This is a genomic window from Paenibacillus cisolokensis (genome assembly GCF_018403665.1).
Lineage (GTDB): Bacteria > Bacillota > Bacilli > Paenibacillales > Paenibacillaceae > Paenibacillus_AH > Paenibacillus_AH cisolokensis.
In genome coordinates this window covers 1-43,595 of record NZ_BOVJ01000088.1, presented here as the reverse complement: position 1 = coordinate 43,595, position 43,595 = coordinate 1, and the positions used below count along the sequence as shown (strand labels likewise).

The window sequence follows — 43,595 nt, the reverse complement described above, 5'->3', positions numbered from 1 at the left end:
ACAATTATACGGACTCAACTCCGTTCGTTAAATTAAAAATAATAACCAAGTACAGTTGAGAGATAGGAGATTATACCTATGAATCTTAACACTTCGAAAACAATATAAACCACTTTCATTCCCATATAGTCAAATTAGGTCTTTTGTTGTAAAATAATGTAGTCTGGAAGTCCTAGCAAATACCTCAGCCGATGGGGAATTAATTCGGAGGAACTGGTATGTGGTACTGGATACTTTGGGCAATTTTAGCAGTCTGGACATTCTTCGACGCAAGGAAACGGAAAAACAATGCGATTGGTTGGACAATAGGCGTTTTTGATCGGTCCGATCGCGTTACCGATTTATTTCGCAAAACGGAATTTAAAAGATAAAGAAATTAGGGAAGGCGGCACCGCCTGGAACGTTCTTAAAAACTTTGCGCTTTTTGGACTTTAACGATGGCCGTCATTATCGTTGCAGGCATGATGAGCGCAGGAGAAGTTATCGATGACGCTACTAATGGCGCGGAGCAAGCCGGAGCGATAATCGGTGCCGGTCTAGGTGTTACCATGTTGATCGTAATTTGGTTTATCATCATGGTTATTGCATTGATACTGGGATTCTTCTTAAAAAAATCAAGCATTGTGGAAAAAGGCCCTACCGGCCAGCTTGCAGCACAACAACCCGTTACGCCATAAATCAATCCCCGCCCGGCCACAATGGCCAAGCGGGGATTCGTTTATACGCACTTGAACTAAACGGTACTCGATTTAGTTCCGTTCAGCCCTTGATACGCCTGAGTCTATCTTATCCGATGCTGCCTTCCATCTCGAACTTGATGAGACGGTTCATCTCGACCGCGTATTCCATCGGCAGTTCCTTCGTAAACGGCTCGATGAAGCCCATGACGATCATCTGGGTCGCTTCCGCTTCCGAAAGGCCGCGGCTCATCAGGTAGAACAGCTGATCCTCGGACACTTTGGACACCGTCGCCTCATGCTCGAGCGTAATGTTGTCGTTCATAATTTCGTTGTACGGGATCGTATCCGATGTCGATTGGTTGTCGAGAATGAGCGTATCGCATTTCACGTTCGCTTTCGATCCTTCGGCGTTCCGCCCGAACGAGGCGAGACCGCGATAGGTCACCTTGCCGCCGTGCTTGCTGATCGACTTGGAGACGATCGTCGATGTCGTATCGGGCGCGAGATGGAGCATTTTCGCCCCCGCGTCCTGGTGCTGGCCTTTGCCGGCAACCGCGATCGACAGCACCATCCCTTTGGCGCCGCGGCCTTTCAACACGACAGCAGGGTATTTCATCGTCAGCTTAGAACCGATATTGCCGTCGACCCATTCCATCGTCGCGTTCTCTTCCGCCACCGCACGTTTCGTAACGAGATTGTAAATGTTCGGCGCCCAGTTCTGAATCGTCGTATAACGGACGCGGGCGTTTTTCTTGGCGATAATTTCAACGACCGCGCTGTGCAGCGAGTTGGTGCTGTATATCGGCGCGGTGCAGCCTTCAACGTAATGCACGAAGCTGTCCTCGTCGGCGATGATCAACGTCCGTTCGAATTGGCCCATGTTTTCCGAATTGATCCGGAAGTAAGCCTGCAGCGGAATTTCGCATTTGACGCCTTTCGGCACATAGATGAAGCTGCCGCCGGACCATACCGCGCTGTTCAGCGCTGCAAACTTGTTGTCGGCAGGCGGTACGACCGTGCCGAAATATTCTTTGAAGATGTCCGGATGCTCCCGCAGCGCCGTGTCCGTATCCATGAAGATGACGCCCTGCTTGGCGAGATCTTCCTGCATGCTGTGATAAACGACTTCGGACTCGTACTGCGCCGAGACGCCGGCGAGAAATTTCTGTTCCGCCTCCGGAATGCCCAGCTTGTCGAACGTTTCCTTAATTTCGGCGGGCACTTCCTCCCACGTTTTGCCTTGCTTTTCCGACGGCTTGACATAATATTGAATATCGTTGAAGTCCAGGTCGTCGAGATTGCCGCCCCAGCGCGGCAGCGGCATTTTATTGAACTGCTCCAGCGATTTCAGCCGGAAATTCAGCATCCACTCGGGTTCGTTCTTCATTTCGGAAATCGTGCGGACAACTTCCGGCGTCAACCCTTTGCCGGTCTGAAAGACCGCTTTATGCTCATCGCGGAAGCCATATTTGTACTCTTCCAATTCGGGCATCTTCTTAGCCATGGTCTAACGCCTCCCTTTCTTCAATTCATGCGTCCTTGCTCAACGCCTTTGCGCAACGCGTTCCAGGCCAGCGTCGCGCATTTGATGCGCGCCGGAAATTTGTTGACTCCGGACAGTGCCTCGATGTCTTCGTATTCCTCGAACTCAACCTCTTCTCCTTTCATCAGGGAAGAGAATCGTTCGGCCAATGCCAGCGCCTCGTCCAACGTTCGTCCTTTGACGGCCTCCGTCATCATCGATGCCGAAGACATGCTGATCGAGCAGCCTTCTCCGGTAAATTTCGCCAGCTTTACCTTCCCGTCCTGCACCTGCAGCTGAAGCGAAATCCGGTCGCCGCAAGTCGGGTTGTTCAGATTGACCGTTACGGCCTCGTCTTCCATTGTACCCCGATTACGCGGGTTTTTATAGTGATCCATAATGACCCGTCGGTACAAATCATCCAATTGCATCGCCGAAGAACTCCTTTGCCCGGAGCAGGCCTTCGGCCAACCGGTCGATATCCCGCTCCGTGTTGTACAAATAAAAACTTGCCCGCGCTGTCGCCGTAACATTCAACCAGCGCATCAGCGGCTGGCAGCAATGATGGCCGGCGCGGATGGCGATGCCCTCGGCATCGAGCACCGTCGCCACATCGTGCGGATGAATGTCGCCGAGGTTGAAGGTGACAAGACCGGTGCGATTGTGCTGCGGACCGTAAATCGTCACGCCTTCGATCGCCGACAGCCGTTCGTACGCATAATGCGCCAGCTTCTCGTTATGAGCGTTAATTTCGTCCAGCCCGATTTGTTCCAGAAAGTCGATAGCCGCCGCCAGTCCGACGGCGCCGGCGATAATCGGAGTGCCGCCCTCGAACCGCGCCGGCACATCTTTCCATGTCGATTCGTACAAATCGACATGATCGATCATCTCGCCGCCGAACTCGATCGGCTCCATCGATTCCAGCAACGCCTTTCTGCCGTATAGCGCGCCGATGCCTGTCGGACCGCACATCTTGTGCCCGGAGAAAGCGAAGAAATCGCAGTCCAGCTCCTGCACGTCGATCCGCCTATGCGGCGTGCTCTGCGCGCCGTCCACGACGAGAACGGCGCCGTTGCGATGGGCGACAGCGGCAATTTCCTTGACCGGATTCACGACGCCCAGCACGTTCGAGACATGGGCCACCGAGACGATCTTCGTCCGCTCCGTAACCGTCGCTTCCACATCCGCAATCGCAATGGTGCCGTCCGGCTGAAGCGGAATATATTTAAGCTTGGCTCCGGCGGCTTTGGCCGCCTGCTGCCAAGGAATGAGATTGCTATGGTGTTCCATCGGCGTAATGACGATCTCGTCGCCTTCCCGAAGAACGGACCGGGCGTAGCTGGCGGCAACGAGGTTCAGCGCGGTCGTCGTGCCGCGGGTGAAAACAATTTCTTCGCTGCTTGCGGCGCCGACGAACCGGGCCGTTTTCTCCCTGGCTCCCTCGTACGCGTCCGTCGCCCGCGCTCCGAGCGTATGAACGCCGCGGTGAACGTTGGCATGATCGTTTTCGTAGTAACGGACGATCGCCTCGATGACGGAACGGGGCTTCTGGGAAGAAGCCGCGCTATCCAGATAGACGAGCGGATGACCGTTGATTTCCTGCTTCAATATCGGGAACTGCGTGCGGATCTCCTCGGCGTTCATACGATCAGCTTCCTTTCAAGCAGCCGCTGCAGCTGGCTCCTTACGGCTTCCATCGGCACTTCGGATACGACCGGCGCCAAAAAGCCGTAATGATAAGACGTTCCGCCTCCTCCTTGGAGATGCCGCGGGACATCATATAATATACCTGATCGGCGTTGACTTGCCCTACGCTTGCCGCATGGCCGGCCTTGACGTCGTCTTCGTCGATCAGCAGAATCGGATTCGCGTCGCCGCGCGCTTTCGGGCTGAGCATGAGCACTTTCTCGGTCTGCTCGCCGTTGGCTTTCGTGGCGCCTTTCTCGATCTTCGTCACGCCGTTGATAATCGCCGTCGCTTCGTCTTTCATGACGGCCCGGGTCACCATGGAGCTTGTCGAGCTGCGGCCGATATGCACCGCGCGGGTGGTGAGGCTCATCCGCTGCTGGCCGAGACCGATGCTGATCACTTTGGCATCCGAGGAAGAGCCCTGTCCTTGCAGCAGCGACTGCGTCTCGGTCAGCGTATTGCCGTCGTGCAGATCGCCGATAATCCATTCGATCCGTCCGTCCTGCTCCACAATCGCGCGGCGATTCGTCATATCGATGCCTTGATCGCTCATATGATGAACGGAAGCGACACGCACGCGCGCGCCCGGTTTGACGAACGCCTCGATAACGGAATGGTGGATGAACGGCGCCGCGCCGCCTTCGCCCGGCGTAATAGCATAGTCGACGTAAGTGACGCTGCTGCCCTTTTCGGCCACGATCACGATATGGGGCGCGAACGACGCTTCCGCGTCGTCACGGAAGTAGATGGCCTGAAGCGGCAATTCGACTTCGACATTTTTCGGTACATAAACGAACGCCCCGCCGTTCCATAGCGCAGCATGGAGCGCGTTCAGCCGGTTTTCAAACGGATCGACCGCCTGAAACAGATACGGCTTCACCAGATCGGCATGCTCCCGGCAAGCCGTTTCCAGGTCGGTGAAAATAACGCCTTTCGACTTCAACTCCTCGGCCTCGCGCACATAAGCCGCTCCCGAGTTGCGTTGCACGAGCAGGGCGCCGCCTTCGGCGGGAACGAGCTCGCGCACCTCAGCGGGCAATTCGCCGAGCCGCGCAATCCGAGACGTCTGCTTGTAAACGCCGAATGCATCCAGATTCCAGCGATCGAGGCGCGTCTTTTCCGGCTTCGGCCACTCCAGTTCCCCTGCCCGTTCTGCGGCCTCGGCGCGAAGCTGCGCGACCCAATCCGGCTCGTTCTTCTCCCGGGACAACGTTTCGGCCAGGCCGCGGTTGATCGGAGTCGTCAATTGAATACTCATCAGGTTCATCGCTCCTTTCGTTACGCTTGGCCTACCGTTTCGTCCACGATGCCGAGCTCTTCCTTAACCCAGTCGTAGCCTTCATCCTCCAGCCGTTGGGCAAGCTCCGGGCCGCCCGACTTGACGATTCTGCCCTGCATCATGACGTGCACGTAATCCGGGGTAATATAATTGAGCAAACGCTGATAGTGCGTAATAATGAGAAAACCGCGGTCTTCCGAGCGCATCGAGTTGACGCCGGCCGCGACGATTTTGAGCGCGTCGATATCGAGACCCGAGTCGATTTCGTCCAGAATGGCGATTTTCGGCTCCAGCATCATCATTTGCAAAATTTCGTTCCGCTTCTTCTCGCCGCCGGAAAATCCTTCATTCAAATAACGATGAGCGAACTCGGTGTTCATTTCCAGTTCCTTCATCTTGCTTTCCATTTGGCGGATAAACTTGATCAGCGAAATTTCGTTTCCTTCTTCGCGGCGCGCATTGATGGCGCTGCGGAGAAAGTCGGAATTCGTAACGCCCGGAATTTCGCTCGGGTACTGCATGGCCAGAAACAGACCGGCACGCGCCCGCTCGTCCACTTCCATCTCCAGCAAATTTTCGCCGTCGAGCAGCGCCGTGCCGGCAGTTACCTCATATTTCGGGTGCCCCATAAGCGCGGAAGCCAGCGTACTTTTGCCGGTACCGTTCGGCCCCATAATGGCGTGAATTTCCCCGCCTTTGATTTCGAGGTCGATGCCTTTCAATATTTCTTTATCTTCGATGGCCGCTCTCAGACCTTCGATTTTGAAATGTGTCGCCATACTCCGAATGCTCCTTCCAAAATTCGATACTTCCAGGCTTCGCGTCGCATGGCGCAAGCGCAAGCCCAAGAGTGATTTTCAGTGATTCTCAATAATTATTTTATTATAATGTTTGTTATAAAGCAATGAGAAAACCATGATCGGGCTTTCCGCGGAGACGATAGCCCGCATCGTATGCGCATTTTGCCAGCCTGAAAATTTATTCCATATTAGGATGCGCCAATTGCAGGTATTCCATGCCGCAATATTATTCTATATACTTAGTAAAGGCTCCATCAAGCCGCAAACATCGCATGAGAGGATGCTGCGACATGACGACCGGTTACGCCGGGCTGCAGTCCGTCATCTGGGCGGACGATAGACTCGATCTGCTCGACCAACGGCTGCTGCCGGAGGAAATTGTTTATTTGCCGCTGACCACCGTCGAGGAAGTGTGGGAAGCGATCCGCCATTTGAAAGTCAGGGGCGCCCCCGCTATCGGAATAACCGCCGCTTACGGCGTCGTGCTGGCAAGCCGGGACGAACGGGGCGGCGTATCCGACTGGCTGGCGCGCGTATTGAAAGCGGCCGAATATTTGGCCACCTCGCGTCCGACGGCGGTCAACCTGTTCTGGGCGCTGGAGCGGATGAGCGCCAAGGCGAAGACATTGGCGGAAAGCGGCCGCGATCTGGAGACGTGCAAGCGCGAGCTGCTCGAAGAAGCCGTCGCCATTCAGCGCGAAGACGAGGAGACTTGCCGGCTGATCGGCGAGCATGCGCTGACGCTCTTGAAAGACGGAATGGGCGTACTGACGCACTGCAACGCCGGCGGACTGGCGACCGCCAAATACGGCACTGCTCTTGCTCCCATCTATCTCGCCAAGGAGCGGGGGATCGATATCCGGGTATTCGCCGACGAAACCCGGCCGGTGCTGCAGGGCGCCCGTTTGACCGCGTTCGAGCTTCAGCAAGCCGGGGTGGACGTCACCCTGATTTGCGACAATATGGCCGGCATGGTCATGTCCAAAGGCTGGGTTGACGCGGTTATCGTCGGGACCGACCGGGTGGCCGCCAACGGCGACGTCGCGAACAAAATCGGCACCTACAGCGTCGCGGTGCTGGCCAAGGCGCACGGCATTCCGTTCTATGTCGCCTGCCCGCTGTCGACCATCGATCTCGGAACGCCGACAGGCGCCGAAATTCCCATTGAGGAGCGCAGCGCCGAGGAAGTGACCGAAGGGTTCGGCAAACGAACGGCACCGCGGGGCGTCAAAGTTTTCAATCCCGCCTTCGACGTCACGCCCGCGGAATATGTAACGGCAATCATTACCGAGAAAGGCATTGTGCGTGCGCCGTTCTCCGAAAACTTGAAAAAGCTGTTCTCCACCTGACGGAAAAACCGTTCAACGCGAACGGAACCTATATTTAGCGGAAAAGGCCGGTTCCCTGCGGGAAGCCGGCCTTTTCCGCCCCCCGGCGGGCGGATCGCCGAACAGGCGAGAGAACGGCTTCGCATTCCGCAAGGACGAAAAACCGCTGTCACGCCATTAAATGCAGCGCTTCGTAACCTTTCATTCCCGGCGCGATGCCCCGCGCTTCCGCCGCAAGCGTCACCGATTCGAGGGGCGCTTCAAACAATTCGTCAAGCGTTTTCACCCCGACCGCTCTCCCCGCCACAATGCCGCGGTCTTTCAGCCGCTCGTTCAACAGCGCCACATCCAGAGCCCCGCACATAATGTATCCGTTTTCTGTCGTCCAGACCAGAAGTGTCGTTTTCGGCAGCTTGACTTCCACTCCCAGCACTGTCCGGCCGTTGTCCAATGCGCGGGGAACCATTCTCATCATAGGCTCCTCCTCCTTGTGCGGCCGCATGCCGAAGCGCCGTATGCGGTATGCGCAGCCGCTTATTCACTATATGCGCTTCGGCATTTTCGGTCAGGTACAAGCGCCCTCGGACGACGATTTCCATCCCTGCAGGCGCGATAGAGACACGTTCGAAAGTCTTAAATTTTATACCCGAAATAGGACTATATGATTAGTTCTTTTGGTGGTATATTAGTATCTGTGAAAAATGCAACGACCGAAAGGAAGTGAACGGCTGCAGGCTCTCCGTTAAGCGCGAAACGCGGCGGGAACCTGAACCATACCGAAATGAAGCGACAACATTCCAAAAACAAAACAGCCTATTTGTTCAATGTCGATATTCTCGTCGAAGGCGAGACGAATGCGGTCGCGCTCGAGAAGCTGCTGAACGTGCTGAACGGGGGAAACTTCCCTGACTACCGAATCGTGTCCGGGCTGGAAATGGGGACTCTCATCGCGAATATGCGCGAGTCGGTAGCGGAATTCCGCCCCATTCCGGTAAAGGCGGCAGCAGGCAATCCCGCGCCGCCGTCCGGCGGGACGCAAGCGGCGAAAACGAAAACGGACGCCGATCAAAGCCGCGACCCGAACGGCGATCCGTCGATCAACGAACGGATTCGCCGCTGCATCGAGGCAAAACGTCTTATACGCTTGAGTGTGAACAAAGGTTACGGCATCCGCCTGAGCATTCCGTGCCGGATTCTAAACTTCGATGAAACCGCCCAGCTTCTGACCGTCTACCATGTCGACGAGAAGCAGGTATACGCGTTCAACCTGTACGAAATCGACGAATTTTCGGAATGAACGACTAGCCGCCGTCACCCGCTTGTATAAGGACCGGATGCCTCTTTCCCGAGCATCTCGGCAATTTTATCGCCAGGTACGGGCGGGCTGCGGAAAAACCCTTGCATTTCGTCGCATCGATGCCTTTTCAAAAAACGGACCTGATCTTCCGTTTCGACGCCTTCGGCGATCACCTGAAGGTTCAGATTGTGGGCCATGGCGATAATCGCCGCGACGATTTCCGCATTTCCGGGATCATGCATAATGTCGCGAACGAACGACCGGTCGATTTTCAGACGATCGATCGGAAATTTCCTCAAATATAGAAAAGAGCTGTAGCCCGTTCCGAAATCGTCGACGCTGATGCCAACCCCAAGTCGGGCCAATTCCGACAAATGGCGCGAAACGTCGGCGGTATCCATGGCAACCGATTCGGTAATTTCCAGATCGAGATAGCGGGCGGGAAGGCCTGTGCCTTTCAGCACCGCCGCCACTTTGCCCGGCAAATTCTGGTGCATGAACTGGCGCAGCGACAAATTGACCGACACCGGAATAGCGGGAAGACCGGAATCCTGCCACGCTTTATTTTGCCGGCATGCTTCCTCCAGCACCCAATCGCCAAGCTGAACGATCATACCGCTGTCTTCGGCAAGCGGTATGAATTCTTTCGGCTGCACGAGGCCCCGCTCCGGGTGCTCCCAGCGAACAAGCGCTTCCACCCCGACCATCCGGCCGCTGTTGATCCGGTACTGCGGCTGATAGTGCAGCACGAACTCCCGGTTCCGAATCGCGCGGAACAGCTCATGCTGCAGCTTGAGACGCTCGCGCGCCGAATTGTCCCATTTGTCGGAGTAGACAAGCCCGCAATTGCGGCCGCTGTCCTTCGCCTTGACGAGCGCCGTCTCCGCTTGCCGGATGATCGCACCCGCATTCTGATTCGAATCGCGGTTCGTCGCAATGCCGATACTGGCGGTTACATGAAGCGGAAACCCCTGCACTTCGAACGGCTCTTCCAGCCGTTTGAGCAGCTCTTTGGCCCGCCGGAGCAATTCTTCTTCCGATCCCGCATCTGTAACGAGCAGCGCGAACTCGTCGCCTTCCATCCGGGCGACCGAATGATGTTCGTGCCGGCCGCACAGCAGACGCTCGGCAATCTGGAGAAGCAGCATATCCCCAACTTCCCGGCCGAACGACGTATTGACCAGCTTGAACCGGTCGATGTTGACATAATAGACGCCGACCAGACCGCCGAACGCGGCCGATTCGTTCATCGCCTCGTCCAATTTGTCCATAAACATTCTGCGGTTAGGCAATCCGGTCATGTCGTCGTAATAAGCCATATAACGGATGCGTTCGATCTGGCGTTTCCGTTCGCTGGCATCCATCCCGACCATGACGGTCCCGATCGTTCGTTCCCCGTCCTGTATCGGAATACATTCGATATCCCATTCGAGCGGGTATCCTTCCCGATGCATCATCCGGATTTGAAAATATTTCACGCCTTCCTCGGCTTTCTCCGTATTGCCGACCTCCTGAACGGTGCAATCAGCAAAATTTTCCAACGGATTGTCGAGCAAATCGTTCTTGCGGTAGCCGAGCAAATGGACGGCTCCCTCGCTGACGTCAATGATTTTGCCTTCGGAATCGAGCAGAATGAAGGGGGTTTTATGGCTGCGTAAAATCGTGCGCATGACATGGTCGGAAAGGGGCGGGAAATCGGAACGCGGATGAAGCGGAACGGAAGCGAACCGGCTACGGCGCAGCATGAGGATGCAAGCGGCAAGCGAAATAGCCGTCACGCTTGAGGAAAGAGCTACGGCGGCTTTGGCCGGCAGCGCGAATGCGGCGGCGCCGACCGAAAGCAACGCCGCCGATGCGGCAAAGGCAAAGGTATCCGGAACGAGACGTTGATGTTTGTCATTTTTCAACCGATCGGGCTGTTTCTTCATCCTCAGTCCTCCCCACTCGCTCTAAAGCCTAAAAGCATATGCGGACAAGTTTCATTATAGAGGAAGAGACCTGATCGGGACAGACATTTTTTAATCGTTACGCGGAGTTCCGCTTCTGCGAACCCCAGGCGGCCGCTGCCGTCAAAGCCCAGGCCGCAATAAAGGCGACGCCGCCAATCGGCGTAATGATGCCCAGTTTGCTGAAGCCGGTCAGCGACAGGACGTAGAGGCTGCCGGAAAACAGAATAATGCCGGCGTGCATCAGGCGGCCGGCGAGCAGCAAACGCCGCGGTTCGTTCAGTTTGCCGGCCAGCAATGACAGCAGAAAAAGCCCGATCGCATGATACATCTGATAGCGCACGCCTGTTTCGAACACGGCCAGATAATCCGCACTCAGCTTGTCTTCCAGACCGTGCGCGGCGAACGCGCCGAGCGCCACCGCAAGCAATGCGTGAATGGCCCCGTATGCCGCATACCGGGGAAACATCATCGTCTTCACATCCTCCTGTACGTTGTAGTCGGTCACATTATAGCACAACGCGGCGGAGGCCCCAATGAACAGACGGTTACAAATTCGTGTACGAGCCGCTTACTTCAGCGCATCGCGCTTGGCGAGCGAGGACGCCGCCTTTAACGCGATCTCGATTTCCCGCTCAACCGCACGGGAAACCGCGTCCGTATGCGGATCGTATTCCGCGGCCAGATCGCTGTCGGCAAATCCGTCAACGGCCAGTATCGCGCCGGCCCGCGCTCCGCGAAGCGAGGAAACGACGTAGAGGGCGGCGATTTCCATTTCCACCGCAAGGATGCCGGCCTGCTTGTACGTTTTATGAGGCAGTTCAAGAACGCCGGTAAAGAAGGCATCGTAGCATACGGTCATCCCTTTGCGCACCGCTCCGTCGCCGGGCACTTCCCGCGCGGCTTCGGCAAGAGCGGCGACCACTTCCGCGTCGGCGACGGCGGGAAAGCCTTGCGGCACCAGCTGCTTCGTCAATCCTTCCTCGCGTGCCGCCGCGGTGCTGATCACGAGGCTGCCCGCCGGCAGATCGGCCTGGTAGGAACCGCATGTTCCGACGCGTATGAGCGTCTTGACGCCGGCCCGGATCAGCTCCTCGAAGCAGACCGCCGCTCCCGGCGAGCCGACGCCGTGGCTGACGACCGCCAGCTGCACGCCGTCGTAAGTGCCGACGAACGTCCGGTATTCCCGGGCGAAGGACAGTTCCCGCACAGGTTCAAGCTTCCTCGCGATCGCCTCGGCCCGCCTGGGATCGCCGCAAACGATCGCATAGGGCGGCATATCTTCGGAATGAATTTGCAATATCGGCAAATACACAACATTCCACTCCTTCAAATGAACGATGAATTTCGATCGCCGCCCGCCGGCGGCCGATTGTCAATCGTACTCTTTCTTCTCCCACTCGTCCTCGGGAATCGGCAGCGCCTCGCCGGAAAACCGCTGTTCGCGGAACGGGTCGGCATAATTGTGGAAGCCGCGGACTTCCCAGTATCCGGGACGGTCCTCCCGCATAAATTCGATGCCGCGCAGCCATTTCGGACTTTTCCAGAAATAGAGATGCGGCACGACAAGGCGAAGCGGCCAGCCATGCTTCGGGGTAAGCGGCTTGCCGTCGTACCGGTAGGCGAGCAGCACGTTGTCCCGCATCAGATCGGCGAGCGGCACGTTCGTCTCATAATCGTAATCCGCGTGCAGCATAACGTAACGCGCTTCCGGCTTCACTTTCAGCGTGGCGACAAAATCGCGAAAACGGATGCCTTCCCATACCGTATCGAGCTTGCTCCAGCGGGTGACGCAATGAATGTCCACGGTCACCTTCGTAGATGGCAGCCGCTCAAGCTCCGCGAAGGAAAACGTGCGCTCCTCCTCGACTTCGCCGAATACGCGCAAATCCCATTCGTCCAGATTGTATTCCGGCACTTCCCCTTCGTGCAAAATCGGGAATTTCTCCGTCACAATTTGCCCCGGGGGGACCCGGTCCGACAATTCAGGCGCGACGGGCCCGACTTTCATATTGCGAATGCGGTCGGCTTTGTTCATCGTGCACTACCTCCTGTCCGTTTCGGTCTGTTAACGCGAGCTTCCGGCTTTGCCGGAGGCTTCCTCGAACGTATTTTTGTCCTTGAAGAAGAAAAGCGCGATAAAGGTGACGACATACGGCACCATCATCGTAAATTGCGTCGGCAGCGAAAAGCCTTGCAGCCGGATGCTGAGCGCATCCATCAGACCGAAGAAGACGCTGGCGGCCATCACCCCGAACGGCGTCGACTGGCCGAGCATCATGGCGACGAGCGCGATAAAGCCCCGCCCGGCCGTCATCCCTTCGGTGAACAGCGTCAGCTGGCCGAGCGACAGCTGCGCGCCGGCAAGACCGCACAGCGCGCCGGAGGCCAGCACGGCGGCATACCGGTAGCGGGCAACGCGCATGCCCATGCTTCTCGCCGCGGCCGGATTTTCCCCGATCGCCAGCAGACGGAATCCCGAAACGGTTTTGTACATGTACCAAAACAGAACCACGACAAGCGCGAAGCTTAAAAAGACGATCGGCGAATGTCCCGACAGGATAGGGCCGACAACCGGAATGTCGCGCAGAAGCGGAATGTCCCATTTCGGAAGCCCGACCATATTTTGTCATAAAAGGTGCCTTTTACGCCGAACAAGGCGCGCAGCAAAAACGTCGTCAATCCCAAAGCCAGCATATTCATCGCGATGCCGACGACAATTTCGTTCGCCTGCAGATGGATGCTCAAATAGCCGAACAGCAGCGAATACAGCATGACGCAGAGGATGGCAAACAACACGGCCAGCAGCACGTTGCCGAACATGTAGTTGCCGGCGACCGCGGAGAAAGCGCCGAGCAGCACGAAACCTTCCAGGCCGACATTGAACAGGCCGACCCTCGCGCACAGCATGCCGCCAAGCGCCGCCAGCAAAATCGGCGCGATCATCCGGATCGTCGAATTCAGCAATGACAGGTCAAACAGCTGCTCCATCGGTCGTCCTCCCCTTTCTGCGGCGCTTCAGCCAGCCGATTCCGAGCTTGGCCGAGACGAACAGCACGACGGTCGCCTGAATGACGCTGGCGACTTCGAGCGGCACCTCGGTATTGCGTTCCAGTCCCATAGCCCCCGTCTGCAGGGCAGCCAGCAAAATTGCCGCAAGCGCCGCGCCGATCGGATGCGATCCGGCGATCAGCGCGGCCATCAGCCCGGACCAGGCATAGCCCGGCGTCGTCAAGGCTCCGTCCAAATAACGGTACTGCATGCCGAGCACCTCCGAAACGCCGGCCAGTCCGGCCAGGCAGCCGCTGATGAACAGGCCGGCCACCAGCATCGGCCCCCGCCGGATGCCGCCGTACGCGGCAAACAGCGGATTGCTGCCGATCATGTTGAATTGGTAGCCGTACACCGTATGTTTCATAATGACATAAACGATAACGGTCGCCGCGACAGCCAGCCAGAAACCCGCGTGCAGGCTCGATCCCGCGAACAGCTTCGGCAGCCAGGCGGACGGATCGATCATCTCCGTTTGCGGCAACGCCGCGGAACCGGTATTGTCTTTGAACGGGACGGTGACGAGATAAGCGGCGAAATACGTCGCGATATAATTCATCAGCAGCGTCGAGATGAGCAGATTGATACGAAAACGCGCGTTCAACCAGCCCGCGAACGCCGCCCACAAACCGCCGGCCGCCATGCCGGCGGCAATCGCCGCGACCAGCCGCACAGGGCCCGGCGCCGGCAAATAGAGCGCCGTAAGCGCGGCGGAGATGCCGCCCAGCACCATCTGTCCTTCCGCGCCGAGGTTGAAGAAGCCGGCGCGGAAGGCGAGCGACAGGCCGACGGCGATCAGCAAAATCGGAATCGCCCGGGTCAGGGTGTTCGTAAAATAGTAGAAATTGCCGAATGCGCCCCGCCACAGCTCGATATAAGCCTCCGCGACCGAACCGCCGACCAGCGCGACGGCAACCGCCAAGGCGGCAAGCCCGATCGCGATCGCCGCAAGCGGCTGAACGAGCGCGGACGCCCGCTGTTTCCACACGTTCATGATGCCCCTCCCCCGGCCATCAGCCGGCCGATCTGTTCTTCCGTCGCCGTAAGTCCGTCCACTTCGCCGACAATGCGTCCTTCGAACATGACGAGAATCCGGTCCGACAGCTTCATAATTTCCGACAGCTCCGAAGAAATGAGCAGAACGGCTCCGCCGCTGTTCCGCTTTTCCAGCAGCTTGTCATGAATAAATTCCATGGCGCCGATATCGACGCCCCGGGTCGGCTCGGCGGCAAGGAGAAACGGCGTCTGCTGCGCCATCTCCCGCGCGACGATCAGCTTCTGCAAATTGCCGCCGGACAGATGCTGCGCTTTCTCCTCCAGCGAAGACGTCTTGACGCCGTACTTCCCGATCCACTCCGCGACAAGCGAAGTGATCGTCCGCTTGCGCAGCCAGCCCGAACGGTGCAGCCGCCGGTGATGGCCCATCATCGCATTTTCGCGCACCGAAGCGTCCTTGGCCGCTCCCCACATATAGCGGTCTTCCGGGATATGGGCGAGCCCGGCATCGCGAACCGTTCCCGGCGGCAGACCGGCGATATCGCGGCCGAGCAGCCGGATTTCGCCTTCGTGAACCGGTCCAAGCCCGCTGATCGCCTGAATCAGCTCGGTCTGGCCGTTGCCCGATACGCCCGCGATGCCGACGATTTCACCCGCTTTCACTTCAAAGCTGACGCCGTCCACAAGCGGCTTGCCGGCGCCCTTTACCGTCAGCCCGCTGACCGTCAGCACCGAATTGCCCGGCCGGGAAGCCGACTTCACCGGATCGGCCAGCTCGCGTCCGACCATCAGCTTGGAGATGCCGGCAATCGTCGCATCCTTCTTCTCCAGCGTGCCGGTCACACGCCCGCCGCGGAGCACCGTAATGCGGTCGGCCACCTCCATCACCTCGTGCAGCTTGTGCGTAATGAGCACAATGCTTTTGCCTTGCGACGCCAACATGCGGATCGCCTGGAGCAGCTCCTTCACTTCGAGCGGCGTCAGCACCGCCGTCGGCTCGTCCAATATAATGATATCCGCTCCCTGATACAGCACCTTCAAAATTTCGATGCGCTGCTGCATGCCGACGGAGTAGGCCGACGCCTTGCGCAGCGGATCGAGCGGCATGCCGTACTTTTTGCCGAGCTCCCGCACCCGTTCGGCCGCAGCCGCGCGGTCGAAGCGGATGCCCTTGGACGGTTCGGAGCCGGCGACAACGTTTTCAGCCACCGTAAAGGACGGGAACAGCATAAAATGCTGGTGCACCATCCCGATCCCATTCGCGATCGCGTCGGACGGATTGGCGAACGACACTTCTTTCCCCCGCAGCTTGATCACGCCCGAGGTCGGCCTCTCCATCCCATACAAAATGCGCATCAGCGTCGTTTTGCCGGCTCCGTTCTCGCCTACGACCGCGTGCACTTCGCCGGCGCGAACGTTCAAGTCGACATCGCGGTTGGCGACCAAATCGCCGTATACTTTCGTAATCCGTTCCATTTGAAGCAACATCACTATGCTTTTTCCCCTTTCAGCGGAGAATGCGCCGACCGACTGCGATGCATCGCAGCCGGTCGGCGCTGTCCATTCCGCTTGTCCGTCCGCAGCGAGCGGGCAAGCGCAAACCAATCGTTACATGTCAAATTATTGCTGTTTCAGCGGATCGTTCACCGTCAACTCGCCGGAGACGATTTTATCCTTCAATTCCTTCACTTTGTCGATGTTCTCCTGGCCGATAAACGGATTCAGCGGCGTAGCCGATTCATGCGTCACGTACGTGACGCCGACGCCGTTCTCCTTCAAGCCGTAATCGACGGCAACGCCGGTCTCGAAATTGCCTTCGACGAAAGCTTTGACCGTCTCGTAAGCGGCGGCGTCCGTTCCTTTCAGCTGGGACAAAATGATATGGTCGGGATCGGTGCCGGTGTGGTCCATATCCTGTCCGGAGGTGTAGAAGTTTTCTCCTTCGCCGCCTCGAACACGCCGAAGTCTCCGGCCGCCGACGCGCCGGCGATGAAGTCGGCCCCTTGCGAATGCTGCAGCAGCGCCAGCTCCTTCGCTTTCGCCGGATCGTTGAAGGCGTTGGCGCCGCCGACGTAATTGATGATGAACTTCGCGTCCGGATTCGTCGACTTCAGTCCTTCCTCGAACGGTACGGTATACTTCTTGAGCAGCGGAATGTCGTCCGCCGCCACCATGCCGACCGTGCCCGACTTCGTAATGAGGCCGGCCAGCGCGCCCATCAGATACGACGCTTCATATTCCCGGAATACGACGCTGCGTACGTTCGGCATATCGACCACCGTGTCGATGATCGCGAATTTCTGATCCGGATTTTCCGCCGCAAGCTTCTTCAGCGCGTCTTCCGCCTGGAACGTCGACGTGATGATCAGATCGTATTTGTCGGCTACCGCCGAGCGGAGGTTTTGCTCCAGCGCGTTCGCATCGGTCGATTCGATCGTTTTGACCGTTACGCCGAACTCCTCGCCCGCTTTCCGAAGCCCTTCGTCCATCAGTTGGAAGAACGGGTTGACCCCGATTTTTCCGGCAGAATGAGCGCAATTTTCGTCTCTTTATTTGCATCCGAGCCGTTCCCGCCGGAAGCCCCCTGTTCCTCTTGTGCCTTGCCACCGCCGCATGCCGTCAGAAAGACCGCAAGGGCAATGAATACGAGCCATATTTTTTCATTGTAATCCAATCTCTCCTTGTCTATTATCCTATACTTCATCCTACCGAATACCCGAACATTAGTCAACACGACTTTGTCGAAATAGTTATCATTTTGTCGAATTCCCGAACATTTCGCTCAATAATCGATCTTACGTACCTTTTTCATCAAATCGCCTCCGAAACGTCGTCCCTGCTGCCAAGCGCCTTTGCCGTAAAAGCGAACCATTAAAAACAAAGCATAATAATCGGATATCTCGGTATTATTCTTTCATTCGACATCCTTTTTCTATTATCCTTCCAAAGTCTCAAAACTTTTTTTGCGAGACGGCCGCTACGGGGCGATTTTGTCTCACATAACCGCAAGTGACTTGAATATATTGATTAACAAGCCTGCCATTCTCCGAATTCAGGGCAAGGTATACGGCGAGGAGGTGGATCACAGATGGAGTTTGAGTCCGCAAGACGGCATTCGTTCATCGTTTCTCGCGAGGATTGGTCGCTGCACCGCAAAGGGTATCAGGATCAGGCGCGCCATCAGCAAAAAGTGCGCGAAGCGATCAAGCAAAACCTTCCGGATTTGATATCGGAAGAAAGCATTGTTTTGTCCGACGGCAAGCAAATCATCAAAGTACCGATCCGCAGCCTGGACGAGTATCGCTTCATTTATAACTACAATAAAAGCAAGCATGTCGGACAGGGCGACGGGGACAGCCAGGTCGGAGACGTGCTGGGGGTCGATCCGTCGGCGCGCAAAGGCGGAGCCGGCGAAGGAGCGGGCGATCAGCCGGGCGAAGACGTCGTGGAGGCGGACATCAGTCTGGCCGATCTCGAATCCATGCTGTTCGAGGAGCTGGAGCTGCCCTATCTGCAGCAAAAAGACAAAGATCAGATCGAAATTACCGATATCCGCTTCAACGACATCCGCAAAAAAGGGATCATGTCCAACATTGACAAAAAGCGGACCATCCTTGAAAATTTGCGCCGCAACGCAACGGCCGGACAGCCCGGCATCCACGGCATATCGCCCGACGATCTGCGCTACAAAACGTGGGAGGAAATTGTAAAGCCGCAATCGAACGCCGTCATTCTGGCGATGATGGACACTTCGGGATCGATGGGGTCTTTCGAAAAATATTGCGCGCGCAGCTTCTTCTTCTGGATGACCCGATTTTTAAGGCGGCAGTATGAGAAAGTCGACATCGTGTTTATCGCACACCATACCGAGGCCAAAGAAGTGTCCGAAGAAGAATTTTTACGCGCGGCGAAAGCGGCGGCACGATCTGCTCCTCCGCTTATGTCAAAGCGCTCGAAATTATCGACAGCCGCTATCCGCCGTCGCTTTACAACATCTATCCGTTCCATTTTTCCGACGGCGACAATTTGACCAGCGACAACGAACGGTGCGTCCGGCTGATCAAGGAGATGCTGACGCGGGCCAACATTTTCGGCTATGGCGAAGTAAACCAGTACAACCGCAACAGCACGCTGATGACGGCGTATAAAAACATCAATCTGCCCCGGTTCCTGTATTATGTCATTCGCGAAAAAACGAAGTGTACGCCGCGTTGAAAACATTTTTCAAGAAGCAGCCGGAAGGCGCGGTTTGAACCGAACGCCCGAACGCGAGCGACAGCCGGCAGCCGCAGCAGCCGGGGCCGTTCCCTTTTGGCGATCGCGCAGGAAGCGTGGAAAAGATCATCTAACCGGCGTTCCGCCCGCATATATATAACCTAAAAACGACGTGTGCGAAAGGCGGGAGATGCATGACGCTGCGGAACATGCGGCAGGAGATCGGCCGGCTAGCCGGCGAGCTGATCGCTCTCCAGGCCGATGACGGCTCTTGGCGATTCTGCCTGGATAGCGGCATATCGGGCGACGCTTTCCTCATCGCGCTGCTGCGCGCCCAGAAGTGGGAGGAACCGCAGCTCATGCGGGCGCTGGCCGCCCGGATTGCCGCCCGCCAGGAAGCCGACGGCTCCTGGAAACGATATCCCGACGAGCCGGTCGGCAATTTGGAGGCGACGGTCGAAGGCTACTACGCGCTGCTCTTGTCCGGGCTGCACCATGAACGGGAAGAGCGGCTCGCCCGCGCCAGAGCGTTTATTATCGGCAAAGGCGGCCTCGGACAGGTACGGTCGATGCTGACCCAGGTGCTGCTGGCCGCAACCGGACAGGCGGAATGGCCCGGATCGCTTCGCCTTCCCATCGAGTTTCTGCTCGCCCCTGTCTGGTTCCCGGCCAATCTGTTCGATCTGTCCGGACACGCCAGAGTCCATCTCGTACCGATCATGATGATGGCTTCCCGGCAGTATGCGGCCGGCTCGTCCGATCTCCCCGACCTTTCCTCTCTGTTTCTCGGCGGCAGCCGCAAATTCGAGCACGACGGCGGCTGGCTCGCCCGGCTCATGAAGCTGCTCAGTCATCTTCCGCTCCCCGCTTCCCCGCTGCAGGGCGCGTCCATGCGCAAAGCCGAGACGTTCCTTCTGGAGCGGATCGAACCGGACGGCACGCTGCTTACCTTCCCGACGGCCACCATCTTGATGATGTTCGCCCTGGAAGCCCAGGGCTACGACCGGGAATCGGAAGTGATGAAACGGGCGCTGGCCGGCGTCAAGTCGGTCGTCTGGCACGACGAGCCGGCTGGCGAAGCCCATCTGCAGCTGGCCACGTCGACGCTGTGGGATACGGCGCAGCTCGCCGGGGCGCTGCAGGAAGCCCGCCTGCCGGAAGCGCGCCCCGCGCTGGAACGCGCAGCCGGCTATATCCTGGAACGGCAGCAGTCGTCCTACGGCGACTGGAAGCTGCGCAATCCCGGCGTGAAGCCGGGGGGCTTCGGCTTCTCCGACGTCAACACGCTCTACCCGGACACCGACGACACGGCCGCCGCATTGCGAGCGGTGCGAGCCTCGGCGAATCGGGACCTGGCCCAGCGCGCCCGTTGGCAAGACGGACTCCGCTGGCTGATTACGATGCAGAACGACGACGGCGGCTGGCCGGCCTTCGAGCGGGGCGTCGATCATCCGCTGATCGCATCGGCGATTCCGTTCGAAGGCTCCAAATCGATCGTGCTCGATCCTTCCGAGCCCGATCTTACGGCGCGCGTCGTCGTCTTCCTGTGCCGGACGCCCGGCCTGACCGGCAACCGGGAAGCCGTACAGCGCGCCGTCGATTGGCTGCTCGGCATGCAGAAGCCGGACGGCAGCTGGAAAGGCCGCTGGGGCATCTGCTTCGTCCACGGCACAGCCGCCGTCATTCAAGCGCTGCTGGCGGCCGGCGTGCCGGCCGATCATCAGGCGGTGCGGCTGGCGCTTCGCTGGCTGCTGGACGTCCGCAGCGGCGACGGCGGCTGGGGCGAATCGTGCGCCAGCGACGAAGCGGGCCGGCACGTCGCGCTGCGGGCATCGACACCGACGCAAACGGCATGGGCGCTGGAGGCGCTCATCGAGGCGTACGATCGGCCGATTCCGGAGATCGATGCGGGCATCGAGTGCCTGATCCGGCTGCTGCACGAGAACGACTGGCGGGCATCGTATCCGACAGGCGGCGGCCTTCCCGGCAGTCTGTATCTCCGTTACCATAGCGACAGGTATAGCTGGCCGCTGCTGGCGCTCGCCAAGTACCGCAACAAGTACGGGGATGTGTAATACGGGCCTCTGCCGCCGCATCGGCTGCCGCTGTCTTTCATACTAATGGGGTAAACACAATTTCCGTACGGAGGGATGACGGATGAATCAGGAGGAGATCCGCGAACTGGAGCGCGCAATCGACGAAATTACGGAAATCGCACAAGGATTCGGACTCGATTTTTACCCGATGCGCTATGAAATATGTCCCGCGGACATTATTTATACATTCGGCGCTTACGGCATGCGACGCGCTTCAGCCACTGGAGCTTCGGCAAGACGTTCCATAAAATGAAAATGCAGTACGATTTCGGCCTGAGCAAAATTTATGAGCTCGTCATCAATTCCAACCCGTGCTACGCCTTCCTGCTTGAAGGCAATTCGCTCATTCAGAACAAACTGATCGTCGCCCATGTGCTCGCGCATTGCGATTTTTCAAAAACAACGCCCGCTTCGCCGCGACCAACCGGTTCATGGTCGAAAGCATGTCGGCAACGGCCGAACGCATTCAGCAATACGAGACCGAACACGGCGCGGAGAAGGTGGAGCGATTCATCGACGCTGTGCTGGCGATTCAGGAGCATGTCGATCCGACCATCATCAAGCCGTACCAGTTGGACAAACAACGGTATATCAGTCTGCTGAAGAAGGAGAAGAAGCGGTCGGTCCAGACAGCCTTCCGGAGCGAATACGAAGATCTGTGGTCGCTCGACGACGATGAACGCGACCGGGAGGAAGAGAAGAAGGAAACCGACCTTTTCCCGCCCAAGCCGGAAAAAGATATGCTCTGGTTTATCGAGGAATATTCGACCGTACTGGAGGACTGGCAGCGCGATGTCATGTCGATGCTGCGCGACGAGATGCTTTATTTCTGGCCGCAAATCGAGACGAAGATCATGAACGAAGGCTGGGCTTCCTACTGGCACCAGCGCATCATCCGCGAGCTGGACCTGACAAGCGAGGAAACGATCGAGTTCGCCAAGCTGAATTCCGCCGTTGTTCAGCCTTCCCGCCATACGCTGAATCCGTATTATCTCGGGCTGAAAATTTTCGAGGACATCGAGCGGCGATGGGATAATCCGACGAAAGAGGAACGGGAACGGCTGGGCCGCGAGCCGGGACGGGGACGGGAAAAATTTTCGAAGTGCGCGAATACGAATCGGACATTTCGTTCATCCGCAACTATTTGACGAAGGATCTGGTGAAAGACCTCGACCTGTATGTGTTCGAGAAGAAAGGTCCGGAATGGAAAATTACCGACAAGACATGGGAAAATATCCGCGACCAGCTCGTATTCTCACGCGTCAACGGCGGCTTCCCGAGCATCGTCGTCCAGGACGGCGATTTCAATCGGAACGGCGAGCTGTACTTGAAGCATCTGTACGAAGGCGTCGAGCTGGATTTGAAATATGTGGAGCGGACGCTTCCTTATATCGTGCAGCTATGGGGCAAAACGGTCCATCTGGAGACGGTCGTCGAAGACAAACGCATCGTATTCAGCATGGACGGCAAGAAGTCGAGCCGAAAATTTTTGTAAAGGCCGGGCTCCTGTTTCAATCCTGCGTATTCCGGGTATGTAAAAAGTACCACAGGGGGCATCCCCGGAATCGAGGTGAGGAGGATGGAAACTCTGTTTATCGCGCTCGGTATCGCCGCTCTGATCGTGCTGGCTGCCGTCTTGTCCGGCGGCAAGTGGCGAACGATTCGGACCGCGAGAACGGACAATGCGGATGAACTGCAAACGCGCAGCGCCTATCTCGTTGACAAAGGCGTCCGGAACCGTCTCAAAACGAGCGATACGGCAGTACCGCAAGCCGGAATCGCAAGCGGCAACCGCATGTCCGCCGGCGGCATCATCCATCTGCAAGTGCACCCGAAGGACAAAGACCGAGCGAACGAGCTGCTTCAAAAATTCGACAGCGAATACAGGCTGAAAAACAAACCGATATTGTAAAGGATTCAGGCCCGGCAGCGCATACGCGTTGCCGGGCCTTTCTGATTATTCCTAGTCGGACGTCAAGTCAATCCACTTCTGCAATTCTTTCGTTATTTTCTCGATCATTTGCACATAGGCGGCCAGCTCCTGCGACCTTGCCGCTTGCCTGTCGGCCATTTCCGTCGTAGCCTCCGATTCCTTGCGAACCTCCGCGATTTTCGCCTCAATCTCGGCAAGCCGCGATTCGATGCGCTCCAGCGCTTCCCGCGACGATCCCGCCAGCTTGCGCACTTCGTTGGCCACGACCTCGAAGCCCCGCCCCTGCTCTCCGGCCCGCGCCGCTTCGATGGCGGCATTCAAGCCGAGCAGATGCGTTTGGTCGGAGATGTCCCGGATCAGCTCGCCCATCTCGGTAATGCCTTCGATATTTTCCCGCAGATCGCTCAAGAGTTGATTCGTCTTGTCCTGCGCCTGCGATGTCGACACAGCCGTCTCCGCGATCGTCTGGGCGCCCTCGTCAAGCTCGACCACCATCCCCGCCAACTCCTGCACCGTTTGGGTAATGGTTCCGAGCAGCTGTTTGCGCGTATCGGCCAGCTCCTTCAGCTGCTGCTGCTCCTGCTGCAGATAAGCTTCCAGCACCAGCTGCGAATCGAAATTGAACATTTTGCTGAGCGCATGCACGATCGAGCGCCACCGGTCGGGGGAAGCGGCCTCCAGTGCCGGCGTGGCAATATCCAGATAAATCATGTATGTACCCAAGTACCAGTCCGTCGTCAACCCGATTCGGGAGTGAATCAGGCCGACGCGGATCCGGTTTTCGATGAATGCGTCGTCAATGACGCCCGAGGTGATCGACAACCAGTATTCTTTTTGCGTCTCTTTCAATCGCTCGATCGTACTGAAGCGTTCAATGATAGACATCAAATACGGCTGCTTCTGAATATGCGCGTACAGACGGTCCACTACGACGTCTGCAAGCTGTTCGAATATCGGACGGCTTGCGGCAAGAAGACGCAAATCCTCTTCCGTTATGCCGGTATACTCGATCTGGACTTTGCGTTGTGCGGAAACATTGATCATGTCATCGGTCCTTTCACATATCTGTCTATTTTCTATATCGGCTTCATTCGGAGAAATTGAAAGTAAATTATTCCTAAAACATGAATCCGAAGTCCCGAAACGGACCGGTGCTTCCCCGTACGGCGGTACGGGACGGTTGCTGCGGCGGCATCAGGAATGGGATGCTTCCTTCAGCCGGACGTTCAGCCAATCGGTCCGGTAGAAGCGGATCGCCAGACCGATGCCGAATACGGTCAGATACGTATATAGCGAAAGCCACGCGCCGACGCTGCCCATATCCAGCACGAAAATGAGCAAGTAGGCCAGCGGCACGAATAAAAACCAGCTGACGACAAAGGAGAACCGCATCAAATAGGTTGAATCGCCGATGCCGCGCAGTCCCCCGGCATAGAAATTCAGAAATCCGTCGAAAATTTGCAGATAGGCCGACAGTTGAATCAAATACGCCGCCAGCTCGTATACTTCGCGCTCCTTGGCGTACAGCATGGCGATCGGCTCAGCCCAAATCATCTCCACCGTCCCGAGTACGAGCAGAAAGATCGTCCCCAAAATGGCCGTGTCCGTACCGGCACGGCGCCCTTTAAGCGGCTGTCCTTCGCCGACGTATTGGCCGACCAGTATCGTTGCCGTCGCCCCGAAGGCAAAAGCGGGCATAAAGCCGAAAGACATGACATTGAGCGCGATTTCGTTCGCGGCGAGCGCCTGGTTGCCGAGTCTTGCGACGAAGACGGTGAAGATGAACATCGTCAGACTCATTTGAAATTCCTGCAGACCGAGCTTTCCGCTTTCCTTGGTTATCAGCTTCATCTCGGCCCAATCCGGCTTCGCGCGCATCCTTGTCGGGAAACGTTTGTTCAGGACGAAGAAAAAGACGTATGCACTGATCAACGTCTGCACCGCTTCGCCGATCATAACGGCCAGACCGGTGCCCATCAGGCCGAGCTCGGGAAAGCCGAACGCGCCGAATGTAAGCGCATAAGTAAAAAAGATCATGAGCCCGTTGCCGATAAGCGAAATGATCATCGAAAGCGTAGTCGAACCGATTCCCCGCAGGAAACCGTGAAATACGAAATTGATAATGCCGAACGACATGGCGTAGAAACGCAGCTGCAAATACAGAGTGCCCGTGCTGACCAATTCCTCGGAACCTCCTGTCAGACGCAGCACCTCGTCGGAAAGCGTCAATCCGAACACGATCAAAAGAAACGCAAAAGCGAAACAAAGGTAAAACGCGAGATAAGTTCGTTCGATCCCTTTGCGCATATCGCCCGCACCGTAATTTTGGGCGACCAAATAATTGACCGTATGGCCGATGCCCGAAAATAGCGCGAAAGCGTTATACATAATAATGTTGACGACACCGACGACGGCGATGACGAGATAGCCGAGATCGCCGATCATAATGAGATTGATCGTTCCCGTTACGGTAGCCGTAGCGAACGACACGAAAGACGGGATCGCAAGCAGTAATATTTTTCTCCAATTCGCAAGCATTCGATAGACTCCGTTTCCGTAAGAACTGAATCCTATTCTGCATCAGGTTGGCGAATACTGTCAAGAAGGAAACAAAGCTCTTTTTGAGTGAAATCGGCCAAAAAATGTATTCGCATTCGGACCGGCAGGAGGAACATTAATGGGCTGTGAGACCGGGGTAGCGCGGGCGAGTAAGTCCCTGCAGAAAAAAAGCCGCCATCAGGCGGCTTATGTAGAGCTCTTTCCGATACGGAACCTGGAGGAAAGACCTTTGTAGGCAACCTTCGTGTCTTCGGATTCGCGAATAAGGTGCTGAACCTTCTTCTGGTTCGCTTCCGAGACGCTGGCATATTGGCTATGCTTGTCCCACGGGTTTTCAAAATAAACCTTCCGCTGCTTTTCGTCATAGGCTTGGGCCAAATTCATGTTGACCAGATTGCAGCGGTCCAGTTTATCGAAGCCGTAATCGGCAAACAGCTCCATCAATTCTTTTGCAGTCGAGGGGAAATAATAAACTCCTTCTTTCGTATGGAACTCAGGACCATTGGATGTCGTCTTGATAATAAGAACTTCGTTTATGTCGATAATACTCGGTTGGCCTGTGTCACTGAGCAATGGGACTTTCATGCTGCGTCACCTCCAACCGGAAAACCAAAAACACTAAGGTCATCCGATTATTTTGCAATTCTTCAGGGATTTCTGGTCTGTGCAGAACCCATGCAGAAGCTGTACTTACAAAGAGTACGGCAATCAGCGCCAGCAGTTTCGAAGCTCCTACGGCAAGACTCTTCTTCATTTTTTAACCTCCCTTCTTATAGTAATCGTTAGCAGAGCTTGAAACAAGAAACTATAACATAAAATTGGGTTATGAAAAATGAAGTTGCTACCTGCTATCAATATAGACGAGACTTTTAACAATGGAAAGTATCGTTCAGGAATTCTTGCATGATTTTTAATATTGGAAGGTGCGAATATTAGAAGAAGTATAACGCTTAGCACCGTCCCCCAAAAAATACTATCGTCAGAAAACGGAAGCAAGGGAATAGTCGTTAGCAAAAGAGCTGAAGCGATTGTACATAATGTCGATGATTGTAGGTGAAATCCACCTGAAAAAAAACGCAAAACCATAAAGGCAAAAGCAGCGAACACCGTTTCCCATAACGTTGACAAGAACAAGCTGATTGAGAACGCCAATAATAAAGCGGCAGCAGTATTAATGATCGCAATTAATGCAAATCTCATAACCGGAACGCTGGCTGTTTCTTGGGGTGCGGTTCTCTTTATCATGATTGCAATCCTGTCTGCGATAGACTCAATCATCTAACTCATCCTTTTTAATGGATAAATAAATCAAAAACAACAGAGCCACCAGCAAACCGAGTGAAATCGTATAGTACGGCGGATTTTCGGAAAGCAAAATCCATATGTTCGCTATAATAAATATCAATATTGAAACAACTACGGCAATGAGAATACGAAAATTGTCTTTAATAAATATCTTGGTTCTTCGCCGACCATCTCGGTCAATAAAACTAAACCCGCCTTTATTAATACGAATATAAGCAGCGATTATACAAATAACGATAGCCGAAACAATTTGAACGATATATACATTTTTGGTGTAGGGTATAATTTCTACATTGTGCTGGTTCATTCTGTAAAGAGCAATAATAGCCGTCTGGCTCATTGCAAAACCAATATAAGATATTAGCAACATAATTGCAGTATTGAAAAACTCGTTCGCAGCATAAGACGAGAGAAAAACAACAAAAGAAAAATTGGGCAAATATCGAAAGGTTGCTAATGCCTTGAAGCATAAACATATGAGAAATTAAAGCCATAACGACTGAACAAACGGTTATATTAAATAAATGTTCTTTTACATCAAACCTGAATAATACAAAAAGGAAAATGAAAATTGAAAAGTATTCGAGTGAGGAGAAAATAACGAATAGTACGACATTCATAATGGATTCAGTTCCTTCGGATAAACACCACATCTTGTTAATACCATTATAATGCAAACGTTGCAGAAATACTAGAATCAGATTAAGATTTGCGTTTTTTTCTCTGACCTCAGACCTAAGAATATTGTCCTGCAAATGTCCGCCGGCCGCAAGACGGCAAAGCGCGGCGGGCCGTCCCGACAACCCCCTCCATAAAAGAAAAAACGCCTGGACGGCGTTCATCAACGTATGGCGATATTTACAAAAGATCTATCTCGAAAGGTCGGCGCAGATTTACCGGTTCAGCAAGCTTCCCACGTAACGCAGCAGTTCATTCGCGCATACCGGGCAATAACCGTGCTCGTCGATCAGCCGCGACGTCACTTCGTTGATTCGCTTGAGCTGCATTTCGTCCGGCGTCTTCGTCGACGTCGTAATTTTGACAATATCCTTCAAATCCGTGAACAGCTTCTTCTCGATCGCCTCGCGCAGCCGGTCATGACTGGAATAGTCGAATTTCCTCCCTTTGCGCGCATAAGAGGAGATGCGGATCAATATTTCTTCGCGGAACGCTTTTTCGCATTTTCGGAAATGCCGATTTGCTCCTCGATGGAACGCATCAGTCTTTCGTCCGGATCAAGCTCCTCCCCGGTCAGCGGGTCCTTGATTTTCATCCAGTTGCAATAGGCTTCGACATTGTCCAGGTAGTTGTCGAACAGCGTGCGCGCGGACTCCTCGAACGAATAGACGAACGCCTTCTGCACTTCCTTCTTGGCCAGGGTGTCGTATTCCTTGCGGGCGATCGAGATGAAATTCAAATATTTCTCCCGCTCCTCCTTCGTAATCGACGGATGCTGGTCCAGGCCGTCCTTCAGCGCCCGCAGCACGTCAAGCGCATTGATGCACTGCAGGTCCTGCCTGATCAGAGCACTCGAAATCCGGTTGATGACGTAGCGCGGATCGACGCCGGACATCCCTTCCTCGGTATATTCGTTTTGCATCTCCTTGAGATCGGCTTCCTTGTAGCCCTCGACTTCCTCGCCGTCGTACATCCGCATTTTTTGACCAGATCCATCCCCTGCTTCTTCGTTTCCTTGAGCCGGGTCAGAATGGAGAAAATCGCGGCGGCTCGCAGCGCATGGGGAGAGATATGAATATGCTTCATGTCGCTCTGGCCGATCAGCTTGGCGTAAATTTTCTCTTCTTCCGTCACTTTCAGGTTATACGGAATCGGCATGACGATCATCCGCGACTGCAGCGCTTCGTTCTTCTTATTGGCAATGAACGATTTGTACTCCGACTCGTTCGTATGCGCCACAATGAGCTCATCCGCCGAGATCAGGGCGAACCTGCCGGCCTTGAAATTGCCCTCCTGCGTCAGCGACAGCAGGTTCCACAGAAACTTTTCGTCGCACTTGAGCATTTCCTGGAATTCCATCAAGCCGCGGTTGGCCTTGTTCAGCTCGCCGTCAAACCGGTAGGCGCGGGGATCGGACTCCGACCCGTATTCGGTAATGGTCGAAAAGTCGATGCTGCCGGTCAGATCGGCGATATCCTGCGATTTCGGGTCGGAAGGGCTGAACGTCCCGATGCCGACGCGGTTGTCTTCGGAGATGAGCACCCGCTCCACCATCACCTGTTCGATATTGCCGTCATATTCGGTCCTGAGCCGCATCTGGCACGACGGGCACAAATTGCCCTCGATGCGTACGCCGAGCTCGCGCTCCACTTCGGGACGCAGCTCATGAGGGATCAGATGCAGCGGCTCCTCGTGCATCGGGCAGCCTTTAATGGCGTATACGGCTCCGCGGTCAGTGCGGGAGAAGCGCTCGAGCCCTTTTTTGAGCATCGTCACAATCGTCGATTTCCCCCCGCTAACCGGCCCCATCAGCAGCAGGATCCGCTTCCGCACATCGAGACGGCGGGCGGCCGAATGAAAATATTCTTCCACCAGCTTTTCGATCGCCCGGTCCAATCCGAAAATTTCCTGCTCGAAAAATTTGTACCGCTTCTGTCCGTTCACTTCTTCGATTCCGTAAGAGGCGATCATCTCATATACTCGCGCGTGAGCCGTCATGGCCGGCGAAGGGTCACTGCGCAGCTTTTCAATATACTCTTTAAACGTCCCGCTCCACGCCAATTTTTCATATTCGGCCTTGTAAGCCGATATCCGTTTGAAAATATCCATGCCATGCTCCTCCCATCGTACCCGAAGTTGCTTTATTTTTCACCGCCTTGGGATTGTAGCAAGCCCGCTGACGAGTTGACGATTTTTTGGAAGTATTACATAAGTATGCGGGGCCGGACGGGAAGTTGCTCTAAAATTTATGCGCATATCCTTCAAAAAACGACGCGCTGCCGAAATATGGGAGCACGGCTGAGCGCTCCTTTGGTATAATGGGACAGGAGACAAACGGGATCCGGACATCGTGGAAAGGGGAATGCAAGTGGCCGTCAAGCAGGAAGCGGAGCTCTACGAACCGATCAAAGCGTATTACGAACAACGCGGCTACGTCGTTCGAAGCGAGGTGCTCCATTGCGATCTTGTAGCGGTCCGGCCGTCCGAAGACGAAACCGTTGACGAAACCGTTATCGTGGAAATGAAAAAACGTTCAATCTCGCGTTGCTGCTGCAAGGCATCGAGCGGTTGCGAATCAGCGACCGCGTCGTGCTGGCCGTCGAACGGAACCGCAAGAAAAGCGGGGCTCACAATCAGCGGTTCGGCGATTTGGCCGAGTTATGCCGAATGCTCGGTCTCGGCCTGATGACGGTGACCATGTTCAAGACGAAGCCGCCTCGCGTCGAGATGCTTTGCGAGCCTGGCGAACCCCCCTTGCGCGGCGCGCGCCCTGCCCGCAAAGCCCGGCTGCTGAATGAATTTCGCGAGCGAAGCGGCGATTACAATGTCGGCGGCAGCGCGAAACGCAAGCTCGTCACCGTCTACCGGGAACGGGCGCTCCGTTGCGCCTGGGCGCTGGCGGCGTACGGACCGCTGTCGCCAAGCCAGGTTGCGGCGCATATCGATTATCCGAAGACGGGGCCCATGCTTCGCAACAATTATTACGGCTGGTTCGAGCGGATCGGACGCGGTCTCTACAGGCTGCGCCCCGCCGGCGAAGCCGCTCTGAAGGAGTATGCCGACGTATTGTCCGAATGGCTGGCCACAAAAACGAAGGAGGAATCGTCCGATGAACGACAAACCCGCCGAAGCCGCCCGTGATCTCGGCGCCGAAGCCGACTTTGAAGCTTTTCCCGCGCCGGTGGAAGTGGACAACGAGCCTTATTTTATCGTGAAAAACGCCGAAAGCTCCGCAGAGCCGTACCGCCTCATCTCCGCCATTTGCCCGCACGCCGGCGGCGAGGTGCGCGTTTACGGCACCGAGTTCGTCTGCCCGATGCATTTCTGGACGTTCGATATGCAATCGGGCGAGTGCACCAATGTGGACGGCGAGAAGCTGGCCTGCGCTCCGGTGTTCGTGCGGGACGGGCGGCTGTACGCCGATTTTCCGGACGGGAAATCCGTTAAATCCGGGACGATCGGGCGGAGTGCCGAACGCAGCAATGCCGAAAAAGGGGCTTGTTCCCGGTCACGCTCATGACGTACAAACGCTCATGACGCAGGGAACAGCCCCTTCCGTATAGGCGCGATGATCGCCGCCGCTAGCAGCGGGCGGTAAATTCGGCAAGCGCCTCGGCGAACCGTTCGATGCCGGCGGCAAGGCGTTCGCCCGTGCTATGCGTATAATTAAGGCGGGCCGTGTTCCGCTTCGGCTCGGAGGCGTAGAACGAAGCGCCGGGCACGAAGGCGATGCCCTTGCCGACCGAGCAGCGCAGCAGCGCCTCGCTGTCCAGACCTTCCGGCAGCTCCAGCCACAGGAACATGCCGCCTTTCGGCTCGCTAAAGCGCACATCCTTCCAGCCTTGACGCTTGATCAGCGCGCTCATTTCGAGCATGCGTTCGCCGTATATGCGGGCGATGGCGCGTATATGCCGGTCGAGCGGGAAGTGCCGCAGCAATTGATCGAGCGTCTGCTGATCGAGCGTGCTGGAATGGAGATCGGCCGCTTGCTTCGCCTTGGCCATCATGCGGATGATGCGGCTGTCGGCGATCGCCCAGCCGGTGCGCAGCGCCGGCGCCACCGTCTTCGAGAACGTGCCGGTATAGATGACCGGCCCGCCCTCCGAATGTTGCTGCATGGAGAACAGCGTCGGATAATGTGCCGATTCGTCGAATTTGATGTCGCCGTAAGGATCATCCTCGAGAAACGGAACGCCGTACCGGATGCACAGCTCCAGCATGCCGCGGCGCCGCTCTTCACTCCATACCCGTCCCGTCGGATTGCCGAACGTCGGAACGGCATAGATAAGCCGCGGGCGACGTTCCCGTATCAGCCGTTCGGCATCTTCGAGAATCATGCCTTGCTCGTCGCATTCCACCGCCTCGACTTGCAATCCATACAGTTGAAACACCTGCAAAGCGGCGAGATAGGTCGGCGTCTCGACGAGAACCGTATCGCCGGGATCGGTCAGCACTTTGACGACCAGATCGATCGCCTGCTGCGAGCCCGTCGTCAAAATCATCTGATCCGGGTGCACCTGCATTCCCTTGGCCGCCATCCGGTCGCACAGCTGCTCCCTCAGCGGCGTGAAGCCTTCCGTCAACCCGTACTGCAGCGATTGGCGGCCCGAAGCGAATACTCTGTCCGCAGCCTCGCGAACCGCTTCCAGCGGAAACAGCTCTTCCGCCGGCAGCCCCCCTGCGAATGAAATAATTTCCCGGCCTTGCGTCAGCTTCAAAATATCTCTTACAGCCGACGATTTCAATTGCTGCATGCGGCCCGCAAACTGATAGTTCATGGTGATCCTCCTTAGCGACTCTATGCATAATTACATATTACGCTTATCGCTTCCGGCAGGCAACTGCAAGGCACGTTCGCAAAGGGAGCCGCCCGAACGCGGCCGGTCGCCCCCGCTTTTCCGGGCCGGCACAGAACAGCCCGAAGCGGAGCATATAAAAAAGCGGCGCGTCCGGTTACGGGACCGGATGCGCCGCTTCACCCTGCCTATCGCGGGAGCGAACCCGCCGTCTTACTTTTGCCGCAAATTGTTCCAGCTGGTCTCGAAAGCTTTGAACATGCCGTTGCGGTCCAGCTTGCCCGCGATGTAGGCCTGCATCGTCGAACCGAGCTCCTGCGGCAAGCCTTCCGGGTACAGGAACCAGTACCAGCCGAGTGTCTTGTTGTCTTTGCTGTACGCGATAATTTCGTTCGCCATATCGCCGAGTATGGTCGGATCCGTCACTTCGATCGATTTGAACGCCGGGATGAACTTGAATTCCTCAAGCATGTACTTCTTGCCGATATCAGATGTTACCATCCAGTTCAGGAACGCCTTTGCCTCTTCCTTCACCGGCGAATTTTTGTTTACAACCCAGTTGTTCGGCACGCCGACAGGCAGCTTGTCCGATTGCTCCGCGTTGTCGCTAATCGGCATCGGCAGCACGCCGATATTCAAATCCGGATTGATGCTGTCAACCTGCACCTGCGTCCAGTTGCCCTGCTGCATCATCGCCGCCTGCCCGCTGGCAAACAGCGTAACTTGCGTGTTATAGTCGGTCGTCAGCGGGTTTTCGTTGCTGTACTTCAGCATCAAATCCAGCAGATCCGCCCATTGCTCGAATACCGGATTGCCGGCGATTTTGCCTGTGCCCGCGTTCAGCGACTCGACATAGCCCCGCGGGTCGTCCTGGTTGGCGATGGCGATATTGAAGTTATGGTTGCCGAGCACCCACCATTCGCCGAAGCCGTTGGCGAACGGCGTAATGCCTGCCGCCTTCAGCTTCTTCGCCGCTTCTTCGAGCTCGCTGATCGTCTTCGGCAGCTCCGTAATGCCGGCCTGAGCGAACAAGTCCTTATTGTAGATCAGGCCGTATCCTTCGAGGCCGAGCGGCATGCCGTAGATTTGCCGTCCTTGGTCATCGGCTCCTTCGCCACGTCAAGCGTGTCCGCTACCCACGGCTGATCCGACAGATCTTCCAGATGCTCGATCCACGTATTCAGCTCCTGATACCCGCCGTTGTTGAAAATATCGGGCTTCTCTCCGGCAGCGAATTTGGCCTTGAGTGCAGCCCCGTAATCCGCGCCGCCTCCGACCGTTTCGATTTCAAGCTTGACGTTCGGATTTTCCTTCTCGTATTCTTCCTTCAAGCGCTCGAGCGCTTCGGCAATTTCGACTTTAAACTGGAAAATCTTAATCGTAACCGGCTTGCCTTCCTGATTGTCGTTCGCCGCTCCGCTTCCCCCGTCGTTCTTCGAGCCGCACGCCGCCAAAACGGCCGTCAGGGCAACGATGAGGAACACCAGCATCGCTCTCTTTTTCATCTGAAGAACCCTCCTTTTTTCGCTTTCGCAATTCCATATTCAGTATAGTCCGCGCCTGAAACCGCCAACACCGAGAATGTTGAACAAAAAGGTGGAGGATGTTAGCCTTTGACCGATCCTGCCGTAATGCCTTCTATAATATACTTCTGGAGCGACAGGAAGAAAATAATGATCGGAATGATGCCCATCACGAGCGCCGCCAGCGCGAGATCCCACTGCTTCGTATACTGGCCGAAGAACGAGTAGGTCGAAAGCGGAATCGTCCTGAGCGTCCGCTCGCCGCCGATGATCAGGTTCGGCAGCAGGAAGTCGTTCCAGATCCACAGGCTGTTCAGCAGCAGCACGGTGGCCGTCATCGGTTTGAGCAGCGGGAAGACGATGCGCCAAAATACGCCGTACGGCGAGCAGCCGTCCACGACCGCCGATTCTTCGATCTCGACCGGAATCGATTTCACGAAGCCGTGAAACAGAAAAATCGTCAGCGATGAACCGAAGCCCATATAGCAAAGCCACAATCCCCACATGCTGTTCGTCAGGCCGAACCAGCCGGCCACCTTCATAAGCGGAATCATGATCGACTGGAACGGAATGACCATCGCCGCGACGAACATGAGAAACAGCGTATTGTTCAGCTTGTTCGGACGCCGCACCATTTTGTACGCCGCCATCGCGCTGATGACGACCAGTCCGGCGACGCTCGTGACCGTAATGAGCAGCGAATTCCAGAACGCCTGCGGGAATTTCATAATGTCCCAGGCCCGCTCGTAGTTGCTGAAATTGAGCGATTTCGGCAGCGTGGCGGCGTCCAGCAAAATTTCGCCGAACGTCTTGAGCGAATTGCTACCCAGGAAATAGAACGGCACCATAAACAGCAGCATGGCCAGAATGGCGATCAGTTCCAGCAGCAGCGTTCGCCAGTTGTAACGATTCGTCATTAAGCCTGCACCTCCCGGCGTTTCGTCAGCCATACCTGTAAGGTCGAAATCAACGCGACAACGATGAAGAAAATGAATGCTTTGGCCGTTCCGAGCCCGTAGCGGTTATTCTGGAACGCCTCCAGATAAATGTTCAGCGCAACCGACTGCGTCGAGTTGTACGGCCCGCCTTTCGTCAGCGACAAGATGACGTCGAACGTTTTGAACGACCACGACAGCGCCAAAAACAGCGAAATCGTAACGGCCGGCATAATGAGCGGCACCGTAATATGCCGAAGCCGCTGCCAGGCGGTCGCGCCGTCAATGGCGGCCGCTTCGTTCAGATCTTTCGGCACGTTGATCAGCGAAGCGATATAGATGACCATAAGATAGCCTGCGCCATGCCATACGCTGACGATGACGACGGCCCAAAATGCGGTAGGCTCGTCCCCGAGCCAGGGCAGTTGAAAGAAGGACAGGCCCGTCGCCTTCCCGATCGAGGCGAAGCCGCGGACGAAGATGAACTGCCAGATAAAGCCGAGCAGCAGGCCGCCGATCACGTTCGGCATAAAGAACAGCGTCCTCAGCACATTCCGCGATTTCAACGGCGCGGACAGCAGGAGCGCCAGCACAAATCCGACAAGATTCGTCAATACGACCGCGACGACGGTAAACCGGACCGTAAACGCGAACGAATCGCGGAAGCCCTGATCCTGCCACACCGTCACGAAGTTGTCGAAGCCGACGAACGAAGCCGTGTCCGAAACGCCGTTCCAGTTCGTAAACGAATAATACATCCCCATGAAAAAGGGAAGCGCTACGATAAGGGCGAAAGCCAGCACCGCCGGGCCGGTGAAGACGATCTGCTGAACCCATTCCCTCGATAGAAAGTTTTTGTTCATGTCTAGGATCTCCCCTTTCCCGGTTTTTGCTTTGAGTATAATGCGGTTCCGCGGCCCGGCCCACCGACAATGGTGACATGATAGGTGGAACATATTGATCTGCCACCCATGATTGCCTATACTACTTGTAGTCAAAAGGAGGGTACCCGCCATGAAGCTGAACTGGCTGAAACGCAGCATCCGCACCAAGCTGATCGTCTTTTGCTCCTTGCCATCGGGCTGCCGATGCTCGCTTCCATCCTGGCGACGAATGCGCGCACCGAACGAATCGTATCCGACGAGGCGGTTCGTCAGGCTTCGAATTTGATCTACCAGGGCAAAACGAACTTGAACAACTATTTCGACATGGCCTACGAGACGACGCTGCTCCCCTACAACGACACGCAATTCGGCGATACCTTGTACAAAATTTTGGAGCAGGGACGCGACGATTATTTGTCCGAACAGGTCGTCAACCGGAGCCTGCTGTCAATCGGCAACTCGATGAAAGAGATTTATCAAGTGTATCTTCATGCGGCTGCTGCGGAAAAGGGTACCTTGTCGTCAAAGGCAACTTGAAGAAAGCGCATCAGCTGGAGCCTTATGGCTCGGCCATACCGGAAACGGAGATGACGAAAATCGATCCGGCGCATCAGAGCCATCTTTACGGCATGCAGACACTGCCTTATTATGCGCCCAAGCCTGTCATTACCATTCATCGAAAAATTGTGCAGGTGCCTTCATTCAAACCGATCGGCACGCTCGCGATCGATTTGACGACCGAAGTCATCGACGACATTTGTCGAAATTTGTACGATCCCGGTCTGGAGGAACTATATTTGCTGACGGAGGACGGCACGATCGTATACGGACCCGATGAACGCAAGCGCGGCAAACGGCTGAACGAGGCATGGGTGCGGGAGGCGCTGGCCGGCGGGCAGACGCGGGGCCATCAATCCTACAAGGAAGAAGGACATTCCGGCATCTATGTGTACGAGCGGCTGACGGACAACGGCATGAACTGGACGCTCATCAAGCGGATACCGGACAAGCTGCTGCAGGCGGGCACCCGGCAAGTAACGGCCGTCAATACGTTCGTGCTCGGATGCTCGCTGATCGTCGCCGCGGCCGCCGCTATCTTCGTCTCTTTCTGGATCACGTCCCCGCTCAAAAAACTGACCGGATACGTGAACCGGATCCAATCGGGCGAGCTCGAAACCGACATCCGGCTGACCCGCGAGGATGAAATCGGCATTCTGGCCCGCCGCTTTCGGCTGATGATGGAGACGATCAACAACCTCGTGCTGCGGGAATACCGGCTGGAGCTGGCCAGCAAGACGAATCAGCTAAAAGCGCTGCAGGCGCAGGTGCAGCCGCACTTCATTTACAACGCGCTGCAGTCGATCGGCACGGCCGCCCTGCAAAGCGGAGCACGGGATGTCTATCACCTGGTCATGCTGCTCGGCAAATGATGCGTTATTCGATGAATACGTCCGAAAGTATCGTTCAACTTTCACAGGAAATCGAGCATACGCAGGCTTATCTGGAACTTCAGAAGCGGCGGTTTGGCGACAAGCTGGCCTACGAGATCAGCATGGCGCCGGATACGGCGGCGCTCGCCGTTCCTCGCATGGTGCTGCAGCCTTTGGTGGAAAATGTGTTCAAGCACGCTTTCGATCCGGTCGGCGGGCAAATTCGGGTCTGGATCTCGACATTTCGCCAGGGCCGGCATGCTGCCATCCAGGTCGAGGACGACGGCCCCGGCATACCCGAAGCGAAGCTGCAGGAGCTGCGCACGCTGCTTGACGAAATCGAAAACCGGAAGAGCAAAGTCTGCCGTCCCGCCGCGAAGACGGACATATCGGCCTGTACAATGTCATGTCCAGGCTGAGGCTGCACGCCGGACCGGACGCGGCAATGAAGCTGGAATCCCGGCCAGGGCGCGGACTGCGGATTACGCTGCTTGTCCCGCAGCATAACGGAGGAGGCGAGCCGGCATGAACGTGTTGATCGTAGATGACGAACAGCATGCGCGGGATGCGGTCAAGCTGCTGTTTCCGTGGGAGGAACGCGGCTTTCGGCGCATATTCGAAGCGGATAACGGAGAAGAAGCGAAACGAACGATGCAGGAACAGCCGATCGACATCGTGCTGACCGATATTCATATGCCGATATCCAGCGGTCTGTCGCTGATGGAATGGATTCAGGCGCACCGGCCCGATACGGAAGTGATCGTCATCAGCGGCTACGATGATTTCGACTATGTGCGTCATACGATGAAATACGGGGGAAAAGATTATTTATTAAAGCCGATCGATCCGGCAGAGCTGGAGGAAGCGGTGATGCGGGCGGTCGACGCCAGACGGAAGCTCGAGCTGAAACGGCGGCACGAGGTCGAGCAGGGAATCGCCATAAACCGGTTCAAGCCGGTCTACCGCGACTATCTGTTCAGCCAGCTGTTTCACAATACGAAGGAAGCCGACGATGCGAAACAGCAACTGTATCAGGATTTTCCCGGCTTCCAGCGGGCAAAGAGCGGCATTGCGGCGGTCATCGGGCTGGATGCCGTTCCGGCGCCGCTGCTGCGGCGGTTTCGCGGCGACCGGGAGCTGCTGGCCTATGCGGTCGCCAATATCGCGAACGACCTCGTTCACGACCGCTGGTCGGCCGGCTATGCGTTTCGCCCGTTCGGCTCGACGGATGAAATCGTCATCCTCTTCTGGACGGCGCCGTCCCTTGCGCCAAGCCGGACGGAAGAGATCATGCAGGCGATATTCTCGACGTTTCGCGCTCCGGTCCATGCCGGTATCGGCAGCGAGGAGCCGCTTCCGGGCGGCATAGCGCAGTCGGTGCAGCGCGCCCGTCAGGCGCTCATGCAGCGCAACCTGCTGTCGGACAGGCCGTTTGCGCACGCTCCGCAACCGCCGGACAGCAAGACCGGTCCGGTTCCGCAATTGACCGACATGGAAGAAGCGATTCATACCGCGCTCCTCGCGCTCGATCTCGCGGAGCTGGAAGCGGCCGTCGACCGCTGGCTGGACGCCGTGCGCTCGCTTCCGGCGGTGACGCCGGCGCATCTCGAATTGTGGACGCGGCAGTATCGAATGATGAAGTCCAAATGGTTCGAAAGCCGGTCCGCGCCTGCTCCCGATGCGCACGAAGAAACGGACGGAGGAACATTGCCGTTCGCGTTCGACGAGCAAGGCCGGCTGTCGCTGGAGGAGACCGGGCGCATATGGAAGGAGCGGCTTGCGGCAATCGCCAAATCAACCGCCGCCGCCATGCGGCAGGAGCGGCATGTGATCGGCGATATGATTCGCTATATCGAGCAGCATCTCGGCGAAGATTTGTCGCTGCAGCGGCTTGCGAGCCGCTTCTTTCTGAGCCGCGAATACGTCTCCCGCAAATTCCGGCAGGAAATGGGCGAGACGCTCACCGAATTCGTGGAAAGGCTGCGTGTCGACAAAGCGAAGCGGCTGCTCGGCAACCGGACGCTTAAAATCGCGGATATCGCCGAGATGGTCGGATACGCCGACGAAAAATATTTCAGCAAAGTGTTCAAAAAACAGACCGGCGAATCGCCGGCCCGTTACCGTAAAAAGCTTCCGTAAAATATGAAACGACAAGAACCGGACGACCGCCGAAAGGGATGCGGCGTAACAATCTGTTCACAACTTTTTACGTTTCTTTTTGCCAGGCTGTTGGGTATAATATTAAACAGTTACGGAGGTGAACAGCGATGGAAATCACCCAAACGTTTATTATCATTATGACCGTATTTCTGCTTTTCATCATCGCCATGCTGACAGCGGCATACAACGACGACAAAACGAAAGGTCTTTAAGCCGGCGTTAGATTGTGAAAAGCAAAACGATGCTTCGCCGCCTGCGGCGGCGAAGCATCGTTTTCCCGGAATATATGCTCGATCAAGAAGCTTCCCGCGCGGCGCGCGAGGAAGCTTCTTGCATAGCAGGATGCTTTTTCGGTCAGCTGGCTTAGCGGCGAAGCTGTTTCATTTCTGTCAGGCAGGCGGAGCACAAATAACGTTCCTTGAATTCGCACACGTTGTCCATCGAGCCGCAGAATACGCAACGGGGACGATACCTTTCCAATATAATATGGTCGCCCTGAACCAGAATTTCAACCGGGTCTCCTTCGTTCATCTGATACCGTTTGCGCAGCGACTTGGGAAGCACAATACGGCCGAGTTGATCCACCTTGCGGACCACACCTGCCGGTTTCATCAAACGATCACCTCTTCTATTGTCTTGTCTAGTCTACAGCCATTCCTGAGAACCTTGCATTTCACTCGATTTCTAGCCCTTTTGAACTGCTACTTGGTTATACGAAAAAACGGCGCATAGTTGCGTCAGACCATCCCCGGAAATCCATTTTGCCGCAACGCCTCGTAAACGACGATCGCGGCCGAATTGGCCAAATTGAGCGAGCGGACAGCGGATGTCATCGGCAGCCGAATGCAGGTTTCGGGATTCGCGTCCAGCAGCTGCTGCGGCAGTCCTTTCGTTTCCTTGCCGAATACGAACAAATCCCCGTCCCGATAGGCGAAGTCGCAATAGCGCCTGGCGGCGCGAGTGGAAGCGAAGAAGAAGCGGCCGTCCGGATACGCCTGCCGCACCTCCTCGAAGCAGTCGTAGTAGTGCACATGCACCGCATGCCAGTAATCGAGCCCGGCCCGCTTCAGCGTCCGGTCGTCGGTGCGAAAGCCGAGCGGGCGCACGAGATGCAGATGCGTTCCCGTCGCCGCGCAAGTTCTCGCGATGTTGCCGGTGTTGGCGGGAATTTCAGGCTCGACCAGCACAATGTGATACGCCATATTTCACCTCGGTAAAAAAATAATTTTACACCCGCTTAACGTCCGTTTAATAGCCGGATAAAGCTCCTTTGCGATAATAGCAAGCAAGATCAGGAGGCAAAGGAGAAGACGAGACGTGAAAAAGAAAATTTTGGTTGTTGACGACGAGCCCTCTATCTCCATGCTTATCGAGTTCAACCTGAAGCTTGCCGGATACGAAGTTCGCTGCGTGCACGACGGCGAGGCGGTATTCGATTCCCTGAAGCCGTTCCGCCCCGACCTGATCGTGCTCGACCTGATGCTTCCGAAGATGGGCGGCATCGACGTATGCCGCACGCTGCGCAAGCAGAACAACGCCGTCCCGATTATTATGCTGACCGCGCTGCAGGACGTCACCGACAAAATCGCCGGTCTCGATAACGGCGCTGACGATTATATGACCAAGCCATTCAGCCCGCAGGAGCTTATATCCCGCATCGAGGCGATATTCCGCCGCGTGACCGCGCAGCCGGGAGCGGCCGAAGAGGCGCCGTTCGAAATCGGCCGGCTGACGGTAAAGCCGGCTCAGCGCGAGGTCAGCGTCGGCGGCCAGCCGGTCGAGCTGACGCCGAAGGAATTCGAGCTGCTGCTCTTTCTTTGCCGGCATCGCGGCAAGGTGCTCAGCAGGCAGCAGCTGCTGCACGGCGTATGGGACTACCATTTTCTCGGCGATACGCGAATCGTCGATGTCCACATCAGCCATCTGCGCGACAAAATCGAGAAGAACGCCCGCACGCCGGAATATATTATGACGGTTCGCAACGTCGGCTACAAGCTGACCGGACCGAACGTCATGGATTCTTCTCCGGCCTGAAGCAAGGCAGAAGACCGCCCGTCCCTTCGGCAGTGATCGAAGGATCGGGCGGTCTGCCTGTTTCAACCGGTCGGGAAACGTTGCTTATCCGTGTCTGCGCAAAAATTCGTTCATAAAATCGGCAAGCGCCTTGCAGCTTTCGTAAGGCACCGCGTTGTAGGTCGAAGCGCGAAGTCCGCCGACGCTGCGATGGCCCTTCAATCCGACGAAGCCTTCCGCCTCCGATTCCTTCACAAACTTTTTCTCCAGCTCCTCGTCGCCGAGGCGGAATGTCACGTTCATCCGCGAACGGCTGGCCGGATGGGCAACGCCCCGGTAAAAACCGCCGCTGGCATCGATCACGTTATAAATGAGATCGGTCTTTTCGCGGTTTTGGCGCTCTATGGCGGCGACGCCTCCGTTCGACTTGATCCATTTCAGCACCAGATTGACCATATAGATCGAGAACGACGGCGGCGTATTGTAGAGCGAGCGGTTTTTCGCATGCGTGCTGTACCGCAGCATCGTCGGCACGCCTTCTGGGCTCTCCGCCGCCAGATCGTCGCGAATAATGACGACGGTGACGCCCGAAGGGCCGAGATTTTTTGCGCGCCGGCATAGATGACGCCGAATTGGGACACGTCGACGGGACGGCTCAAAATATCGCTCGACATATCGGCCACGAGCGGGACGCTGCCCGTATCCGGATAGACGGCGTATTGTGTACCCTCGATCGTCTCGTTTGATGTAAGATGAACATAGGCCGCATGCTCCGGAATGCGAATCTCCGACGAATCGGGCATTCGCGTGAAACGGTCGCCTTCGGTCGATGCGGCGATCGCGGTTTCGCCGATCAGCTTCGCTTCCTTCAGCGCTTTATCGGCCCAGCTTCCGGTCATAATATAAGCGCCGGGACGGCCGGGACGCAGCAGATTCATCGGCAGCATGGCAAACTGCGTGCTGGCGCCGCCCTGAAGGAACAGGACATGATAATTGTCCGGAATGCCGAACAATTCGCGCATGAGCGACGCCGTTTCTTCGTGCACCTGCTCGTATTGCGCGCTGCGGTGCGACATTTCCATGATGGACATGCCGGCGCCGTTGAAATCGACAAACTGCTCTTGTGCCTGTTTCAATACGTCGAGCGGCAACGCAGCCGGACCCGCATTGAAATTGTAAGCGCGTTGGGTCACCGTACCCCACTCCTGTCTCTAATAAATGAATGATACCGCTAATTGTAGCAAATTTTCATAGCGCCCATCAAGTGCCAAACCGGCACCAACTGCAAAAAATACGAACGGAGAACTGATTTATGAACGAGAATATTCGTCTTTTCACTGCAATTTCCTTGCCCGAACGTGTCCGGGACGCCGTGCGGAATGGCGTTTCCGATCGAATGGCGGCGCTGCCGTTCAAAAGGCGGACGCATCCCGACGACTGGCATATTACGCTTCATTTTATTGGCGACTGCGCTCCCGCCGACGTTCCGCGCCTCGAAGCTGCCATTCGCGAGTCGGCCGCCGCTTCGGCGCCGTTCACCCTAAGCCTGTCCGGTATCGGAACGTTCGGAAATGCCGCGGCTCCCGCGGTACTGTGGCTGGGCGTCGGCGGCGAGCAGATGCGGCTGGAACGGCTGCATCGCGCGCTCGGCGAGCAGCTTGAGCGGACCGGCCTCTTCCGCCCCGACTCCCGTCCGTACCGGCCTCATCTGACGCTGGCGCGAAAGTATGCGGGGACCGGACCGCTTGCCGCGGACGACGCGGTCTGGCCCGAACCGTCCGATGCGGGCGCTTTGTCCTGGGAGGTTCGCGACATCGTGCTGTATCGCTCCCATCTCGGACGCAGCCCGATGTACGAGCCGCTGGCCGTGGTGCCGCTTGGCGGCGTTCGACCGTAAAAAAACCGCCGCTTGAGGCGGCGGTTGGCGGCTTTTATCGGCGGTTAGTGCAGATCCGCTTCGAGTTCGTCCGTCACGATATACCAGAGCGTACCTTGCGTATGTGATTCACGCAAGAAAGCAGCAATACGAAGAATAATGCCGCAACTGAAAATCTTATGGCCAAGCCCATTTTGGCCAAGCCCATTTTCCTGGTCATCGCATTCCCTCGTTTCGATTTTAACGTTGCGCGGTGCAAAAACCGAGTCGGTAACCGTAGATCTATTTATCAGCGCATTATATTCCTTCGTTCGAATAAGCGCTTTATAATCTTTCGAAGAATGGAAGGCAATTGGTCTTCCGCGCCAATGTCGTCGGGCTATCATGCCAATGCCTCGGTCTTCCACGCCAAAAGCTGCAAAAGTGCAATTTTTCCTGGGATAAAATAACCAAAATGCAAAAATTCCTGCGATTGTACAGGAATTTTGTTCCGATTAAACCGAATAAGCAAAAATTGTAAAAAATTACTGTATTTTCGCAGGATTTTGCACCATAGGCGTCTATTCGGGCCAAAAATCCTGCATTTTTCAGGCTGTTGGGAAAC

At 56.2% G+C, this 43,595-nt stretch carries 39 protein-coding genes and 9 pseudogenes; 18 read left to right on the top strand and 30 right to left on the bottom strand.

The features are described from left to right. The first annotated feature begins 437 nt into the window (after nucleotides 1-437). Complete coding sequence (locus PACILC2_RS12955) at nucleotides 438-677, top strand: hypothetical protein (RefSeq protein WP_213529080.1); 240 nt, start codon at nucleotides 438-440, stop codon at nucleotides 675-677. A 109-nt stretch (nucleotides 678-786) separates the two neighbouring features. Here PACILC2_RS12955 and sufB read toward each other — a convergent pair whose 3' ends face one another. The 5 genes and pseudogenes from sufB to sufC all read right to left on the bottom strand — a co-directional run bounded on the left by sufB (nucleotide 787) and on the right by sufC (nucleotide 5,949). Further along, on the bottom strand, nucleotides 787-2,184 hold the full coding sequence (gene sufB / locus PACILC2_RS12950; protein WP_062491686.1) for a Fe-S cluster assembly protein SufB: 1,398 nt from the start codon (nucleotides 2,182-2,184) through the stop codon (nucleotides 787-789). 20 nt (nucleotides 2,185-2,204) lie between these two features. Beyond that, a complete protein-coding gene (sufU, locus tag PACILC2_RS12945; RefSeq protein WP_062491684.1) occupies nucleotides 2,205-2,633 on the bottom strand; it encodes a Fe-S cluster assembly sulfur transfer protein SufU in 429 nt (142 codons plus the stop codon). Then, a complete protein-coding gene (locus tag PACILC2_RS12940) occupies nucleotides 2,620-3,846 on the bottom strand; it encodes a cysteine desulfurase (protein ID WP_213529079.1) in 1,227 nt (408 codons plus the stop codon). Before PACILC2_RS12940 ends, sufU begins: the two co-directional genes overlap by 14 nt. Next, a pseudogene (gene sufD / locus PACILC2_RS12935) lies at nucleotides 3,843-5,149 on the bottom strand (Fe-S cluster assembly protein SufD). The gene PACILC2_RS12940 and the pseudogene sufD overlap by 4 nt, the downstream one beginning before the upstream one ends. 20 nt (nucleotides 5,150-5,169) lie before the next feature. Then, on the bottom strand, nucleotides 5,170-5,949 hold the full coding sequence (sufC, locus tag PACILC2_RS12930) for a Fe-S cluster assembly ATPase SufC (protein ID WP_062491679.1): 780 nt from the start codon (nucleotides 5,947-5,949) through the stop codon (nucleotides 5,170-5,172). Nucleotides 5,950-6,260: 311 nt separating this feature from the next. Here sufC and mtnA point away from each other — a divergent pair, with 311 nt between their 5' ends. Further along, entirely contained in the window at nucleotides 6,261-7,319 is a 1,059-nt protein-coding gene (gene mtnA, locus PACILC2_RS12925; protein ID WP_213529078.1) for an S-methyl-5-thioribose-1-phosphate isomerase, read from the top strand. Between the two features lie 148 nt (nucleotides 7,320-7,467). On the opposite strand, the gene PACILC2_RS12920 is transcribed toward mtnA, so the two are convergent. Next, nucleotides 7,468-7,773: a YunC family protein gene (locus PACILC2_RS12920; RefSeq protein ID WP_213529077.1), complete on the bottom strand. Its 306-nt coding sequence runs from the start codon at nucleotides 7,771-7,773 to the stop codon at nucleotides 7,468-7,470. A gap of 306 nt (nucleotides 7,774-8,079) precedes the next feature. Between PACILC2_RS12920 and PACILC2_RS12915 the strand changes: the two genes are divergently transcribed. After that, the gene (locus PACILC2_RS12915; RefSeq protein WP_213529076.1) at nucleotides 8,080-8,595 is read left to right on the top strand and encodes a hypothetical protein; all 516 of its coding nucleotides are present in this window, start codon (nucleotides 8,080-8,082) and stop codon (nucleotides 8,593-8,595) included. Between the two features lie 14 nt (nucleotides 8,596-8,609). Here the strand turns inward: PACILC2_RS12915 and PACILC2_RS12910 are convergent, their stop codons facing one another. The 8 genes and pseudogenes from PACILC2_RS12910 to PACILC2_RS12875 form a co-directional block, all read right to left on the bottom strand. After that, nucleotides 8,610-10,523, bottom strand: a complete 1,914-nt coding sequence (locus PACILC2_RS12910) for a sensor domain-containing protein (protein ID WP_213529075.1) — start codon at nucleotides 10,521-10,523, stop codon at nucleotides 8,610-8,612. A 97-nt stretch (nucleotides 10,524-10,620) separates the two neighbouring features. Then, the gene (locus PACILC2_RS12905; RefSeq protein WP_372447124.1) at nucleotides 10,621-11,013 is read right to left on the bottom strand and encodes a DUF423 domain-containing protein; all 393 of its coding nucleotides are present in this window, start codon (nucleotides 11,011-11,013) and stop codon (nucleotides 10,621-10,623) included. Nucleotides 11,014-11,112: 99 nt separating this feature from the next. Beyond that, the gene (locus tag PACILC2_RS12900; protein ID WP_213529074.1) at nucleotides 11,113-11,856 is read right to left on the bottom strand and encodes a nucleoside phosphorylase; all 744 of its coding nucleotides are present in this window, start codon (nucleotides 11,854-11,856) and stop codon (nucleotides 11,113-11,115) included. Nucleotides 11,857-11,916: 60 nt separating this feature from the next. After that, nucleotides 11,917-12,579 carry a sulfite oxidase-like oxidoreductase gene (locus tag PACILC2_RS12895; RefSeq protein WP_213529073.1) on the bottom strand — a complete coding sequence of 221 codons (663 nt, stop codon included), beginning with the start codon at nucleotides 12,577-12,579 and terminating at the stop codon, nucleotides 11,917-11,919. A gap of 30 nt (nucleotides 12,580-12,609) precedes the next feature. Further along, nucleotides 12,610-13,532: pseudogene (locus PACILC2_RS12890) on the bottom strand (ABC transporter permease). Further along, nucleotides 13,516-14,586: an ABC transporter permease gene (locus tag PACILC2_RS12885; RefSeq protein ID WP_213529072.1), complete on the bottom strand. Its 1,071-nt coding sequence runs from the start codon at nucleotides 14,584-14,586 to the stop codon at nucleotides 13,516-13,518. Before PACILC2_RS12885 ends, PACILC2_RS12890 begins: the two are co-directional and overlap by 17 nt. Further along, the gene (locus PACILC2_RS12880; protein WP_213529082.1) at nucleotides 14,583-16,076 is read right to left on the bottom strand and encodes an ABC transporter ATP-binding protein; all 1,494 of its coding nucleotides are present in this window, start codon (nucleotides 16,074-16,076) and stop codon (nucleotides 14,583-14,585) included. The genes PACILC2_RS12885 and PACILC2_RS12880 overlap by 4 nt, the downstream gene beginning before the upstream one ends. 132 nt (nucleotides 16,077-16,208) lie before the next feature. After that, nucleotides 16,209-17,292, bottom strand: a pseudogene (locus PACILC2_RS12875) (BMP family lipoprotein). Nucleotides 17,293-17,676: 384 nt separating this feature from the next. Between PACILC2_RS12875 and yhbH the strand changes: the two are divergent. The 6 genes and pseudogenes from yhbH (at nucleotide 17,677) to PACILC2_RS12855 (ending at nucleotide 22,811) form a co-directional block, all read left to right on the top strand. Beyond that, nucleotides 17,677-18,841 (top strand): annotated as a pseudogene (yhbH, locus tag PACILC2_RS12870) (sporulation protein YhbH). A 156-nt stretch (nucleotides 18,842-18,997) separates the two neighbouring features. Next, nucleotides 18,998-20,878 (top strand): terpene cyclase/mutase family protein, encoded by a 1,881-nt coding sequence (locus PACILC2_RS12865; protein WP_213529071.1) that lies wholly within the window; start codon nucleotides 18,998-19,000, stop codon nucleotides 20,876-20,878. An 82-nt stretch (nucleotides 20,879-20,960) separates the two neighbouring features. Then, nucleotides 20,961-21,152, top strand: coding sequence for a SpoVR family protein (locus PACILC2_RS29395; protein WP_372447122.1), 192 nt, complete (start codon nucleotides 20,961-20,963; stop codon nucleotides 21,150-21,152). After that, a pseudogene (locus PACILC2_RS12860) lies at nucleotides 21,062-22,109 on the top strand (SpoVR family protein); the annotation flags it as partial. The gene PACILC2_RS29395 and the pseudogene PACILC2_RS12860, both read left to right, overlap by 91 nt. Nucleotides 22,110-22,226: 117 nt before the next feature. Continuing rightward, complete coding sequence (locus PACILC2_RS29750) at nucleotides 22,227-22,394, top strand: hypothetical protein (protein WP_443678850.1); 168 nt, start codon at nucleotides 22,227-22,229, stop codon at nucleotides 22,392-22,394. Between the two features lie 84 nt (nucleotides 22,395-22,478). Beyond that, entirely contained in the window at nucleotides 22,479-22,811 is a 333-nt protein-coding gene (locus tag PACILC2_RS12855; protein ID WP_062491648.1) for a hypothetical protein, read from the top strand. 51 nt (nucleotides 22,812-22,862) lie between these two features. On the opposite strand, the gene PACILC2_RS12850 is transcribed toward PACILC2_RS12855, so the two are convergent. From PACILC2_RS12850 to PACILC2_RS12820, 7 genes and pseudogenes are all read right to left on the bottom strand, one after another. Then, the gene (locus PACILC2_RS12850) at nucleotides 22,863-23,876 is read right to left on the bottom strand and encodes a globin-coupled sensor protein (RefSeq protein ID WP_213529070.1); all 1,014 of its coding nucleotides are present in this window, start codon (nucleotides 23,874-23,876) and stop codon (nucleotides 22,863-22,865) included. 150 nt (nucleotides 23,877-24,026) lie between these two features. Then, a complete protein-coding gene (locus tag PACILC2_RS12845) occupies nucleotides 24,027-25,370 on the bottom strand; it encodes an MATE family efflux transporter (RefSeq protein ID WP_213529069.1) in 1,344 nt (447 codons plus the stop codon). Nucleotides 25,371-25,577: 207 nt separating this feature from the next. After that, complete coding sequence (locus PACILC2_RS12840) at nucleotides 25,578-25,976, bottom strand: LytTR family transcriptional regulator DNA-binding domain-containing protein (RefSeq protein ID WP_062491643.1); 399 nt, start codon at nucleotides 25,974-25,976, stop codon at nucleotides 25,578-25,580. Further along, entirely contained in the window at nucleotides 25,954-26,145 is a 192-nt protein-coding gene (locus tag PACILC2_RS12835) for a cyclic lactone autoinducer peptide (protein WP_213529068.1), read from the bottom strand. The genes PACILC2_RS12840 and PACILC2_RS12835 overlap by 23 nt, the downstream gene beginning before the upstream one ends. Then, nucleotides 26,142-26,669 (bottom strand): accessory gene regulator ArgB-like protein, encoded by a 528-nt coding sequence (locus PACILC2_RS12830; protein ID WP_213529067.1) that lies wholly within the window; start codon nucleotides 26,667-26,669, stop codon nucleotides 26,142-26,144. Before PACILC2_RS12830 ends, PACILC2_RS12835 begins: the two co-directional genes overlap by 4 nt. After that, on the bottom strand, nucleotides 26,662-27,135 hold the full coding sequence (locus PACILC2_RS12825) for a hypothetical protein (RefSeq protein WP_213529066.1): 474 nt from the start codon (nucleotides 27,133-27,135) through the stop codon (nucleotides 26,662-26,664). The genes PACILC2_RS12830 and PACILC2_RS12825 overlap by 8 nt, the downstream gene beginning before the upstream one ends. Nucleotides 27,136-27,589: 454 nt before the next feature. After that, nucleotides 27,590-29,483 (bottom strand): annotated as a pseudogene (locus tag PACILC2_RS12820) (PrkA family serine protein kinase). A 435-nt stretch (nucleotides 29,484-29,918) separates the two neighbouring features. Between PACILC2_RS12820 and PACILC2_RS12815 the strand changes: the two are divergent. Both PACILC2_RS12815 and PACILC2_RS12810 read left to right on the top strand, forming a co-directional pair. Further along, a complete protein-coding gene (locus PACILC2_RS12815) occupies nucleotides 29,919-30,515 on the top strand; it encodes a DUF2161 domain-containing phosphodiesterase (protein WP_307860578.1) in 597 nt (198 codons plus the stop codon). After that, entirely contained in the window at nucleotides 30,484-30,894 is a 411-nt protein-coding gene (locus PACILC2_RS12810) for a Rieske (2Fe-2S) protein (RefSeq protein ID WP_213529065.1), read from the top strand. Before PACILC2_RS12815 ends, PACILC2_RS12810 begins: the two co-directional genes overlap by 32 nt. A gap of 61 nt (nucleotides 30,895-30,955) precedes the next feature. Here the strand turns inward: PACILC2_RS12810 and PACILC2_RS12805 are convergent, their stop codons facing one another. The 4 genes and pseudogenes from PACILC2_RS12805 to PACILC2_RS12790 all read right to left on the bottom strand — a co-directional run bounded on the left by PACILC2_RS12805 (nucleotide 30,956) and on the right by PACILC2_RS12790 (nucleotide 35,491). Beyond that, the gene (locus PACILC2_RS12805; RefSeq protein WP_213529064.1) at nucleotides 30,956-32,152 is read right to left on the bottom strand and encodes an aminotransferase-like domain-containing protein; all 1,197 of its coding nucleotides are present in this window, start codon (nucleotides 32,150-32,152) and stop codon (nucleotides 30,956-30,958) included. 231 nt (nucleotides 32,153-32,383) lie between these two features. Beyond that, nucleotides 32,384-33,675, bottom strand: a pseudogene (locus PACILC2_RS12800) (ABC transporter substrate-binding protein). Between the two features lie 101 nt (nucleotides 33,676-33,776). Further along, nucleotides 33,777-34,610: a carbohydrate ABC transporter permease gene (locus PACILC2_RS12795; RefSeq protein WP_062491629.1), complete on the bottom strand. Its 834-nt coding sequence runs from the start codon at nucleotides 34,608-34,610 to the stop codon at nucleotides 33,777-33,779. Beyond that, nucleotides 34,610-35,491, bottom strand: coding sequence for a carbohydrate ABC transporter permease (locus tag PACILC2_RS12790; RefSeq protein WP_062491627.1), 882 nt, complete (start codon nucleotides 35,489-35,491; stop codon nucleotides 34,610-34,612). The genes PACILC2_RS12795 and PACILC2_RS12790 overlap by 1 nt, the downstream gene beginning before the upstream one ends. Before the next feature lie 201 nt (nucleotides 35,492-35,692). Between PACILC2_RS12790 and PACILC2_RS12785 the strand changes: the two genes are divergently transcribed. The 5 genes and pseudogenes from PACILC2_RS12785 to PACILC2_RS12770 all read left to right on the top strand — a co-directional run bounded on the left by PACILC2_RS12785 (nucleotide 35,693) and on the right by PACILC2_RS12770 (nucleotide 39,081). Then, nucleotides 35,693-36,049: a hypothetical protein gene (locus tag PACILC2_RS12785; protein WP_213529063.1), complete on the top strand. Its 357-nt coding sequence runs from the start codon at nucleotides 35,693-35,695 to the stop codon at nucleotides 36,047-36,049. Nucleotides 36,050-36,099: 50 nt separating this feature from the next. After that, a pseudogene (locus tag PACILC2_RS28010) lies at nucleotides 36,100-36,989 on the top strand (cache domain-containing sensor histidine kinase); the annotation flags it as partial. Between the two features lie 75 nt (nucleotides 36,990-37,064). Beyond that, nucleotides 37,065-37,361 (top strand): sensor histidine kinase, encoded by a 297-nt coding sequence (locus tag PACILC2_RS28005; RefSeq protein ID WP_372447123.1) that lies wholly within the window; start codon nucleotides 37,065-37,067, stop codon nucleotides 37,359-37,361. Beyond that, nucleotides 37,349-37,471, top strand: a complete 123-nt coding sequence (locus tag PACILC2_RS28000) for a hypothetical protein (protein ID WP_280515312.1) — start codon at nucleotides 37,349-37,351, stop codon at nucleotides 37,469-37,471. Before PACILC2_RS28005 ends, PACILC2_RS28000 begins: the two co-directional genes overlap by 13 nt. Beyond that, complete coding sequence (locus tag PACILC2_RS12770) at nucleotides 37,468-39,081, top strand: response regulator (protein WP_213529060.1); 1,614 nt, start codon at nucleotides 37,468-37,470, stop codon at nucleotides 39,079-39,081. The genes PACILC2_RS28000 and PACILC2_RS12770 overlap by 4 nt, the downstream gene beginning before the upstream one ends. Nucleotides 39,082-39,465: 384 nt before the next feature. Here PACILC2_RS12770 and PACILC2_RS12765 read toward each other — a convergent pair whose 3' ends face one another. Both PACILC2_RS12765 and trmL read right to left on the bottom strand, forming a co-directional pair. Further along, entirely contained in the window at nucleotides 39,466-39,714 is a 249-nt protein-coding gene (locus tag PACILC2_RS12765; RefSeq protein ID WP_213529081.1) for an AbrB/MazE/SpoVT family DNA-binding domain-containing protein, read from the bottom strand. Nucleotides 39,715-39,839: 125 nt separating this feature from the next. Continuing rightward, the gene (trmL, locus tag PACILC2_RS12760) at nucleotides 39,840-40,304 is read right to left on the bottom strand and encodes a tRNA (uridine(34)/cytosine(34)/5-carboxymethylaminomethyluridine(34)-2'-O)-methyltransferase TrmL (RefSeq protein WP_213529059.1); all 465 of its coding nucleotides are present in this window, start codon (nucleotides 40,302-40,304) and stop codon (nucleotides 39,840-39,842) included. 115 nt (nucleotides 40,305-40,419) lie between these two features. Between trmL and PACILC2_RS12755 the strand changes: the two genes are divergently transcribed. After that, nucleotides 40,420-41,136 carry a response regulator transcription factor gene (locus PACILC2_RS12755; protein ID WP_062491617.1) on the top strand — a complete coding sequence of 239 codons (717 nt, stop codon included), beginning with the start codon at nucleotides 40,420-40,422 and terminating at the stop codon, nucleotides 41,134-41,136. Nucleotides 41,137-41,220: 84 nt separating this feature from the next. On the opposite strand, the pseudogene serC reads toward PACILC2_RS12755, so the two are convergent. Beyond that, nucleotides 41,221-42,308 (bottom strand): annotated as a pseudogene (serC, locus tag PACILC2_RS12750) (3-phosphoserine/phosphohydroxythreonine transaminase). A 119-nt stretch (nucleotides 42,309-42,427) separates the two neighbouring features. On the opposite strand from serC, the gene thpR reads away from it, so the two are divergent. Further along, nucleotides 42,428-43,012 (top strand): RNA 2',3'-cyclic phosphodiesterase, encoded by a 585-nt coding sequence (thpR, locus tag PACILC2_RS12745; protein ID WP_213529058.1) that lies wholly within the window; start codon nucleotides 42,428-42,430, stop codon nucleotides 43,010-43,012. A gap of 44 nt (nucleotides 43,013-43,056) precedes the next feature. On the opposite strand, the gene PACILC2_RS12740 is transcribed toward thpR, so the two are convergent. Beyond that, on the bottom strand, nucleotides 43,057-43,398 hold the full coding sequence (locus tag PACILC2_RS12740; RefSeq protein WP_213529057.1) for a hypothetical protein: 342 nt from the start codon (nucleotides 43,396-43,398) through the stop codon (nucleotides 43,057-43,059). Then, nucleotides 43,374-43,595: hypothetical protein (locus tag PACILC2_RS12735; protein ID WP_213529056.1), on the bottom strand; the 222-nt coding region annotated here is incomplete at its 5' end. The genes PACILC2_RS12740 and PACILC2_RS12735, both read right to left, overlap by 25 nt.

Excerpts from the sequence above, each read along its gene's own strand:
- PACILC2_RS12955 (WP_213529080.1), top strand. The coding sequence starts at position 438 with ATGGCCGTCATTATCGTTGCAGGCATGATGAGCGCAGGAGAAGTTATC.
- sufB (WP_062491686.1), bottom strand. The coding sequence starts at position 2,184 with ATGGCTAAGAAGATGCCCGAATTGGAAGAGTACAAATATGGCTTCCGC.
- sufU (WP_062491684.1), bottom strand. The coding sequence starts at position 2,633 with ATGCAATTGGATGATTTGTACCGACGGGTCATTATGGATCACTATAAA.
- PACILC2_RS12940 (WP_213529079.1), bottom strand. The coding sequence starts at position 3,846 with ATGAACGCCGAGGAGATCCGCACGCAGTTCCCGATATTGAAGCAGGAA.
- sufC (WP_062491679.1), bottom strand. The coding sequence starts at position 5,949 with ATGGCGACACATTTCAAAATCGAAGGTCTGAGAGCGGCCATCGAAGAT.
- mtnA (WP_213529078.1), top strand. The coding sequence starts at position 6,261 with ATGACGACCGGTTACGCCGGGCTGCAGTCCGTCATCTGGGCGGACGAT.
- PACILC2_RS12920 (WP_213529077.1), bottom strand. The coding sequence starts at position 7,773 with ATGATGAGAATGGTTCCCCGCGCATTGGACAACGGCCGGACAGTGCTG.
- PACILC2_RS12915 (WP_213529076.1), top strand. The coding sequence starts at position 8,080 with ATGAAGCGACAACATTCCAAAAACAAAACAGCCTATTTGTTCAATGTC.
- PACILC2_RS12910 (WP_213529075.1), bottom strand. The coding sequence starts at position 10,523 with ATGAAGAAACAGCCCGATCGGTTGAAAAATGACAAACATCAACGTCTC.
- PACILC2_RS12905 (WP_372447124.1), bottom strand. The coding sequence starts at position 11,013 with ATGATGTTTCCCCGGTATGCGGCATACGGGGCCATTCACGCATTGCTT.
- PACILC2_RS12895 (WP_213529073.1), bottom strand. The coding sequence starts at position 12,579 with ATGAACAAAGCCGACCGCATTCGCAATATGAAAGTCGGGCCCGTCGCG.
- PACILC2_RS12885 (WP_213529072.1), bottom strand. The coding sequence starts at position 14,586 with ATGAACGTGTGGAAACAGCGGGCGTCCGCGCTCGTTCAGCCGCTTGCG.
- PACILC2_RS12880 (WP_213529082.1), bottom strand. The coding sequence starts at position 16,076 with ATGTTGCTTCAAATGGAACGGATTACGAAAGTATACGGCGATTTGGTC.
- PACILC2_RS12865 (WP_213529071.1), top strand. The coding sequence starts at position 18,998 with ATGACGCTGCGGAACATGCGGCAGGAGATCGGCCGGCTAGCCGGCGAG.
- PACILC2_RS29395 (WP_372447122.1), top strand. The coding sequence starts at position 20,961 with ATGAATCAGGAGGAGATCCGCGAACTGGAGCGCGCAATCGACGAAATT.
- PACILC2_RS12855 (WP_062491648.1), top strand. The coding sequence starts at position 22,479 with ATGGAAACTCTGTTTATCGCGCTCGGTATCGCCGCTCTGATCGTGCTG.
- PACILC2_RS12850 (WP_213529070.1), bottom strand. The coding sequence starts at position 23,876 with ATGATCAATGTTTCCGCACAACGCAAAGTCCAGATCGAGTATACCGGC.
- PACILC2_RS12845 (WP_213529069.1), bottom strand. The coding sequence starts at position 25,370 with ATGCTTGCGAATTGGAGAAAAATATTACTGCTTGCGATCCCGTCTTTC.
- PACILC2_RS12840 (WP_062491643.1), bottom strand. The coding sequence starts at position 25,976 with ATGAAAGTCCCATTGCTCAGTGACACAGGCCAACCGAGTATTATCGAC.
- PACILC2_RS12835 (WP_213529068.1), bottom strand. The coding sequence starts at position 26,145 with ATGAAGAAGAGTCTTGCCGTAGGAGCTTCGAAACTGCTGGCGCTGATT.
- PACILC2_RS12830 (WP_213529067.1), bottom strand. The coding sequence starts at position 26,669 with ATGATTGAGTCTATCGCAGACAGGATTGCAATCATGATAAAGAGAACC.
- PACILC2_RS12810 (WP_213529065.1), top strand. The coding sequence starts at position 30,484 with ATGAACGACAAACCCGCCGAAGCCGCCCGTGATCTCGGCGCCGAAGCC.
- PACILC2_RS12805 (WP_213529064.1), bottom strand. The coding sequence starts at position 32,152 with ATGAACTATCAGTTTGCGGGCCGCATGCAGCAATTGAAATCGTCGGCT.
- PACILC2_RS12795 (WP_062491629.1), bottom strand. The coding sequence starts at position 34,610 with ATGACGAATCGTTACAACTGGCGAACGCTGCTGCTGGAACTGATCGCC.
- PACILC2_RS12790 (WP_062491627.1), bottom strand. The coding sequence starts at position 35,491 with ATGAACAAAAACTTTCTATCGAGGGAATGGGTTCAGCAGATCGTCTTC.
- PACILC2_RS28005 (WP_372447123.1), top strand. The coding sequence starts at position 37,065 with ATGGCGCCGGATACGGCGGCGCTCGCCGTTCCTCGCATGGTGCTGCAG.
- PACILC2_RS28000 (WP_280515312.1), top strand. The coding sequence starts at position 37,349 with ATGTCCAGGCTGAGGCTGCACGCCGGACCGGACGCGGCAATGAAGCTG.
- PACILC2_RS12770 (WP_213529060.1), top strand. The coding sequence starts at position 37,468 with ATGAACGTGTTGATCGTAGATGACGAACAGCATGCGCGGGATGCGGTC.
- PACILC2_RS12765 (WP_213529081.1), bottom strand. The coding sequence starts at position 39,714 with ATGAAACCGGCAGGTGTGGTCCGCAAGGTGGATCAACTCGGCCGTATT.
- trmL (WP_213529059.1), bottom strand. The coding sequence starts at position 40,304 with ATGGCGTATCACATTGTGCTGGTCGAGCCTGAAATTCCCGCCAACACC.
- thpR (WP_213529058.1), top strand. The coding sequence starts at position 42,428 with ATGAACGAGAATATTCGTCTTTTCACTGCAATTTCCTTGCCCGAACGT.